Source organism: Curtobacterium sp. MCBA15_001 (genome assembly GCF_001864835.1).
Lineage (GTDB): Bacteria > Actinomycetota > Actinomycetes > Actinomycetales > Microbacteriaceae > Curtobacterium.
In genome coordinates this window covers 1-56,754 of sequence record NZ_MJGI01000008.1, presented here as the reverse complement: position 1 = coordinate 56,754, position 56,754 = coordinate 1, and the positions used below count along the sequence as shown (strand labels likewise).

General features: G+C 71.7%; 51 protein-coding genes and 1 tRNA gene. 33 read left to right on the top strand and 19 right to left on the bottom strand.

Annotated features, from left to right (window positions below; genetic code table 11):
- Positions 1–112 precede the first annotated feature (112 nt).
- The 4 genes from BIU90_RS04720 (at position 113) to BIU90_RS18185 (ending at position 4,226) form a co-directional block, all read left to right on the top strand.
- Entirely contained in the window at positions 113–1,156 is a 1,044-nt protein-coding gene (locus tag BIU90_RS04720) for a glycosyltransferase family 2 protein (protein ID WP_071299081.1), read from the top strand.
- Between the two features lie 5 nt (positions 1,157–1,161).
- Positions 1,162–1,995, top strand: coding sequence for a CDP-alcohol phosphatidyltransferase family protein (locus BIU90_RS04715; RefSeq protein WP_071299092.1), 834 nt, complete (start codon positions 1,162–1,164; stop codon positions 1,993–1,995).
- Positions 1,996–2,021: 26 nt separating this feature from the next.
- Positions 2,022–2,900, top strand: a complete 879-nt coding sequence (locus BIU90_RS04710; RefSeq protein ID WP_071299091.1) for a glycosyltransferase family 2 protein — start codon at positions 2,022–2,024, stop codon at positions 2,898–2,900.
- A gap of 93 nt (positions 2,901–2,993) precedes the next feature.
- The gene (locus tag BIU90_RS18185; protein ID WP_071299080.1) at positions 2,994–4,226 is read left to right on the top strand and encodes a CDP-glycerol glycerophosphotransferase family protein; all 1,233 of its coding nucleotides are present in this window, start codon (positions 2,994–2,996) and stop codon (positions 4,224–4,226) included.
- Between the two features lie 11 nt (positions 4,227–4,237).
- Here the strand turns inward: BIU90_RS18185 and BIU90_RS04700 are convergent, their stop codons facing one another.
- The 4 genes from BIU90_RS04700 to BIU90_RS04685 all read right to left on the bottom strand — a co-directional run bounded on the left by BIU90_RS04700 (position 4,238) and on the right by BIU90_RS04685 (position 7,014).
- Positions 4,238–4,540 carry a hypothetical protein gene (locus BIU90_RS04700; RefSeq protein WP_071299079.1) on the bottom strand — a complete coding sequence of 101 codons (303 nt, stop codon included), beginning with the start codon at positions 4,538–4,540 and terminating at the stop codon, positions 4,238–4,240.
- Positions 4,541–4,682: 142 nt separating this feature from the next.
- Positions 4,683–5,453, bottom strand: coding sequence for an ABC transporter ATP-binding protein (locus BIU90_RS04695; protein WP_071299078.1), 771 nt, complete (start codon positions 5,451–5,453; stop codon positions 4,683–4,685).
- The gene (locus BIU90_RS04690; RefSeq protein ID WP_071299077.1) at positions 5,453–6,277 is read right to left on the bottom strand and encodes an ABC transporter permease; all 825 of its coding nucleotides are present in this window, start codon (positions 6,275–6,277) and stop codon (positions 5,453–5,455) included. Before BIU90_RS04690 ends, BIU90_RS04695 begins: the two co-directional genes overlap by 1 nt.
- 41 nt (positions 6,278–6,318) lie before the next feature.
- Positions 6,319–7,014 (bottom strand): NTP transferase domain-containing protein, encoded by a 696-nt coding sequence (locus BIU90_RS04685; protein WP_071299076.1) that lies wholly within the window; start codon positions 7,012–7,014, stop codon positions 6,319–6,321.
- Between the two features lie 295 nt (positions 7,015–7,309).
- On the opposite strand from BIU90_RS04685, the gene BIU90_RS04680 reads away from it, so the two are divergent.
- From BIU90_RS04680 to BIU90_RS04670, 3 genes are all read left to right on the top strand, one after another.
- Positions 7,310–8,623 (top strand): ABC transporter ATP-binding protein, encoded by a 1,314-nt coding sequence (locus BIU90_RS04680; protein WP_254786948.1) that lies wholly within the window; start codon positions 7,310–7,312, stop codon positions 8,621–8,623.
- The gene (locus BIU90_RS04675; protein ID WP_071299075.1) at positions 8,599–10,173 is read left to right on the top strand and encodes a hypothetical protein; all 1,575 of its coding nucleotides are present in this window, start codon (positions 8,599–8,601) and stop codon (positions 10,171–10,173) included. The genes BIU90_RS04680 and BIU90_RS04675 overlap by 25 nt, the downstream gene beginning before the upstream one ends.
- A gap of 145 nt (positions 10,174–10,318) precedes the next feature.
- Positions 10,319–10,582 (top strand): DUF3039 domain-containing protein, encoded by a 264-nt coding sequence (locus BIU90_RS04670; protein WP_071299074.1) that lies wholly within the window; start codon positions 10,319–10,321, stop codon positions 10,580–10,582.
- 6 nt (positions 10,583–10,588) lie between these two features.
- On the opposite strand, the gene BIU90_RS04665 is transcribed toward BIU90_RS04670, so the two are convergent.
- On the bottom strand, positions 10,589–11,893 hold the full coding sequence (locus BIU90_RS04665) for a nicotinate phosphoribosyltransferase (protein WP_083403703.1): 1,305 nt from the start codon (positions 11,891–11,893) through the stop codon (positions 10,589–10,591).
- Between the two features lie 79 nt (positions 11,894–11,972).
- On the opposite strand from BIU90_RS04665, the gene murI reads away from it, so the two are divergent.
- The 3 genes from murI (at position 11,973) to rdgB (ending at position 14,213) form a co-directional block, all read left to right on the top strand.
- On the top strand, positions 11,973–12,812 hold the full coding sequence (murI, locus tag BIU90_RS04660) for a glutamate racemase (RefSeq protein WP_071299073.1): 840 nt from the start codon (positions 11,973–11,975) through the stop codon (positions 12,810–12,812).
- Positions 12,813–12,885: 73 nt separating this feature from the next.
- Entirely contained in the window at positions 12,886–13,617 is a 732-nt protein-coding gene (gene rph, locus BIU90_RS04655) for a ribonuclease PH (protein WP_071299072.1), read from the top strand.
- Positions 13,618–13,619: 2 nt separating this feature from the next.
- Positions 13,620–14,213 (top strand): RdgB/HAM1 family non-canonical purine NTP pyrophosphatase, encoded by a 594-nt coding sequence (gene rdgB, locus BIU90_RS04650; RefSeq protein WP_071299071.1) that lies wholly within the window; start codon positions 13,620–13,622, stop codon positions 14,211–14,213.
- 46 nt (positions 14,214–14,259) lie between these two features.
- On the opposite strand, the gene BIU90_RS04645 is transcribed toward rdgB, so the two are convergent.
- From BIU90_RS04645 to BIU90_RS04635, 3 genes are all read right to left on the bottom strand, one after another.
- Positions 14,260–14,949 carry a DedA family protein gene (locus tag BIU90_RS04645; RefSeq protein WP_071299070.1) on the bottom strand — a complete coding sequence of 230 codons (690 nt, stop codon included), beginning with the start codon at positions 14,947–14,949 and terminating at the stop codon, positions 14,260–14,262.
- A gap of 119 nt (positions 14,950–15,068) precedes the next feature.
- Positions 15,069–15,149: transfer RNA gene (locus BIU90_RS04640), tRNA-Leu, on the bottom strand.
- A 196-nt stretch (positions 15,150–15,345) separates the two neighbouring features.
- Positions 15,346–16,617, bottom strand: a complete 1,272-nt coding sequence (locus BIU90_RS04635) for an MFS transporter (RefSeq protein WP_071299069.1) — start codon at positions 16,615–16,617, stop codon at positions 15,346–15,348.
- Positions 16,618–16,659: 42 nt separating this feature from the next.
- Between BIU90_RS04635 and mnmA the strand changes: the two genes are divergently transcribed.
- From mnmA to BIU90_RS04590, 9 genes are all read left to right on the top strand, one after another.
- Positions 16,660–17,766, top strand: a complete 1,107-nt coding sequence (gene mnmA / locus BIU90_RS04630) for a tRNA 2-thiouridine(34) synthase MnmA (RefSeq protein ID WP_083403702.1) — start codon at positions 16,660–16,662, stop codon at positions 17,764–17,766.
- Positions 17,767–17,857: 91 nt separating this feature from the next.
- Entirely contained in the window at positions 17,858–20,185 is a 2,328-nt protein-coding gene (ligA, locus tag BIU90_RS04625) for an NAD-dependent DNA ligase LigA (protein WP_071299067.1), read from the top strand.
- Positions 20,186–20,398: 213 nt separating this feature from the next.
- Positions 20,399–21,670 (top strand): alpha/beta hydrolase, encoded by a 1,272-nt coding sequence (locus BIU90_RS04620; RefSeq protein WP_139195108.1) that lies wholly within the window; start codon positions 20,399–20,401, stop codon positions 21,668–21,670.
- A 234-nt stretch (positions 21,671–21,904) separates the two neighbouring features.
- A complete protein-coding gene (locus BIU90_RS04615; RefSeq protein WP_071299065.1) occupies positions 21,905–24,157 on the top strand; it encodes a transglycosylase domain-containing protein in 2,253 nt (750 codons plus the stop codon).
- A 202-nt stretch (positions 24,158–24,359) separates the two neighbouring features.
- Complete coding sequence (gatC, locus tag BIU90_RS04610; RefSeq protein ID WP_071299064.1) at positions 24,360–24,659, top strand: Asp-tRNA(Asn)/Glu-tRNA(Gln) amidotransferase subunit GatC; 300 nt, start codon at positions 24,360–24,362, stop codon at positions 24,657–24,659.
- Between the two features lie 11 nt (positions 24,660–24,670).
- Complete coding sequence (gene gatA / locus BIU90_RS04605) at positions 24,671–26,218, top strand: Asp-tRNA(Asn)/Glu-tRNA(Gln) amidotransferase subunit GatA (protein WP_071299063.1); 1,548 nt, start codon at positions 24,671–24,673, stop codon at positions 26,216–26,218.
- The gene (gatB, locus tag BIU90_RS04600) at positions 26,218–27,720 is read left to right on the top strand and encodes an Asp-tRNA(Asn)/Glu-tRNA(Gln) amidotransferase subunit GatB (RefSeq protein WP_071299062.1); all 1,503 of its coding nucleotides are present in this window, start codon (positions 26,218–26,220) and stop codon (positions 27,718–27,720) included. Before gatA ends, gatB begins: the two co-directional genes overlap by 1 nt.
- Before the next feature lie 88 nt (positions 27,721–27,808).
- Positions 27,809–28,942: a type III polyketide synthase gene (locus BIU90_RS04595; RefSeq protein WP_071299061.1), complete on the top strand. Its 1,134-nt coding sequence runs from the start codon at positions 27,809–27,811 to the stop codon at positions 28,940–28,942.
- Positions 28,939–29,658, top strand: coding sequence for a methyltransferase domain-containing protein (locus tag BIU90_RS04590; protein WP_083403701.1), 720 nt, complete (start codon positions 28,939–28,941; stop codon positions 29,656–29,658). The genes BIU90_RS04595 and BIU90_RS04590 overlap by 4 nt, the downstream gene beginning before the upstream one ends.
- 129 nt (positions 29,659–29,787) lie before the next feature.
- Here the strand turns inward: BIU90_RS04590 and BIU90_RS04585 are convergent, their stop codons facing one another.
- The 8 genes from BIU90_RS04585 to BIU90_RS04550 all read right to left on the bottom strand — a co-directional run bounded on the left by BIU90_RS04585 (position 29,788) and on the right by BIU90_RS04550 (position 38,855).
- Positions 29,788–30,903, bottom strand: coding sequence for an N-acetylglucosamine kinase (locus tag BIU90_RS04585; protein ID WP_083403705.1), 1,116 nt, complete (start codon positions 30,901–30,903; stop codon positions 29,788–29,790).
- Positions 30,900–32,207: a 6-phospho-beta-glucosidase gene (locus BIU90_RS04580; RefSeq protein ID WP_071299060.1), complete on the bottom strand. Its 1,308-nt coding sequence runs from the start codon at positions 32,205–32,207 to the stop codon at positions 30,900–30,902. Before BIU90_RS04580 ends, BIU90_RS04585 begins: the two co-directional genes overlap by 4 nt.
- 7 nt (positions 32,208–32,214) lie before the next feature.
- Complete coding sequence (locus BIU90_RS04575; RefSeq protein WP_071299059.1) at positions 32,215–33,105, bottom strand: carbohydrate ABC transporter permease; 891 nt, start codon at positions 33,103–33,105, stop codon at positions 32,215–32,217.
- A gap of 25 nt (positions 33,106–33,130) precedes the next feature.
- Positions 33,131–34,174 (bottom strand): carbohydrate ABC transporter permease, encoded by a 1,044-nt coding sequence (locus BIU90_RS04570; protein ID WP_083403700.1) that lies wholly within the window; start codon positions 34,172–34,174, stop codon positions 33,131–33,133.
- Positions 34,174–35,529 (bottom strand): extracellular solute-binding protein, encoded by a 1,356-nt coding sequence (locus tag BIU90_RS04565; RefSeq protein WP_071299058.1) that lies wholly within the window; start codon positions 35,527–35,529, stop codon positions 34,174–34,176. Before BIU90_RS04565 ends, BIU90_RS04570 begins: the two co-directional genes overlap by 1 nt.
- Positions 35,530–35,688: 159 nt before the next feature.
- Positions 35,689–36,930, bottom strand: coding sequence for an ROK family transcriptional regulator (locus BIU90_RS04560; protein ID WP_071299057.1), 1,242 nt, complete (start codon positions 36,928–36,930; stop codon positions 35,689–35,691).
- Positions 36,931–37,216: 286 nt separating this feature from the next.
- Positions 37,217–37,768 carry a GNAT family N-acetyltransferase gene (locus tag BIU90_RS04555; RefSeq protein ID WP_071299085.1) on the bottom strand — a complete coding sequence of 184 codons (552 nt, stop codon included), beginning with the start codon at positions 37,766–37,768 and terminating at the stop codon, positions 37,217–37,219.
- 37 nt (positions 37,769–37,805) lie between these two features.
- Positions 37,806–38,855: an alcohol dehydrogenase catalytic domain-containing protein gene (locus BIU90_RS04550; RefSeq protein ID WP_071299056.1), complete on the bottom strand. Its 1,050-nt coding sequence runs from the start codon at positions 38,853–38,855 to the stop codon at positions 37,806–37,808.
- A gap of 78 nt (positions 38,856–38,933) precedes the next feature.
- Between BIU90_RS04550 and BIU90_RS04545 the strand changes: the two genes are divergently transcribed.
- Together BIU90_RS04545 and BIU90_RS04540 are read left to right on the top strand one after the other, a co-directional pair.
- Positions 38,934–39,878, top strand: a complete 945-nt coding sequence (locus BIU90_RS04545) for a DUF3097 domain-containing protein (protein WP_071299055.1) — start codon at positions 38,934–38,936, stop codon at positions 39,876–39,878.
- A gap of 119 nt (positions 39,879–39,997) precedes the next feature.
- Entirely contained in the window at positions 39,998–40,645 is a 648-nt protein-coding gene (locus BIU90_RS04540; protein WP_071299054.1) for a spermidine/putrescine ABC transporter substrate-binding protein, read from the top strand.
- Between the two features lie 34 nt (positions 40,646–40,679).
- Here the strand turns inward: BIU90_RS04540 and BIU90_RS04535 are convergent, their stop codons facing one another.
- Both BIU90_RS04535 and BIU90_RS04530 read right to left on the bottom strand, forming a co-directional pair.
- Positions 40,680–41,693 carry a LacI family DNA-binding transcriptional regulator gene (locus BIU90_RS04535; RefSeq protein ID WP_071299053.1) on the bottom strand — a complete coding sequence of 338 codons (1,014 nt, stop codon included), beginning with the start codon at positions 41,691–41,693 and terminating at the stop codon, positions 40,680–40,682.
- Entirely contained in the window at positions 41,690–42,226 is a 537-nt protein-coding gene (locus tag BIU90_RS04530; RefSeq protein ID WP_071299052.1) for a DUF3054 domain-containing protein, read from the bottom strand. Before BIU90_RS04530 ends, BIU90_RS04535 begins: the two co-directional genes overlap by 4 nt.
- A gap of 199 nt (positions 42,227–42,425) precedes the next feature.
- Between BIU90_RS04530 and BIU90_RS04525 the strand changes: the two genes are divergently transcribed.
- The 11 genes from BIU90_RS04525 (at position 42,426) to BIU90_RS17815 (ending at position 53,963) form a co-directional block, all read left to right on the top strand.
- Entirely contained in the window at positions 42,426–43,586 is a 1,161-nt protein-coding gene (locus tag BIU90_RS04525) for an extracellular solute-binding protein (RefSeq protein ID WP_071299051.1), read from the top strand.
- A complete protein-coding gene (locus BIU90_RS04520) occupies positions 43,583–44,581 on the top strand; it encodes an ABC transporter permease (protein WP_083403698.1) in 999 nt (332 codons plus the stop codon). The genes BIU90_RS04525 and BIU90_RS04520 overlap by 4 nt, the downstream gene beginning before the upstream one ends.
- A complete protein-coding gene (locus BIU90_RS04515; protein ID WP_071299050.1) occupies positions 44,578–45,390 on the top strand; it encodes an ABC transporter permease in 813 nt (270 codons plus the stop codon). Before BIU90_RS04520 ends, BIU90_RS04515 begins: the two co-directional genes overlap by 4 nt.
- A 37-nt stretch (positions 45,391–45,427) precedes the next feature.
- Positions 45,428–46,516 (top strand): ABC transporter ATP-binding protein, encoded by a 1,089-nt coding sequence (locus tag BIU90_RS04510; RefSeq protein WP_254786947.1) that lies wholly within the window; start codon positions 45,428–45,430, stop codon positions 46,514–46,516.
- Positions 46,513–48,090, top strand: coding sequence for an inositol monophosphatase family protein (locus BIU90_RS17825; RefSeq protein ID WP_083403697.1), 1,578 nt, complete (start codon positions 46,513–46,515; stop codon positions 48,088–48,090). Before BIU90_RS04510 ends, BIU90_RS17825 begins: the two co-directional genes overlap by 4 nt.
- A gap of 160 nt (positions 48,091–48,250) precedes the next feature.
- Positions 48,251–49,030, top strand: a complete 780-nt coding sequence (locus BIU90_RS04500; protein WP_071299048.1) for a hypothetical protein — start codon at positions 48,251–48,253, stop codon at positions 49,028–49,030.
- A gap of 54 nt (positions 49,031–49,084) precedes the next feature.
- Positions 49,085–50,098 carry an ATP-binding cassette domain-containing protein gene (locus BIU90_RS04495; RefSeq protein ID WP_071299047.1) on the top strand — a complete coding sequence of 338 codons (1,014 nt, stop codon included), beginning with the start codon at positions 49,085–49,087 and terminating at the stop codon, positions 50,096–50,098.
- On the top strand, positions 50,095–50,943 hold the full coding sequence (locus tag BIU90_RS04490) for an ABC transporter permease (protein ID WP_071299046.1): 849 nt from the start codon (positions 50,095–50,097) through the stop codon (positions 50,941–50,943). The genes BIU90_RS04495 and BIU90_RS04490 overlap by 4 nt, the downstream gene beginning before the upstream one ends.
- A gap of 64 nt (positions 50,944–51,007) precedes the next feature.
- Positions 51,008–52,990 carry an amino acid transporter gene (locus tag BIU90_RS04485; RefSeq protein ID WP_071299045.1) on the top strand — a complete coding sequence of 661 codons (1,983 nt, stop codon included), beginning with the start codon at positions 51,008–51,010 and terminating at the stop codon, positions 52,988–52,990.
- 17 nt (positions 52,991–53,007) lie between these two features.
- Entirely contained in the window at positions 53,008–53,445 is a 438-nt protein-coding gene (locus tag BIU90_RS17820; protein WP_083403696.1) for a hypothetical protein, read from the top strand.
- The gene (locus BIU90_RS17815) at positions 53,442–53,963 is read left to right on the top strand and encodes an EamA family transporter (protein ID WP_139195107.1); all 522 of its coding nucleotides are present in this window, start codon (positions 53,442–53,444) and stop codon (positions 53,961–53,963) included. Before BIU90_RS17820 ends, BIU90_RS17815 begins: the two co-directional genes overlap by 4 nt.
- Here BIU90_RS17815 and BIU90_RS04475 read toward each other — a convergent pair.
- Positions 53,953–55,635: a long-chain-fatty-acid--CoA ligase gene (locus tag BIU90_RS04475; protein ID WP_071299044.1), complete on the bottom strand. Its 1,683-nt coding sequence runs from the start codon at positions 55,633–55,635 to the stop codon at positions 53,953–53,955. The two genes, BIU90_RS17815 and BIU90_RS04475, sit on opposite strands and share 11 nt — an antisense overlap.
- A gap of 132 nt (positions 55,636–55,767) precedes the next feature.
- On the opposite strand from BIU90_RS04475, the gene BIU90_RS04470 reads away from it, so the two are divergent.
- Positions 55,768–56,703 (top strand): oxygenase MpaB family protein, encoded by a 936-nt coding sequence (locus BIU90_RS04470; RefSeq protein WP_071299043.1) that lies wholly within the window; start codon positions 55,768–55,770, stop codon positions 56,701–56,703.
- The last annotated feature ends 51 nt before the right edge of the window (positions 56,704–56,754 follow it).

Below are 56,754 nucleotides of genomic sequence, written 5' to 3'. Positions count from 1 at the left end.
GGGCCTCCCGTCCGTCGTGGGGTGCGTCGACCGCACCCAGTGCGGCAGCAGGTCCGGGTCCCGGCCGCTTGATAGGCTGCGAGTCGCTCACCGCCAGGACCCCGAGGAACGCATGCAGACAGACGGACAGCCCCTGCCGGGCGTCTCGTACGTGATGCCCGTCCTCAACGAGGTCACCGAGGTCCGAGCCGCCGTCGCGAGTCTGCTGGAGCAGGACTACGCCGGCGCGTTCGAGGTGGTGCTCGCACTCGGGCCCTCGATCGACGGCACGAACGAACTCGTCGCCGAGATGAGCGCCGCCGACCCGCGGATCCGCGCGGTCGAGAACGTCGTCGGCTCGACGCCCGCCGGCCTCAACGTCGCGATCCGTGCCTCGACGCACCCCGTCGTCGTGCGGGTGGACGCCCACTCGGTGCTGCCGCCGGACTACACACGGATCGCCGTCCGGGTCCTGCAGGAGTCCGGCGCGGACAACGTCGGCGGCATCATGCGGGCCGAGGGGCGGACTCCGTTCGAGAAGGCCGTCGCGCTGGCGTACGGCAGCCGGGTCGGACTCGGCGGCACGCCGCACCACGTCGGCGGCCAGGCCGGGCCCGCCGAGACCGCGTACCTCGGGGTGTTCCGCCGCGACCGCCTGTTCGCGGTGGGGCTGTTCGACGAGGGCATCAAGCGCGGCCAGGACTGGGAGCTCAACCGCCGGCTACGCAGCACGGGTGGCACGGTCTGGTTCACCCCCGAGCTGGTCGTGACGTACCGACCGCGTCCGAGTCTCAAGCGGCTGATCCGCCAGTTCGTCGCCACGGGGCTGTGGCGCGGCGAACTCGCCCGCCGCTTCCCTGCCAACAACGGCCTGCGGTACTTCGTGCCGCCGGCGATGGTGGTCGGACTCGGTCTGGGGCTGCTGGCCGGGATCGTCGGCGTGGTCGGCGCGCTGCTCGGCAGCGGCGTCGCCTGGGCCATGACCGGGTTCGTCGTGCCCGCGGTGTACGTGCTCTTCGTGGTCGTCGGCGGGCTCGCGGCCGCACGGCGGTCGGACAACGCCACCCGCGCCTGGCTGCTCGTCGTGCTGCCCTGCATCCACATCGGCTGGGGGGTCGGGTTCATCGTCGGGTTCCTGACGCGGACCTCCGAGCTGACGACCCACACCGGACGGTGACGCCCTTGACCGAGCCCCAGCACGAGCCGACCCCACGTCCCGGTGGTCTCGCCCACCCGGCCTCGATCGCCGAGCTGCGCGCGGTTGCCCAGCCGGACGAGGTCCGCTCCCGCGCGAACGCCGAGCACTGGACGGCGTCGCTGTACCTGCGCGACGTCTCGCCGTACCTGACGTGGGTGCTGCTGAAGACCCGTGTCAGTGCGAACCAGGTCACGGGGCTGATGATCCTGGTCGGGTGGTCGGTCGCCGCCGCGCTGCTCATCCCCGGCATCTGGGGCGCGGCCCTGGCGCTCGTGCTCGGACAGCTGCAGATGCTGGTCGACTGCTCCGACGGCGAGGTCGCTCGCTGGCGTGGGACGCGGTCCCCGGCCGGGGTGTTCCTGGACAAGGTCGGGCACTACACGACCGAGGGCCTGATCCCGATCGCGCTCGGCGTGCGGGCAGCGACCTGGCCGATCCACGGCGCGGACTGGATGTGGACCACGATCGGCTGCGCGCTCGGTCTGGTGATCGTGCTCAACAAGGCGCTCAACGACATGGTGCACGTGGCGCGTGCGAACGCCGGGCTCGAGAAGCTGGTCGACCGCCGCGATGCCTCGACCGCACCGTCCGGGCGTCGTCTGGCATCGCTGCGCCGGGTCGCACGCTTCCTGCCGTTCCACCGGCTGTACCACTCGGTCGAGCTGTCGATCCTGGCGTTCGTCTTCGCGGTGATCGGGCTGGTGGTCGGTCATCCGCTGATCGACCGGATCCTGGTCGGCGCGCTGCTGCCGCTCGCCGTCATCGCGACCGCCGGCCACTTCCTGGCGATCATGTCCTCGAAGCGGGTCCGGGCGTGACCCCCGGCACGGTCCGTCGACACGCCGTGGCCCCGCATGACCGACCCCGTGTCGCCGTGGTGAGCCTGTCCCAGGGCACCCGTCCGGACGACCTGCGCCGTGGACTGCAGAGTGTGCTCGCGCAGCAGGGCGTCGAGCTCGACGTCGTCTGCGTCGGCAACGGCTGGGAACCGTCGGGGCTGCCCGAGGGCGTCCGGGCGCTGGCGCTGCCCGAGAACGTCGGGATCCCCGCTGGACGGAACGCGGGCGCTGAGGTCGTCACCGGCGACTACGTGTTCTTCCTGGACGACGACGCCTCGATCCCCTCGGACACCTTCCTGCGCGACGCGATCGCGCTGTTCCGGGCGGACCCGTCGCTCGGACTGCTGCAGCCGCGCGTGGTCGACCCGTCTGGTGCGGCGAACCCGCTGCGGTGGGTCCCGCGGATCCGCAAGGGGGACCCGACCGAGTCGTCGCCGGTGTTCTCGGTGTGGGAGGGCGCGGTGCTGCTGCCGACGGACGTCTGGCGTGCCGTGGGCGGCTGGGGCGGGCCCTACTTCTACGCGCACGAGGGCATCGAGCTGGCCTGGCGCGTGTGGGACGCCGGACGCCGGGCCTGGTACGCGGGGGACCTGGTCGCGCACCACCCCGCGATCGACCCCGCCCGGCACGCCGAGTACGTCCGGCTCAACGCCCGGAACCGCGTCTGGCTGGCGCGCCGCAACCTGCCGGCCGTGCTCCGTCCGCTGTACGTCGGGTCGTGGGCGGCGATCCAGACCGCTCGGTGGTGGCGGCGCCCACGGCAGCTGCGCGTCTGGTTCGCCGGGGTCCGCGAAGGCTGGGCGTCCGACTGCGGTCCGTCCCGCACGATGGGGTGGCTGACGATCGGTCGGATGACCCTGGCCGGACGTCCGCCCGTGGTCTGACGCCGACCCCGGCATCAGTCCCCGTCCCTTGCCCGGCCCCGGGACCAGTTTCCGTCCGTCGCCCGCCCCGCATCCGATCAGAGAGAGCCGAGCATGCCGATCCTCCGCGACGTCCAGACCGCCGTCCGTCTGGGCCGCCGACTGCTGACCGCGCGTGGGAACCGCCGCGACCTGGCCAAGCGCTTGTCCACGCAGCCCGCGCTGGCCCCAGGGAGCATCGAGATCGCGGTCTACTTCGCCGACGGGCCGGTCAACCTGTACCAGGTCCGGCAGTGGTACGCCCCGCTCGCCGAACTCGCCACGATCCATCCGGTGGCCGTCATCTCGCGGAACCCCGGCACCATGCTCGCCCTGCTCGACGAGTCCCCGGTGCCCGCCGTCTACGCGCGGCAGGTCGTCGACCTGGAGCGGTTCGTCGACGAGCAGGCGCCGAAGATCGTCCTGTACGTCAACCAGAACGCCCGCAACTTCCAGATGATGCGGTACGGGCGGATGTGGCACGTCTTCGTCAACCACGGCGAGAGCGACAAGATGTACATGACCACGAACCAGTTCAAGGCCTACGACTACGCCCTGATCGCCGGTGACGCTGCCCGGGACCGCCTGTCCGAAGCGCTGTGGGACTACGACCTGGACCGCCGTGCCGTGGCGATCGGACGACCCCAGGCCGACCACTTCGCGGGGGAGCCGCCGTACCCGGCCGACGGTCGGACCGTGGTGCTGTACGCGCCCACGTGGGAGGGCGACCGCGCCGCCGCCGCGTACGGATCGATCGCCACGCACGGCACGACCATCGCCGAACGGGTCCTGGCCTCGCCGGAGCACCGCCTGGTGTACCGGCCGCACCCCCGGAGCGGTGTCACCGACGCCGGGTACCGCGCCGCGCACGAGCGGATCGTGGCCGCGATCGCCGTCGCGAACACCGCCGATCCCGCTGCCCACCACGTGTACGACGACGGGCCCGAGATGGGTTGGCAGCTGGCCGACGCGGACGTCGCGATCACCGACATCAGCGCGATGATCTACGACCGGTTGGCGGTCGGCAAGCCGCTCCTGGTGACGCGTCCGGTGTCCGCCGAGGCCGACGTGGACGAGCGCGGGTACCTGGCCGCCGCCAACTGGCTGCGCGCCGAGGACACCGCCGACGTGGTCGCCCGTGTGGACGCCGCGGCCCACGACGAGGCCGAACTGGCCGAGCTGCGGCGCTGGGTGACGCGGTACTTCGGCGACACGACACCCGGCACGGCCACCGGCCGGTTCCACGCCGCGATCGAGCAACTGCTCGCCCGCTGGCACCAGGTCGCCCGCGAACGCGAGGGCCGCTAGGGCGGAGCGGGTCACGGCGCGAGCCCGGGGCCGACCAGGGACATCCGCCACAGGTACTCGGAACGGTCGGGGCGGCGCCAGCGGACGATCACCACACCGGTGTCGTCCGGGGCGGCGCCGAACACCGCGATCCCGAGACTGCGGCCGGGCTCGAGGCGGAGGACGGCGAGGGGCGGGCTGTAACCCGAGCCGAGGTGGGTCAGGCTGAGGCCGTCGACCGGTTCGTCCCCGATGTTGACGAGGTCGTACCGACGCGGTGCCTGACTGCGATCGACTGCGAACGGGACTGCGTACGCGGTTGGTGCGGGGTGCATGGGGGCCACGGTAGGGCGAGGGTCCGACGCCGGGGGCGCTGCGGGCCGGGTGGCGCCGTGGCCTGTGGAGCGGGGCGTGCCGGGACCGGGTTGTGGAGGGATGAGGCCCGGCACCGCCGGGGTGTCAGAAGTGGTCGGGGCGTCAGAGGTGGTAGTCCGCGGCGTACTGCGCCAGCGCCTCGTCCACCGTGCCGTCGAGCTGCAGCCGTCCCTTGTCCAGGTACAGACCACGGTCGCAGAACCGGCGCACGTCCTTGTCGCTGTGCGAGACGAAGAACAGGGTGCGCCCACCCGCCAGCAGCTCGTCGATGCGCTTGTAGCACTTCTCGCGGAAGCCCTTGTCGCCGACCGCGAGCACCTCGTCCACCAGCAGCACCGGTTCGTCCAGGCGCGAGATCACCGAGAAGGCGATGCGCACCTTCATGCCGCTCGACAGGTGCTTGTACGGGGTGTCGACGAAGTCGCCGATCTCCGCGAAGTCGATGATCTCGTCGAAGCCGTCGCGGATCTCGGCGCGGGACATGCCGTGCAGGCCGGCCGTCAGGAACACGTTGTCGCGGACGGTCAGGTCGCCGACGAACCCGCCGGTGATCTCGATCAGCGGTGCGACGCCGGCGCCGACGCGGACGCGGCCCTCGTCCGGCAGCATCACCTGCGCGACGAGCTTGAGCAGCGTCGACTTGCCCTGGCCGTTGCGGCCGACGACACCGATCGCCTCGCCGGGACGCACGTCGAACGACACGTTCCGCAGGGCCCAGAACTCGTCCCCGCGCTTGCGTCGGGCACTGCCGGCGAACAGGTCCTTGAAGCTGCGTCCGGCCTTGCGGTTGCGCTTGAACCGGATGCCGGCGTCGGTCACCGAGATGACCGGGGCGACGGTGCTGACGGTGTCGGTCGGACGGGTGGTCGTCATCACAGCTCCTTGAGGACGCGGTGCTCGCTGCGGCGGAAGACCACGAGTCCGACGGCGACCACGATCGCGGTGATCACGACCGACGCCAGGACCTCGAACCAGTCGAGCTGCTTCGGGAAGAACGCGGCGCGGTAGATGCCGAAGATCCCCGTGAGCGGGTTCACCGCGGCGATCTCGTGCAGGACGTGCGGCAGCGCGTGCGTGCCGTAGATGATCGGCGAGGCGTAGAAGGCGAAGCGCAGCACGAGCTTGACCGCGCGCTCGAGGTCGCGGAAGAACACCACGAGCGGCGCGACGATCAGCCCGATGCCGTAGACGAGCGCTGCCTGCAGCACGATCGCCAGCGGCCAGAGGACGACCTGCCAGTGCAGGTGCGCCCCGGTCGCGATGACGAACACAGCCAGCACGGGGATGCTCAGCAGGAACTCGATGCCCTTCGAGGCGTCGATGCGCAGGACCCAGATGCTGCGGGGGATGGTGGTCGACCGGATGAGCTTGGCCTCGGAGGTGAACGCCCGCGTCGAGTCGGACACCGCGCCGGTGAACCACATCCACGGCAGCAGCGCCGAGAGCAGGAAGACGATGTAGGGCTCTTCGCCGACCGACCCGCGGTGGAACACCTGCGTGAAGACGAACCAGTAGATCGCCGACATGACCAGCGGGTCGAGGATCGACCAGACGTAGCCGAGTGCGGAGGTCGAGTACCGGACGCGCAGGTCGCGCTTGGTCAACAGCCAGAGCGCATGACGATAGCGCCGACTCGCGCTCCGCGACGCTGCCGGGGCAACGGTCGCAGGCGCGGTCGGCGCGCTCGATGTCGTCATGGGGTCCTTCCGGCTGGGATCACCGAGAGGATGCCAGTTGCTCAGGCGAACAGGTTGTTCGCGCGCTCGAGGTCCTCGGCGAAGTCGATCTCGACCGCGTACAGGTCGGAGATGTCGATCGGCGTCCAGCGTAGACCGTCTTCACCGATGGCCGCTTCGATGCCGCCCTCGAAGTACTCCTGGTCGTCGACCCGGCCGAGGTGGTGGATGAGCGCCTGCTTGTCGGCCGCGGAGACGTAGTTGATGCCGACGGCTTCACCGAGCCCGCCCACGACCTGCTTCGACAGCTTGTGGATGAAGCCCTCGGCGTCGACCGTGTACTTGACCTCTTCGTCGGAGACCTTCTCGGTGTTGACGCTGACGAAGGAGCGGTCCTGGTCCATCATGTCGGCCGCACGCACGAGGGCGCGGGGGTCGAACACGACGTCGCCGTTCATCCAGAGGACGCCGCCCTTGCCCGTCGCCTTGAGGGCGCGCAGGAGGCTCTTGGAGGTGTTGGTGGAGTCGTAGGACTCGTTGTAGACGAAGGCGGCTTCGGGGAAGGCCTCGACGATGTACTCCGACTTGTAGCCGACGACGACCGTGACCTTGGCGCTCGAACCGAACGCGGCACGGATGTTGTCGAACTGCTGCTGCATGATGGTACGGCCGTCGCTGAGCTCGGTGAGCGGCTTCGGCAGGCTGCGCCCGAGGCGGCTGCCCATCCCTGCGGCGAGGATGACGATCTGCGTGGTCATGCTGGTCCCTTCCGGTGTCTGCCCGCGCGCCGGTGGCACAGGCAGGCCTTGTCGAGTCTGCGCCGTGATCGTGCGAACAAGCCGTGAGCCGCGTCCGGGCGTCGTCGACTCCGGAGCGATCAGCGGCCCCGCGGGGATCGGGGCAGGTTTCCAAGTGGTGAACACTCCGTCGTGTCCCCGTGAATGATACGGAAAGCCCCCCCGTCGGGGTACGTCCTGAACGGCTTCGTAGTCATTTCGTGACCCTGGGAGTCCGACTGCCCCGGCGTCTGCAGCGCATTGGTACGGTGGGGCCGTGGCGGCTGCAGCAGGGGACGAGAACGACGTGTACGCGACGTCCGACGCGGCCTGGCTCACCGAGACGACCGAGTTCGGGGACGAAGCCGAGGACGACGGTCGCGCGGACGACGACGGGCGCACCGACGACGATCACACCGACGACGACGCAGCAACGGGGGACAGGGATGCGGACGACCGCCCTGGGCAGGACGGCATGACCGACGACACCATCACGGACGCAGCGCCAGCGGGGACCGGCACGGCCACGGCCGCCGCGGCGTCCGTCCGCACGACCACGAAGCAGCGCACGCCCCGGAAGGGCCGTGCGACACGCCCGCAGGGCGCCGCGGCGCCGAAGTCGACGCAGACCGCTGCGCCGACCGGTCCCGCTCCGTCCCAGACGCAGACGACACCCGGATCAGAGGCCGTGGTCCGGACCGACGACCGACCGGCGGCCGACGACGCGACGCGCACCGAGCCTCCCGTCCGGGACAAGCCGAAGGCGAGCGCCAAGCGCGCGCCGCGGCAGACCGCGAGCAAGCGCACCACGGCCGCCCCGGCGCCCCAGCAGCCCGTCGTGCTCCGCGCGGACGGCCTCGTCAAGCGGTACGGGCAGACCGTGGCCGCCGACGAGGTCGACCTCGAGATCCGCCAGGGCTCGATCTTCGGCGTCGTCGGACCGAACGGTGCTGGCAAGACCACCACGCTGTCGATGCTGACCGGACTGCTCCGCCCGGACGCGGGCACGGCGACCGTGCTCGACCACGACGTCTGGGCCGACCCGGCCGCCGCCAAGCGCAGCATGGGCGTGCTGCCCGACCGGCTCCGGCTGTTCGACCGGCTCACCGGCGCGCAGCTGCTCTTCTACTCGGCGACGCTCCGCGGCCTCGACGGCAAGACGGCTCGGGCGCGCAGCGCGGATCTCGCCGAGGCGTTCGGTCTGGGCGACGCCCTCGGGCGCCAGGTCGCGGACTACTCGGTCGGCATGGCCAAGAAGATCGCCCTGGCCGCGACCCTGATCCACTCGCCGCGCGTGCTCGTGCTCGACGAACCGTTCGAGTCCGTCGACCCGGTCAGTTCGGCGACGATCGTCGAGATCCTCCGGCGCTACACGCAGGGCGGTGGCACGGTCGTGCTGTCCAGCCACTCGATGGAGCTCGTGCAGCGCACCTGTGACTCGGTCGCCATCATCGTCGGCGGCAAGGTCCTCGCATCGGGCACCATGGCGCAGGTCCGTGGCCGCAAGAGCCTCGAGGACAAGTTCGTCGAGCTCGCGGGGGGCCGCGTCGTCGCAGAGAGCATGGAATGGTTGCACAGCTTCTCCGGCTGAGGGCCGATCTGCTGGCGGGCGAGGTCCGCGGCAGTGCCGGGCGCTCGGTCCTGGTCGTCGTCGGCGGGCTCGCCGGTCTGGTCGCGGCGGTGCTCGTCGCGATGGCCGTCGTCGCACTCCGCGATGCCGACCCTGTCGTCGCCCGTTCGGTCATCGTCCCCGTCGGGACCCTGGTCACGGTCGGCTTCGCGCTCGTCCCGCTCATGGTGGGGGGAGCGGACCAGTTCGACCCACGGCGGTTCGCGGTGTTCGGCGTCTCGCGGCGCGACCTCGCGGTGGGCCTCGGGATCGCCGGGCTCGTCGGGGTCCCGGTCGTCGCCGTCGCGGTCGTCGCGGTCGCCCAGTCCGTCGCCTGGATGCGGGACGCCGGCACGGGCGTCCTCGGGGTCGTCGCGGCCGTGCTCGTCGTCGCGACTGCCGCGCTGCTCGTGCGGGTCGGCTGCGCGATCGGCGCGTGGTTGTTCGGCAGCCACCGCCCGACCCGGGACGCCGCCTGGCTCGTGACGCTCGTCGTCGTGGTCCTGGCGATCCCGATGGTCTCGCTGCTGCTCCGTGTCGACTGGATCGACCCCCGCAGCACCGAGCTCGACCGGATCGCAGACGTCGCCGGGTGGACCCCGTGGGGAGCGGCGTGGGCCGTCCCCGCCGAGGCCGCCGCGGGCAACACCGGTGAAGCAGTCGTCAAGCTCCTGATCGCCGTGGCCGTCGTCGCCGGACTGGGGCTGGCGTGGTGGGTGCTCGTCGGCCACCTGCTCGTGACGGTCGACGACCGCGCGTCCGTCCGCAGCTACCGGACGCTCGGCTGGTTCGACCGCTTCGGGGCCACACCGGTCGGCGCCGTCGCCGCGCGGGCCCTGACGTACTGGGGTCGTGACCCCCGCTACCGGACCTCGTACCTGATCCTGCTGCTCGTGCCCGTCGTCGTCGTCCCGCTCGGGGTGGCCGGCATGCCGTGGCACTGGACCGCGCTCATCCCGCTGCCCCTCATGGCGGTGATCGCCGGGTTCCTGCCGCACAACGACGTCGCCTACGACAACACCGCGGTGTGGCTGCACGTCGCCTCCGGCGCCCCGGGCTGGAGCGACCGCCTCGGTCGTCTGACCCCGGTCATCGTCGTGGGTGTGCCAGCCATCGTCGCCGGCGCGGGCCTGTCGGCGTGGCTGTACGGCGACGCAGCGGCGTTCCCGGTGCTCATCGGGGTGTGCGTCGGTGCGCTGTTCGCCGGACTCGGGATCTCGAGCGTCGTGTCCGTCGCGCTGCCGTACCCGACGGTGCGGCCGGGCGACCGGGCCTTCCAGCAGCCGCAGGCCGCCGGTGTGGTCTCGACGGTGTCGCAGTCCACGACGATCATCGGCATCCTGGTGTTCTCGGTGCCGACGGTCTGGCTCGCCGTGCACGCGCTGACGGGGGACGGGTCGTCGTCGGCGGTGCTGACGCTCGGGGTCGGTGCGGCGGTGGGGGTCGTCGTGCTCGGACTCGGCGTCCTGTTCGGCGGCAGGCTGTTCGACCGGCACGGCCCGGACCTGCTGGCAGCGGCGCAGCGCAACTGACGCGGGCGACACCACCCGCGGCGCAGCGCAACTGACGCGGGCGGCACCACCCGCGGCGCAGCGCAACTGACGCGGGCGGCACCATCAGCGGCGCAGCGCAACTGACCGTGCTGCGCGGCTCGCGCCGCAGTCGTACCCTTGTGCCATGAGCATGACGGAACCCGGTGGCGGCGGACTCGACGTGATGGACCGCGAGCTCGAGAAACTCCTCGAGGAAGAGGCGATCGAGCCCGGCGACCACGAGCGCTTCTCGCACTACGTGAAGAAGGACAAGATCCTGCAGTCGGCCCTCAGCGGCAAGCCCGTCAAGGCCCTGTGTGGCAAGAAGTGGATCCCGGGCCGTGACCCGGAGAAGTTCCCGGTGTGCCCGGACTGCAAGGCGATCTACGAGAAGATGAAGGCGGAGTAGCGCCCGCTACACGACGAGCGTCGGGACCGCCGGGTCACCCCGGCCGATCCGCGCCGCGTCCGCCGGCAGTTCGGCCTTCGCGTTCGCGTGGTGCGCCCGTGCGGCCTCGACCCCGTGGGACCCCAGGAACGCCGGGTCGACCTCGCCGTGGGTCACGACGGGGACGAGCAGCGGTCGCTCGTCCGGTCCGAGCGACGGCACGGCGCCGTCGACACCCGGGGTGCGCACGACCTCCGCGGTCGCGATGCCGTTGCGCAGTCGACGCCCGGCTTCCTTCCGGCCGCCGATCGAGGCCTTGTCGGCCGACTTCTTGGCGACGGACACCCACTCGCCGGCATCCGTCCGGTGCGCCACGAGCTTGAAGACCATGCCGGCGGCCGGGTGCCCCGAGCCGGACACGACCGAGGTCCCGACGCCGTAGGAGTCCACCGGGGCGGCCCGCAGTGCGGCGATCGTGTACTCGTCGAGGTCGTTCGTGACGGTGATCTTGGTGTCCGTCGCCCCGAGCCGGTCCAGCTGCGCGCGGACCGACGCCACCACGGAGGGCAGGTCGCCGCTGTCGATGCGGACGGCCCCCAGACGGCCCGAGGTCAGGCGGACGGCGGTGTCGACCGCGGCCTCGATGTCGTAGGTGTCGACCAGCAGTGTGGTGCCGTCACCGAGGGCGTCGAGCTGTGACTGGAACGCCGCTTCCTCGGAGTCGTGGAGCAGCGTGAAGGCGTGCGCCGCGGTGCCCATTGTCGGGATGCCCCAGGTGCGCCCGGCCTCGAGGTTGCTCGTCGCGCCGAACCCGGCGATGTAGGCGGCACGGGCGGCGGCGACCGCGTTCCACTCCCCGGTGCGGCGCGAGCCCATCTCCGCGAGCGGTCGGTGGTCGGCCGCGGACACCATGCGCGCGGCGGCCGAGGCGATCGCGGAGTCCGCGTTGAACACCGACAGGGCCAGCGTCTCGAGCAGCACGGACTCGGCGAAGGTGCCCTCGATCTGCAGCACGGGGGAGTTCGGGAAGAACACCTCGCCCTCGCGGTACGCCCGGACGTCGCCGGTGAACCGGTAGTCGGCGAGCCAGTCCGCGGTGCCCGCGTCGATCACACCGCGGTCGCGCAGGAACCCGACCTCGTCGTCGCCGAAGCGGAAGTCGCCGAGCGCGGTCAGGAAACGCCCGAGCCCCGCTGCGACGCCGTAGCGGCGTCCGTCAGGCAACCGCCGGGTGAAGACCTCGAAGACGCAGCGGCGGTCCGCTGTGCCGTCCTTCAGGGCCGCGTCGACCATCGTGAGTTCGTACTGGTCGGTCAGGAGCGCGCTGGTCACGCCTTCGACACTAGTCAGACCACGGCCTGGAGGCCCGAGGGGCGTCCGCCACGTCGGCGCGCGTCGGTACGCTGGTCGCGTGACGGATGCACCGATCGGAGTCTTCGACAGTGGCGTCGGTGGCCTGACGGTCGCGCGGGCCATCATCGACCAGCTGCCGCGGGAGAGCATCCGGTACGTCGGCGACACCGTGCACTCGCCGTACGGTCCGAAGCCGATCGCCGACGTCCGCCGGTACGCGCTCCAGGTCATGGACGACCTGGTCGAGCAGGGCGTCAAGGCCCTGGTGATCGCGTGCAACACCGCCTCGTCGGCCGTGCTCCGCGACGCCCGCGAACGCTACGAGCAGGCGTACGGCATCCCGGTCGTCGAGGTCATCCAGCCCGCTGCTCGCGCCGCGGTGAAGCAGACCAGGACCGGGCGCATCGGCGTCATCGGGACCGTCGGCACCATCGCGTCCCGGTCCTACGAGGACGCCTTCGCCGTCGCCGCGGACGTCACCCTGACGCTGGCCGCCTGCCCGCGGTTCGTCGAGTTCGTCGAGGCCGGCGACACCTCGTCCCCCGCGCTGCGCGAGGTCGCCGCCGGGTACCTCGAACCGATCCGGGCGGCGGGCGTCGACACGCTCGTGCTCGGCTGCACCCACTACCCGCTGATGTCCGCCGCGATCCAGTACGTCATGGGGCCCGACGTCACGCTGGTCTCGAGCGCCGAGGAGACCGCGAACGACGTCTACCGGCGGCTCGTCGAACACGGGCTCGAACGCACGAGCACCGCGCCGCCGACCTACGCGTTCGAGGCCACGGGCGAGGACCGCAACGGCTTCATCCGCCTGGCCCGACGGTTCCTCGGCCCCGAGGTCTCGACCGTCGGCCACCTGCAGACCGGCGCCATCCCGCTGCCCCGCACCGTGTCCTGAACCGGACCACCCGACCACCGTCAGCATCCACGTCGACCCGCACCGCGCCTCCGGGCCGGACCGAGAGGACACCATGACCACCCGCATCGACGGCCGCGAGGCCACCGACCACCGTCCCGTCACCATCGAACGGGGCTGGAGCAGCCAGGCCGAGGGCAGTGCGCTCATCTCCTTCGGCAACACCAAGGTGCTCTGCACCGCCTCCTTCACCAACGGCGTGCCGCGCTGGATGGCCGGCAAGGGCTCGGGCTGGGTCACCGCCGAGTACTCGATGCTGCCGCGGTCGACGAACGAGCGCATGCAGCGCGAGTCGATCAAGGGCAAGGTCGGCGGGCGCACGCACGAGATCTCCCGGCTGATCGGCCGGTCGCTGCGGGCCGTCGTCGACATGAAGGGCCTGGGGGAGAACACCCTGGTGCTCGACTGCGACGTGCTGCAGGCCGACGGCGGCACGCGGACGGCTTCGATCACCGGCGCCTACGTGGCGATGGTCGACGCGATCGAGTGGGGCCGCGACAAGGGCTTCATCGCGAAGAAGGCCACGCCGCTCACCGACAGCGTGCAGGCGATCTCGGTCGGCATCGTCAAGGGCGAGCCGATGCTCGACCTGGCGTACACCGAGGACTCGGCGGCCGACACCGACATGAACATCGTCACGACCGGCTCCGGCAAGTTCATCGAGGTCCAGGGGACGGCCGAGCACGCGCCGTTCGACCGCGACGAGCTGAACGTGCTGCTCGACCTCGGCCTGGCGGGCAACGCGTCCCTCGCGGCGATCCAGCGGTCCGCCCTGGGACTCGCGTGAGCATGCGCGCGGTCGTCCTGGCGACCCACAACCAGGGCAAGGTCGTCGAGCTGCGGGAGATCCTCGGCGACGCCCTCGGCGCAGGCGTCGCGTTGCAGGGGTACGACGGCCCGGAGCCCGTCGAGGACGGCGACACCTACGCGGCGAACGCCCTCATCAAGGCGCGTGCCGCGGTCGCCCACACGGGACTGCCCGCGCTCGCCGACGACTCCGGCATCGCGGTCGACGCACTGGGCGGTGCCCCGGGCATCCACTCGGCGCGCTACGCCGGCACCCGCGTGGACGACGACAACATCGACCTGCTGCTGCAGAACCTGGACGGGGTCCCCGAGCGGACCGCGGCCTTCGTCTGCGCGGCGGCGTTCGTCACCCCGGGCGGGGTCGAGCACGTGGTCGAGGCCGTGTGGAACGGCGAGGTGCTGACCGAGCGTCGGGGGACCGGCGGGCACGGCTACGACCCGGTCTTCCAGCCGGACGACGCGGACCGCTCGTCGGCCGAGCTCACCCGCGCCGAGAAGAACGCGTTGTCGCACCGGGCGAAGGCCTTCCGCGGGATCGCCCCCATCGTGCGGGAGTGGTTCGACTCGACCGCGTGACGCGGCGCGCGCGGCACCGGGCCGTCGGCCGCGGCCGGACCTGGGGCTACTCGGCCGGTTGGCCGTGCTCCTGCTCGTGCTTCTTGGCCTTGCGGGCGTTGCGGAAGTAGGTCAGCGCCATGGGCACCACGGTGACGACGACCGCGGCGAGCAGGATGACGTCGATGTACTCGCGCACGAAGTCGGCCACGAACGGGATGTACCCCAGCACGTACCCGAGGAACGTCACACCGACTCCCCAGATGACCGCGCCGATCGCGTTGTACAGCGAGTACTTCTTGTAGTTCATGCGCCCGACGCCGGCCGCGATGGGCAGGAACGTGCGGACCACCGGCACGAAGCGGGCCAGGATCACCGCGAGCGGGCCGAACCGGTGGAAGAAGGCGTTGGTGCGGTCGACGTTCGCCTTGGAGAACAGACCGCTCTCCTTGCGCTCGAAGATCGGCGGACCGGCCTTCTTGCCGATGTAGTAGCCGAGTTCACCGCCGAGGAACGCGGCAGCGGCGATCATCAGCGCGGCGACCAACACGGGGATCCCGCCGATGGCGCCACCCCGGTCGAAGGCGAACAGCCCCGTGATCACGAGCAGGCTGTCGCCGGGGAAGATGAACCCGACCAGCAGCCCGGTCTCGGCGAAGATGATGGCGCACACCACGAGCACGGCGACGGCCCCGAAGTGGTCGAGGATGTACTGCGGATCCAGCCAGGGGATCAGGGCGAGTGCGACGGAGTGCATGCTTCTTCCGGTCGTGCGTCGTGAGGGGCCAGGACGGTCACCCGCAGGTCGAGGGTACCGCGCGGGGGTCGGCGGCCCATCCCCCGGCTGGGTGAGATGCTCAGGTGACGCAGCATCGGTGCGGAAGGAGGGACTCGAACCCTCACGCCTGGGGCACAGGAACCTAAATCCTGCGTGTCTACCGATTCCACCACTCCCGCGAGCACCGACAGCGTACCCGCGCGGGGTGACGCACCGTGCGGCGTCCGTGGGTGGTGCGAGGTCGTGCGCCCCGTGCGCGGGAACGACGCTGCACCGAGCGGTCGTCGCCGTACGGGGTTCGGATCGCGCACCGTGCAGGGGTGCGCTACCAGGCGGAGGCGACCCGGGCCTCCCGTCTGGCGGGACGCAGCGCGGTCAGCGCAGCTGGCGGGGCAGGTACCGCGGGACGTAGCGGAGCAGGACGCCGGCGCCGACGAGCCCGAGCACGCCCATCACCCCGCTGGCGACGGCGATCGAGGCGACCGCCGTGATCCCGGAGATGACGAGGGGGGCCGCGGCCTGGCCGAAGTCGCCGGTGAAACGCCAGGCGCCGAGGAAGGGTGCCGGGGCGTCGCGGGGGGCCAGGTCGGCACCGAGGGTCATCAGGATGCCGGAGCCGACGCCGTTCGCCAGGGACATCCCGATCGCGATCCCGACGAACCAGCCGACACGGGCGTCGAGGTGGCCGCTCCAGGCGAGCAGGAAGTAGCTGACGCTCAACCCGAGCAGGCACGGCAGGGCGCTGGCGAGCCGTCCCCACCGGTCCATGATCTGCCCGCTCGTGTAGAAGAGCGCGAAGTCGACCGCTCCGGCGATGCCGATCACGAGCGCCGCCGTCGCGTCGTCGAGGCCGACACTCACCGCCCACAGCGGCAGGATGACCTGTCGTCCGGCACGCATCGCCCCGATCAGCCCGGCACCGCTGCCGAGCCGGAGCAGCACCTTGCGGTGCGTCCGGATCGTGCGGAACAGGCCCTGCGCCTCCTGTTGGACGAAGACCGCCCCGGTGTCGGTCGCGGTGTGGTCCGGACTGGAGGCGCCGCGCGGCAACCGCAGGCCGCGCACGCCCGTCGCGGGGTCGCGCAGGACCAGCAGGGTCACCGCAGCGGCGAGGCAGCACACGATGTGGATCCAGAACGCGCTCTGCGTCGTGCCCGTGAGGTGCACCACCCCGGCGGCGAGGAACGGGCCGACGAAGTACCCGAAGCGGAAGACCCCGCCGAGGCTCGACAGGGCGCGGGCGCGGATGTGCACCGGGATCGCGGTCGTCATGTAGGCGTGCCGCGCGAGGGCGAACACCGCCGTCGACACCCCGACCAGGAACACGCCCACCGCCAGCAGGACGGTGTTCGGCGCGACCGTGCAGACCACCAGGCCGACCATCGAGACCAGGGCAGCGCCGATCATCGCGTTGCGCTCGCCGATCCGGGCGACGACGACCCCGGACGGGACGTCGCCGATGAGCTCGCCGACCAGGATGAGCGAGGCGACGAACCCGGCGATCGCCAGGCTGGCGCCGAGGGAGTTCGCGGCGATCGGGATGATCGGGATGATCGCGCCCTCGCCGATGGCGAACAGTGCGGCGGGCAGGAAGCCGGACAGCAGCACGCCCCGGGCGTCGAAGGCGTCGTTCGCGGTGCTCGTCATCGTCGGACCACGCTACGCCTGCCCGGGAGTTACCCTGGACGCATGCGTGTTCTGGCGGCGATGAGCGGTGGGGTCGACTCGGCGGTGGCCGCGGCCCGGGCGGTCGACGCCGGCCACGACGTCGTCGGCGTGCACCTGGCGCTGAGCCGGATGCCCGGGACCCTCCGGACCGGCAGCCGCGGGTGCTGCACGATCGAGGACTCGATGGACGCCCAGCGTGCGGCGTCGGCGCTCGGCATCCCGTACTACGTGTGGGACTTCTCGGCCCGGTTCAAGGAGGACGTGGTCGACGACTTCGTCGCCGAGTACCAGGCCGGTCGCACCCCGAACCCCTGCATGCGCTGCAACGAGCGGATCAAGTTCGCCGCCCTGCTCGAGAAGGCCCTGGCGCTCGGCTTCGACGCCGTCTGCACCGGGCACTACGCGTCGATCGTGACCGCGGTCGACGGCTCCCGCGAGCTGCATCGGTCCGCCGCGTGGGCCAAGGACCAGTCGTACGTGCTCGGCGTGCTCACTGCCGAGCAGCTCCAGCACGCGATGTTCCCGCTCGGCGCCACACCCTCGAAGGACGAGGTCCGCGCCGAGGCAGCGGCGCGCGGGCTGACCGTGGCGCAGAAGCCCGACTCCTACGACATCTGCTTCATCCCGGACGGTGACACCCGCGGGTGGCTCGCCGACCGCGTCGGCACGGCCCCCGGTGACGTCGTCGAGCGCGACGGCACGGTCGTCGGGTCGCACGAGGGCGCGACGGGCTACACCGTCGGCCAGCGCCGCGGCCTGGCACTCGGGCGTCCCGCGCCGGACGGCAAGCCGCGCTTCGTGCTCGAGATCCGCCCGAAGGACAACACCGTCGTGGTCGGTCCGAAGGAAGCGCTGGCGGTCACGTCGATGTCCGGTGCCCGGTTCACCTGGGCCGGTGCCGCGCCGGTCGACCCGACCACGGCGTTCGCGTGCGACGTGCAGATCCGGGCGCACGCCGACCCGGTGCCTGCCACGGCGCGGGTGGCCGACGGGGTGCTCGTCATCGACGTCGACGAGCCGCTGCACGGGGTCGCCCCGGGGCAGACCGCCGTGGTCTACGTCGGCACGCGGGTGCTCGGGCAGTGCACGATCGACGACACGGTCAGCGCGGTCCCGGTCGACGCCTGACGTCGGCGGCCGTGTCGACCCTCGAGCGCGCCGCTCCCGGGGCGTGCCGTCGCTGCACGCCGGGTCGGTGGTGCACGGTAGAACTGGTGGCATGAGCGAGACCGACGCCACGTTCGAGACCATCGACCCCGCCGAGCTGGACGCTGCCCAGGCCGCGCGCGAGGTCGAGCGGCTGCGGGCCAGCGTCAACGAGCTGCGCGACCGCTACTACGAGGGCAACGGCTCCACCGCGTCGGACGCCGAGTACGACGGGCTCGTGCACCGACTCGCGGCGATCGAGGACCGGTTCCCGGAACTCCTCACCGAGGACAGCCCCACGCAGACCGTCGGCGGCCGGGCCGAGACCACGCAGTTCGCGCCGGTCGAGCACGCCGAGCGGATGCTCTCGCTCGACAACGTCTTCTCGCCCGAGGAACTCACCGACTGGGCGGTCAAGGTCCAGCGGGACGCCGGCTCCGAGCGGGTCCGCTTCCTCACCGAGCTGAAGATCGACGGGCTCGCGATCAACCTGCGCTACGAGCACGGCCGGCTCGTCACGGCGGCGACCCGCGGCGACGGCGTCGTGGGAGAAGACGTCACCGGCAACGTCCGCACGATGGGGACCATCCCGGACCGCCTGTCCGGCACGGGCCACCCGCCCCTGGTCGAGGTCCGCGGCGAGATATTCTTCCCCGTCGAGCAGTTCGACGAGCTGAACGCCAAGCAGCGCGACGCGGGGGAGCGCGTCTTCGCCAACCCGCGCAACGCCGCCGCCGGGTCGCTCCGCCAGAAGGAAGAGGGCAAGTCGGCCGCCAAGCGCGAGCTCATGGTGGACCGTCTCCGACGACTGCGCATGCTGGTCCACGGCATCGGTGCCTGGCCGGTCGCCGAGCTCGAACGCGACACCGACGTCCGCTCGCAGTCCGAGGTCTACGAGCTCCTGCACACCTGGGGGCTGCCGACCGGCACCCACCACCGCGTGTTCGACTCGATCGAGCACGTGCTCGGGTTCGTCAAGGACTACGGCGAGCGTCGTGCGTCGGTCGAACACCAGATCGACGGCATCGTCATCAAGGTCGACGACCTGGGGCTGCACGAGGAACTCGGCTCGACCTCGCGGGCACCGCGGTGGGCGATCGCCTACAAGTACCCGCCAGAAGAAGTCCACACGAAGCTCGTCGACATCGTGGTGAGCGTCGGCCGGACCGGGCGTGCGACCCCCTTCGCCGTGATGGCCCCGGCCGAGGTCGCCGGGTCGGTCGTACGTCAGGCCACCCTGCACAACCAGCAGGTCGTCAAGGCCAAGGGGGTGTTGATCGGCGACACCGTCGTGCTGCGGAAGGCCGGCGACGTCATCCCCGAGGTCCTCGGCCCGGTCGTCGACCTGCGGGACGGCTCCGAGCGCGAGTTCGTGATGCCGACCGTCTGCCCGGAGTGCGGCACCACCCTCGCGCCGGCGAAGGAGGGGGACATCGACCTGCGCTGCCCGAACGCCGAGAGCTGCCCCGCCCAGGTGCGTGGGCGCGTCGAGCACATCGCATCGCGCGGGTCGCTCGACATCGAGGGGCTGGGCGAGGTCGCCGCTGCGGCACTGACGCAGCCGGTCCACCCCGAGGTCCCGCCGCTCGTGACCGAGGCCGGGCTGTTCGACCTGACGATGGAGGACATCGTCCCGATCGAGGTCGTCGTGCGCGACGCCGAGACCGGCATGGAGAAGACCGACGACACCGGCACACCCAAGCGCGTCACACCCTTCAGTCGCGCGCGGAAGAAGACCGACCCGCCGTTCGACCCTGACGCACGCGGTGCCGACCACACCGGGGCGCCCAGCCGGTACCCGTCGAAGAACGCGTTCGAGATGCTCGCCAACATCGAGGCCGCGAAGACCTCGCCGCTGTGGCGCATCATGGTCGGCCTGAGCATCCGCCACGTCGGCCCCGTCGCCGCCCGGGCCCTGGCGAACCACTTCGGGTCGCTCGACGCGATCCGGGCCGCCTCGCGCGACGAGCTGGCAGCGGTCGACGGCGTCGGCGGCATCATCGCCGACGCGCTGCTCGACTGGTTCGAGGTCGACTGGCACCGCGAGGTCATCGACCGGTGGACCGCGGCCGGAGTGCAGTTCAGCACGCCCGGGCACCCGGGGCCCGGCGCAGCGACGACCGAGGACGGCGTCCTCAGCGGCGTGACCGTCGTGGCGACCGGGTCGCTCGAGGGCTACTCGCGCGAAGGAGCCCTCGAGGCGATCATCGCCGCGGGCGGCAAGGCGGCGTCGAGCGTCAGCAAGAAGACCGACTTCGTGGCCGCCGGGCCGGGTGCCGGGTCCAAGCTGACCAAGGCCGAGCAGCTCGGGCTGCGGATCATCGACGCCGAGCAGTTCCGCATCCTGGTCACGGAGGGCCCCGCAGCCCTGCCCGTCCCGGAGGACCCGCCCAGCGAGTAGTCGGTCGGCGGCGCGTCCGGTTTGTCCGGATTCCGCGGCGCGCCTGCCGTCGTCCCCAGTCCGGGGGACAAGTTGCATCGAGCACGACCGATCCGCGGCGCTGCTCCCTAGGATCGAGAGAGCATCACCTGTCGACTTCAGGGAGTCGACAGGCAGGCCTTCCCGGGGGAGACCGGTTTGCTGCTCCTCGCCGCTGCTCTGCTCACGTTCTCGATGCACTCCGCAGGAGTGGTCGAGGCGTCTGTGCTGCCCACCGCCGCGCCCACCGTCGTCGTCTCCGGGACCGTTCGCACCGACGACACGGTGGCCGGCGAACACGGTCGGGCGTTCCTGGACGACCTGGCCCGCCTGACGCCCGCACAGCTCGACGCCGCCGACCGCGACCGACGGGTCGTGGCGACGGCGATGGACACGCCGCCGACGGCCGCGGAGGTCGCGACCTGGTGGGCGGGCCTGGACAGCGCTGTGCAGGCGCAGCTGGAGCGGTCGGCGCCGGTCGTCGTCGGCAACCTGGACGGCGTGCCCTACGGCGTTCGCGACCGAGCCAACCGGGCGGTGCTCGCCGCCGGCCTGGCTGCAGACCCGGGCGACGCGTCCGAGCGCGCGATGCTCGGCCAGGTCCGCGATGCACTGCACCGCGATCCCGGGGACCCGCCGAAGTCGCTCGTGACACTCGACACCCGGGGCGCCGGGCGGGCAGCCATCGCGATCGGGGACCTGGCCACCGCCGCCGACGTGTCCGTGGTGGTGCCGGGGATGTTCTTCACCGTCACCGGGCAGATGCCCGACTTCACGGCGACCTCCGGAGCGCTGTACGACGAGCAGGCCACGCTGGCTCCGGTCGCGGCGCCCGGGCACGGGACGGGTGTCGCGGTGCTGGCCTGGATGGGGTACCGGACGCCGGACCTGTCGAACATCCTCTCGCTCGACCTCGCGAAGACCGGTGCCCAGCGGCTCGAACGGACCGTCGACGGGATCCGGCGGCTGCGCGAGGGGGACCAGCCCCGGATCGGCATCGTCGCGCACTCCTACGGGTCGACCACCGCGATGATGGCGCTGGCGTCGGGACGGATGCGTGCCGACAGCCTGACCGTGCTCGGCTCGCCCGGCAGCGAGGTCCGCAGTGCGTCGCAGCTGGCCGTGGCCGCCGACCAGATGTTCGTCGGCCAGGCGCACCTCGACCCGATCGCGGGCTCGGGGTACTTCGGCACGGACCCGGCCGCGGCGTCGTTCGGTGCGACGGTGCTCGACCTCAGCGAGCCCGCTCCCGGGACCGCCGGGGACCTGTTCCGCCGCCCGGTCGGACACAACGACTACCTCAAGCCCGGCACGGCGTCGCTGCACGACGTCGCGCTCATCGCCCTCGGGCGGGGCGACCTGGTGCGCGGCGGGACGCACCGCAGCGGGGGACACGACGACGGTGGGGTGCAGCCCTCGTTCGACCTGTACCTCGTCCGCCCGCAGGACCTGCAGCTGCGCGACTGACCGAACCGGTCCGCAGGACCTGCAGCTGCGACTGAGCGAACCGGTCCGCCGGACCTGCGTCGCGACCGATGACGTGACCGGATCGTGACCGAGCCGGCGGGGCGGGCGCGATCCGTGCCTCCAGGCGGTCCGGGCGCGGCGATCCGCGCTGCCCGTGCGTCAACCTGAGGGCGGGTGCAGCTTCCGGGCCGCTCGCAGCAGTCCCGACCCAGCGCGGGTCCATACGGTGCCGCCATGCGAGTCGTGCGGTGGCCTGGTGCCCTCTTGATGTTCCTCGTCATGTCCGTGCTCGCCGGGTTGCTCGTCGCCGTCGCGGTCACGCCGGCCGTCGCCGTCGCCGGGGAGAGCGCGTCGGGAGCCGCCGCGTTCTTCGAGGACCTGCCGAGCTACCTCGACGTGCAGACCCCGCAACAGGTCTCGACCGTCTACGCCAAGCAGGGCGGCCAGGACGTCCCGATCGCGTCGTTCTACGCCGAGAACCGCACCATCGTGAAGAACGACGCGATCGCGAAGACCCTCCAGCAGGCCGCGATCGACACCGAGGACCCGCGCTTCTACGACGAGGGCGGCATCGACGTCATCGGCACCCTGCGCGGCGCGGCGGCCACGGCGGTCGGCGACGACGTGCAGGGCGGTTCGAGCATCACGCAGCAGTACGTCAAGAACGTCCTGGTGCAGCAGTGCGAGGAACTGACGGGCAAGGACGCCGCGTCGACCAAGGCGAAGATCGACGCCTGCTACGAGGACGCCGCGGGCGTCACGCCCCAGCGCAAGCTGCAGGAGATGCGGTACGCGATCGCCGTGAACAAGAAGTACTCGAAGCAGGACGTCCTGACCGGGTACCTCAACATCGTCGGGCTCGGCGGCCGGGTCTACGGCGCCGAGGCCGGCGCCATGTACTACTTCGGCGTGCACGCGAAGGACCTGTCCCTCGTGCAGTCGGCCACGCTCGTCGCGATCCTCAACAACCCCTCGAACCTGCGCATCGACCAGCCGGACAACAAGGACAACGGATCGGCGAACGGGTACGCGGCGACCAAGGAGCGCCGCGACTACGTGCTCCGCCGGATGCTCGCGCACCACTCGATCACCAAGGCGGCCGAGCAGCAGGCGATCGCGACGCCGGTCCAGCCGGCGATCACCGAGACCGCCAACGGCTGCAGCGCCGCGGCCGCCGCCCACGACGCCGGCTACTTCTGCGACTACGTGCGCGACCAGGTACTGCAGGACCCCGCGTTCGGCAAGACCGCGGCCGACCGGATCGCGACGCTCGACACGAAGGGCCTGCAGATCCACACCTCGCTCGACCTCGACCTGCAGGCGCAGGGCCAGGCGGCGCTCAGCGCGTACGTCCCGGCGACGATGTCGGGCGTCGACGCGGGCGGCTCGAACGTCACGGTCGAACCGGGCACCGGACGCATCCTGTCGATGGTGCAGAACACCACGTACACGCAGTCGGACTCGTCCACGCCCGGTGCCACCGCGGTGAACTACAGCGCCGACGAGGCCTACGGCAACTCGGGTGGCTTCCAGACCGGGTCCACGTACAAGGTCTTCACGCTGGCGGAGTGGCTCGCGAGCGGGCACACGCTGTCCGAGTCGGTGTCGACGACCGAGCACACCTTCCCGCAGTCCGAGTTCACGAACTCGTGCGTCGGGCTCGGCGGCAAGCCCTGGCAGGTCGCCAACGCCGAGAACGTGCCGGCGTCGATGACCGTGCAGGACGCGACCTCGGAGTCGATCAACACCGCATTCGGTGCGATGGCGAAGCAGCTCGACCTCTGCAAGATCGCGCAGACGGCCGAGTCGATGGGGATCCACCAGTCGAACGGCGCGGCACCGGACTCCAACCCCGCGTCGGTGCTCGGGACCAACAACCTCTCGCCGATCGACCTCGCCGAGGCCTACGCCGGGTTCGCGAACGACGGCATCGTCTGCACGCCGACCGCGATCGACTCGGTCACCACCGCGGACGGTGCGAAGATCACCCCGACGCCGGCCAGCTGCACCCAGGGCGTGTCGAAGCAGGTCGCCGGCACCGTCGACTACGCGCTGCAGGGCGTCCTGCACGGCTCCGGCACCGCTGCCTCGGCGAACCCGAACGACAGCACGCCGAAGTTCGCCAAGACGGGCACCACGGACGGTGACGTGCAGAACTGGCTGGTCACGTCGAGCACGAAGTACACGAACGCGACCTGGATCGGCAACGTGCAGGGGAGCGTCCGGCTCGCCAACTGGCCGTTCCTCAAGGGCACGACCGGGTACAGCGCGAAGTTCGGCGTCGGCCGCGACATGATGACCTACCTCGACGGGCACTACGGCGGGGACGCGCTGCCCGAGCCCGACCCCGCGATGATCGGGCAGGTGCAGGCCCCGGTCCAGACGCCGGCGACCGGCACCGACCCGGTGACCACGACCGGCGGTGCGCAGGGCACACCGGCGGCACCCGCGGCCAGCGGCGCGCCCGCGGCTCCGGCTGGGCAGTAGGGCGTTCTGCCTGGAGGCCCGGTGCCGGTCCGGCGGACCGGTGCCGGGCCTGCAGGCGGTCCCGGGTCCTGCGGACGGTCCGGTCGAGTCCTCCACAGGGCTGCGTCGACGGGGCTGTGTCCACAGGCGAGGGCCTCGGGCGATCCGGTCGGGCGTGCCCAATAGACTGGTGGGCATTCCACGAACCGATCGACGGAGCACCATGCCTGACATCACGAGCGAGCAGGTCGCCCACCTGGCGAACCTCGCACGCATCGCACTCACGCCCGACGAGATCGACAAGCTGACCGGGGAGCTGTCGCACATCGTCGACAGCGTCGCGAAGGTGACCGAGGTCGCCACGCCGGACGTCCCCGCGACGAGCCACCCGGTCGCGCTGCCCAACGTCCTCCGGCCCGACGTGGTCGGTGAGACCCTGACGCAGCAGCAGGCGCTCTCCGGGGCACCCGACACCGACGGCGAACGGTTCCGCGTGACGGCGATCCTCGGCGAAGAACAGTAGGCGGAAGAACAGTGACCGACGACATCACCAAGCTGAGCGCTGCGGCGCTCGCCGACGCCCTCGTCGCCCGCGACGTCTCGAGCGTCGAGGCCACGCAGGCCCACCTCGACCGGATCGCGGCCGTCGACCCCGACGTGCACGCCTTCCTGCACGTCAACGACAACGCCCTCGGCGTCGCGAAGTCGATCGACTCGCGTCGCGCCGCGGGTGACGACCTCGGACCGCTCGCGGGCGTGCCGGTCGCCATCAAGGACGTCCTCTGCACGATCGACATGCCCTCGACCTCGGGGTCGAAGATCCTCGAGGGCTGGGTGCCCCCGTACGACGCCACCACGGTCGCCCGACTCCGTCGCGCCGGCATGGTCCCGCTCGGCAAGACGAACATGGACGAGTTCGCGATGGGCTCGACGACCGAGTTCTCGGCGTACGGCCCGACGCACAACCCGTGGGACCTCGGCCGGATCCCCGGCGGGTCCGGCGGTGGTTCGGCCGCTGCCGTCGCCGCGTTCGAAGCGCCCCTCGCGCTCGGCTCCGACACGGGCGGGTCGATCCGTCAGCCCGGCGCCGTCACCGGAACGGTCGGCGTGAAGCCGACGTACGGCGGGGTCAGCCGCTACGGCGCGATCGCCCTGGCGTCCTCGCTCGACCAGGTCGGGCCCGTCGCCCGCACCGTGCTCGACGCCGCGCTCCTGCACGACGTCATCGGCGGGCACGACCCGAAGGACTCCACGTCCATCCCGCAGGAGTGGCCCTCGTTCGCGGCCGCCGCGCGGGACGGGCTGCAGGCCGACACGCTCCGCGGCGTGCGGATCGGCGTCGTCAAGGAACTCGCCGGCGGCGAGGGCTTCCAGGCCGGCGTCACGCAGCGCTTCCAGGAGACCGTCGCCATCCTCGAGGCCGCGGGTGCGGTCGTCGTCGAGATCGACGCGCCGTCGTTCGCCTACGCGATCAGCGCCTACTACCTGATCCTCCCGGCCGAGGCCTCGTCGAACCTGGCGAAGTTCGACTCCGTGCGGTTCGGCCTCCGGGTCACGCCCGAGGGCGCCGCCACCGTCGAGGACGTCATGGCTGCCACACGCGAAGCCGGCTTCGGACCCGAGGTCAAGCGGCGCATCATCCTCGGCACGTACGCGCTGAGCGCCGGGTACTACGACGCCTACTACGGCAGCGCGCAGAAGGTCCGCACCCTGGTGCAGCGCGACTTCGACGCCGCGTTCCAGCAGGTCGACCTGCTCATCAGCCCGTCGGCGCCGACGACCGCGTTCCCGCTCGGGGAGCGCCTCGACGACCCGCTGTCGATGTACCTCAACGACCTCACCACCATCCCGGCGAACCTGGCCGGCGTCCCGGGCATGAGCATCCCGAACGGGCTCGCCCCCGAGGACGACCTGCCCACGGGTGTCCAGCTGATGGCACCGCAGCGCGAGGACGCCCGCCTGTACCGGTACGGCGCGGCGCTGGAACGCCTGCTGGAGCAGCAGTGGGGGGCGCCGCTCATCTCGCGGATCCCCGACCTCGACCTGAGTCAGCAGTCGGCAGCAGAGGAAGGGGTGGTCTGATGGCCGCCAAGGACGCACTCATGGACTTCGACGAGGCACTCGAGCGCTTCGAGCCGGTGCTCGGCTTCGAGGTGCACGTCGAGCTCGCGACGAAGACCAAGATGTTCTCCGACGCGCCGAACTTCTTCGGCGGCGAGCCCAACACGAACGTGACCCCGGTCGACCTCGGGCTCCCCGGGTCGCTGCCCGTCGTGAACGAGCAGGCCGTGCGGTTCTCGATCAACCTCGGGCTCGCCCTGGGCTGCTCGATCGCCGAGTCCTCGCGGTTCGCTCGGAAGAACTACTACTACCCGGACAACCCGAAGAACTACCAGATCTCGCAGTACGACGAGCCGATCGCCTTCGAGGGCGAGGTCGAGGTCGAACTCGCCGACGGCACGCTCTTCCAGGTGCCGATCGAGCGCGCCCACATGGAAGAGGACGCCGGCAAGCTCACCCACGTCGGTGGTGCCACCGGTCGCATCCAGGGCGCCGAGTACTCGCTCGTCGACTACAACCGTGCCGGCGTCCCGCTCGTCGAGATCGTCACGAAGCCGATCTTCGGCGCAGCACACCGCGCACCGGAGCTCGGTGCCGCCTACGTGCAGGTCATCCGCGACCTGGTCCGTGCCCTCGGCGTGTCCGAGGCCCGGATGGAGCGCGGGAACCTGCGCTGCGACGCCAACATCTCGCTGCGCCCCTGGGGCCAGGAGAAGCTCGGCACCCGGACCGAGACCAAGAACGTCAACTCGTTCCGCGCCGTCGAGCGCGCCATCCGCTACGAGATCCAGCGCCAGGCAGCGATCCTCGCCGACGGTGGCTCGATCACGCAGGAGACGCGCCACTGGCACGAGGACACCGGTCGCACCTCGGCGGGCCGGCCCAAGTCGGACGCCGACGACTACCGGTACTTCCCGGAGCCCGATCTGCTCCCCGTGGTGCCGGACCCGGCGATGATCGAGGAACTCCGTGCCTCCCTGCCCGAGGCGCCCGTCGCCCGTCGCCGTCGGCTGAAGGGCGAGTTCGGGTTCGCCGACCTCGAGTTCCAGGACGTCGTCAACGGCGGACTGCTCGACGAAGTCGAGGCCACCGTCGCTGCCGGCGCTCCTGCGCAGGCCGCACGCAAGTGGTGGACCGGCGAGATCAGCCGCGTCGCGAACACCCGCGACGCAGCCCCCGGCGACCTGGTCTCGCCCGCGCACGTCGCCGAGCTCATCACGCTCGTCGAGTCCGGCGACCTGACCGACCGGCTCGCGCGCCAGGTGCTGGAGGGCGTCATCGCGGGTGAGGGCTCGCCGTCCGCCGTCGTCGAGTCCCGCGGGCTGAAGGTGGTCTCGGACGACTCCGCCCTGACCGCCGCCGTCGACCAGGCCCTCGCGGCGCAGCCGGACGTCCTCGCGAAGATCCGCGACGGCAAGGTCCAGGCCGCTGGCGCGATCATCGGTGCGGTCATGAAGGCGATGCAGGGGCAGGCCGACGCCGCCCGTGTCCGCGAACTCGTGCTCGAGCGCGCGCAGGCCTGACCGATCGCGTCCGAACGGCACCGTGCTCACGCACGGTGCCGTTCGGCGTTCCTGGGGACCTGGCGCCGCCCGGGTGACAGGATGAGGCGTGTCCGCAACGATCCGCGCCATCGGTACCGCAGTCCCGTCGACGACGCTCACGCAGGTGGCGGTGCGTGACCTCTTCGCCGCCCAGCCCGGGCTCGGTCGACTCGGTCAACGGATCGTCCCGGCAGCCTTCGACGCCTCGGCGGTCGAGCACCGGCACACGGTGCTGCCGGAACTCGATGCCGCCCGGGCGTCCGGGCCGTTCCGCGATGCCGAGGGGACGCTGCACTCGCTGTCGACGGGGACGCGCAACGACCGCTACCGCGAGCTCGCACCGCCGCTGTTCGTCGGGTCCGCCCGTGACGCGCTCGCACGATCGGGGACGGCTCCCGACGCCGTCACGCACCTGATCACCGTGTCGTGCACCGGCTTCACCCAACCCGGACCCGACCTGGCCGTCGTCCAGGAACTCGGCCTGCGACGGACCGTCTTCCGCCACCACATCGGCTTCATGGGGTGCTGCGCGGCGTTCCCGGCTCTCCGCAGCGCGGCCGCCTTCGTCGAGGCCGACCCGGACGCGGTCGTCCTGGTGGTCTGCGCCGAGCTGTGCACGTTGCACGTCCGCGCCTCGGACGACCCCGACCAGATCGTCGCGAACAGCGTGTTCGGCGACGGTGCCGCCGCGGCCGTGGTCGCCGCGGACGGGCCGGGGCTCCGTCTGGATGCCTTCGCCACGACGGTCGTTCCCGAGGGTGCGTCGGAGATGGCGTGGAACATCGGCGACGAGGGCTTCGAGATGATCCTCAGCACGGCCGTCCCGAAGCTCGTCGGGGTCACGGTCGCCGAGGCCGTCGGTCCGCTGCTGGACGGGCCGGCCGCCGACGTCCCGGTGTGGGCGGTGCACCCCGGGGGTCGGGCGATCCTCGACCGCACGCAGGACGCACTGGGCCTGCCCGATGCTGCGATGACGAGCAGCCGCGCGGTGCTCCGGGACCACGGCAACATGTCGAGTGCGACGGTGCTGTTCGTGCTGCAGGACGCCCTCGAGGACGGCATCGCGGACCAGGCGCCCGTCGTCGCACTGGCCTTCGGGCCCGGCCTGACGGTGGAGTGCGCGCGGCTGACCGCGGTCGGCACCGCCGACAGCGCCGCGCAGCGCGCCGCGGCGCCCGAACTCGCTGGGGAGCGACGGTGAGCCGGCGGGACGGAGCCGAGCCGAGCCTCCCGGTCGACCTGCGGATGCGCGACCTGGTCCTGCGCGAGCTGATGGACGACCCCGACTGCGACCCGCGCGCCCTGGAACGGACGTTCCGGCGTTTCGCCGTCGTGAACGCGCTCGTCAGCGGTTGGCGCGCGGCGTGGCGGACCCACGTGGTGCCGGCGCTGCCGGCGAACGGGCGCGGACGGGTGCTCGACCTGGGGTGCGGTGGCGGTGACCTGGCCCGGGCGCTCGTGCGGTGGGCGGCGAGCGACGGCTTCGAGCTCGAGGTCGTCGGTGTCGACCCGGACGACAGGGCGATCGCGTCGGCCTCCCGGTCGACCCCGCGGGGCGTGACCTTCCGCGAGCAGTCGAGCGCCGACCTGGTGCGCGCGGGCGACCGGTTCGACGTCGTCGTGTCGAACCACGTGCTGCACCACCTGGACGACGAGGCGCGTGCGGGGTTCCTGGCCGACTCCGAGCAGCTCGCCGTCAAGCGGAGCCTGCACTCGGACATCCGGCGCTCGGGCGCGGCCTACCGGGCGTACGCGCTCGGGTCCACGCTCGTCGCGGCGGGCACCTTCGTCCGGGTCGACGGGCTGCGCTCGATCCGTCGGAGCTTCACGCTGCCCGAACTGCACGCGGCGCTGCCGACCGGGTGGCGGGCCGAGGCCGCTGCCCCGCACCGGGTCCTGGCGATCCGCGACGCCTGAGCCGCGGCGCCGCCCGACGCGGGGCCGAGCCGGCGCGGCGCCGCCCCACGCTTCTCCACCGCGAAAGCGACAGATCTCGCCCGAATTCCGGGCGGGAACTGTCGCTTTCGCGGAGTGGAAGGGAGCGGACTACGCGATGAGGGCCGCCGTCGACGCGAACTCCTGCGAGCGCACGGCCGCACGGTAGCGCTCGAGTGCCTCCGCCCCGGCGCCGACCGACTCCAGCGCCGCCAGACCCGCACCGAGCACCGGGGGAGCGGTCACCCAGGTCGGCACGGCACCGGGCACCCGGTCGTGCAGGCCCGCGACGACCGCGTCGACCAGCAGCGGGTCCCGTGCGGCCAACACCCCACCGCCGAGCACCACCGGCACGGGTTCCGCCACCGAGGAGCCGAGGCCGAGCCGCCCGAGGGCGACCGACGCCAGCAGCACGATCTCCTCCGCCTGCCGCGCCACGACCCGGGCAGCGACGGCGTCCCCGGTCGCAGCGACCGCGAAGAGCACGGGGCAGAGCCGGTTGAACACGCGCTGGTCGAGCCGGCCGAAGTGGATGGCCTCGGTGACCTCGCGGACGGAGTGCAGGTCGAGTGCCGCGGGGACGGCCTCGGTCAGCGCCGTCGCCGGTCCGCGCCCGTCCTCCGCCCGGGCCGCGTGCCACAGGGCACGGTTGCCGAGGTAGGCGCCGCCACCCCAGTCGCCGGACACGTCCCCGATCGCCGGGAACCGCGCCGTGGCGCCGTCGGCCCGGACAGCCAGCGCATTGATCCCGGTGCCGCAGACCACCGCGGCCGCGTCGGGTGACAGCGTGCCGGCCCGCAGCAGCGCGAACAGGTCGTTGTCCAGGACGTCCGGGGCGCCGCCGTCGCGCTCCCAGTGCTGCAGCGCGGCCGTCGCCGCGGTCAGTTCGTCGGGCAGGTCGAGCCCGGCCAGGTACACGTGGGTGGTCCGGATCCGGGCGCCGTCGAGTCGGCTGACGACCCGCTCGCGCACGTCGTCGAGGATGGGCCCGGCCACCTCCCACCCGCGGGTCTGCGGGTTCGACCCCGGGCCGCGCGCGTGCCCGACCAGGGTGCCGTCGAGGGCGACGGCGACGACGTCGGTCTTGCTGCCGCCGCCGTCGACCGCGAGCACCACGTCGGCCGGTGCCGACGCCTCCGGCGGCGTCGGTGCGTCCGGCGCGCTCGGAGCGTCCGGCGCGCTCGGACGGGAGGCTCCGGTCGCCGCCGCCTCGCCGGTGCGGCTCATCGTGCCCACGTCACCTGCTCCGATCGCGCCCACGGGATGTGGTCCGCGTTCGCCGCCAGCAGCAGGTCGGTCAGCTGCTCGGCCTTGTCGACCTGGCCGACCAGCGGGTGCGCCCACATCGCGCGGAGCACCCGGTCGCGTCCGCCGTGGACGGCGGCGTCGAGCGCCAGGCGCTCGTACCCGGCGACGTGCGAGACGAGCCCGACCATGTCCGCGGCGAGCGGCGCCACCGGCAGCGGGGTGATCGCCTGCCGGGTGACGCGCGCGGGGACCTCGATGACGTGGTCGTCGGGCAGGAACGGGAACGTGCCGCCGTTCTGCACGTTGAGGACCTGCACGTCGCCACGGTCGCCGAGGATCGAGGACAGGACGTCGATCGCCGCCTCCGAGTAGTACGCGCCGCCGCGCTGCTCGAGCTCGACGGGCTTCGTGACGACGGACGGGTCCGCGTACTTCGCCAGCAGTGCCCGTTCGGTCGCCATGACGGCCTCGGCGCGGGTGGGCTCGTGCAGCTGCTCCTGCAGCACGACGTCGTGGCTGTAGAAGTAGCGCAGGTAGTACGACGGCACGGCGTGCTGCAGCCGGATCAGGTCGGCGGGCATGTGCACGCTCTCCGCCATCCGGTCGAGGGCGCCGGTGTCCGCGGCGAGCAGCTCGTCGAGGACGTCCCGCGACGACCCGTCCGCGCCCGTGACGTGCACGCCGCGCTCCCACGTCAGGTGGTTCAGGCCGACGTGGTCCAGGCGGACCTGGTCGGGCGCGACGCCGTACTCCTTCGCGAAGCGGCGCTGGAACCCGATCGCCACGTTGCACAGGCCGACGGCGCGGTGCCCGGCCTCGAGGAGCGCCCGCGTGACGATGCCGACCGGGTTCGTGAAGTCCACGATCCAGGCGTCCGGCTTGGCGTGCTTCCGGACGAGCTCGGCGTACTCCAGCACCACAGGCACCGTGCGCAGTGCCTTGGCGAACCCGCCCGGACCGGTGGTCTCCTGCCCGATGCAGCACGCCTCGTGCGGCCAGGTCTCGTCCTGCTGCCGAGCCGCCTGCCCGCCGATGCGGAGCTGGAACATGACCGCGTCCGCGTCGCTGACGCCGGCGACGACGTCGTCGGTGACGTGCACGGTGCCGGGGTGCCCGGCGTGTGCGAACATCCGCTGGGCGACACCGCCGACGAGTTCGCGCCGCTGGGGGTCGGGGTCGACGAGCCAGAGCTCGTCGATGGGGAGCTGGTCGCGGAGCCGGGCGAAGCCGTCCACGAGTTCGGGGGTGTAGGTCGAACCGCCACCGATGACCGTGAGTTTCACTGTGCTGCTATCCCTTCACGCCGGTGAGCGCGATGCCCTCGACGAATGCCTTCTGTGCGAAGAAGAAGATGACGACGACGGGGACCATGACGACGACGGTCATCGCCATCGTCATCGACCAGTCGGTGCCGTGTTGGCCGCGGAACGTCGCGAGCCCGTACGCGACCGGCCAGGCGGCCTGGTTCTCGGACGCGTAGAGGAGCGGGCCGTAGTAGTCGTTCCACGAGTTGAAGAACATGAAGATCGCCGCGGAGGCGATGCCCGGGCGGGCCATCGGCACGACGACCCGCATCAGGACGCCCCACTCGCTGCAGCCGTCCATCCGGGCGGCGTCGCCGTACTCCTTGGGGATCGTCATGAAGAACTGCCGGAGCAGGAAGATGCTGAACGCGTCCCCCAGCAGGTTCGGCAGGATCAGCGGCCAGAGCGTGCCGGTCAGGTGCAGGTGCGACCACATCACGTAGACCGGCACCGCGGTGACCTGCGGGGGCAGGAGCATCGCCACGATGATCACCGTGAAGACGAGGTTCGCGCCCTTGAACTTGATCTGCGCCAGGGCGTAGGCGGCCGGCACCGAGCTCAGGAGCATGAACGCGGTGGCGAGCACGGCGTACATCGCCGAGTTGCCGAACCACTGCGCCAGGGGCAGCTCGTCGAACACCCGGGCGTAGTTCGAGAAGTCGAACGGCGCCGGGATGATCGACGCCGTCAGGGCCTGGTTGCTCGACATCAGCGAGGTCAGGACGACGAACACGATCGGTGCGAGCGTCAGGACCCCGAGTGCCACGAGTGCGGCGTGCTCGGCGATCCAGAGGAGCAGGCTCCGACGGGGCTTGCCCGTGCGTGGCGCCGCGCCGCGGGGTGCGCGGGCGAGCGGCGACTGGGAGACGGCGGTCATCAGGACTCCTCCGGCCGGGCAGTGTTCATTGGTCGGCCTCCGGCCTGAATACGGAAATTCGTCGCATGGTGAACACGAGCACGATCGCGGTGACGACGAACAGCACCACGGCCATCGCGGACGCGTACCCGAACTGGAAGTTCGCGAAACCGTGCTGGTAGAGCAGCTCGGTGTAGGTCAGCAGCGAGGTGCCCGGGTACCCGAGCTGTGCTGCCGTCCCACCGCCGATCGTCGCCTTGCCGGATGCGACCCCCGAGGCGACGGCGGCCTCGGTGAAGTACTGCAGGGCCGCGATCACCCCCGTGACGGCCGCGAAGCCGATGACCGGCGCGATCGTCGGCAGGGTGATGTGCCGTACCTGCTGGACGCCGTTCGCCCCGTCGAGCGACGCGGCCTCGTACAGGTCGCGCGGCACGTCGAGCAGTGACGCCAGGAAGATGATCATGATGTCGCCCATCACCCAGACGCCCATGATCACGAGCGACGGCTTCGACCACGCCGGGTCGTTGAACCACAGCGGCCCGTCGATCCCGAACACCCTGAGGATCTGGTTGACGGGGCCGGTGCCCGGGTTGAACAGGAACACGAAGGCGACGACGCTCGCCACCGGCGGGACCAGGGCGGGCAGGTAGAACAGCGTCCGCCAGAACCCGGTCGCGGTACGAGCCCGTGACAGCAGCCCCGCCACGAGCAGCCCGCAGACGATCCGGACGGGCACCAGGATGACGACGAACCAGGCCGTGTTGACGACGGCCGGCCAGATCTGCGGGTCCTGCGTGAACAGGAACCGGTAGTTCAGCAGGCCGACGAACTGCGGTTCCTGCAGCTGGTTGTAGCGCGTGAACGAGTAGAAGATGCTCGCGACGAGCGGGTAGGCGAAGAAGACCACCAGGCCCACCAGGGCCGGTGCGAGCATCGTCAGCGCGACCAGGCGCCGCCGGGACTCGGCGGAGCGACGCCGGCGGCGCCCAGGCGCGGGGGGCAGTGGACCCGACCCCGTCGGGCCCGCCGGCCGGGAGGCGCGGCCGGGCCGAGCCTCCCGTCCGGCGGTCTTGGTCGTGACGCTCATCACGGACCAGCCAGCTGGTTCGCGTTGTCGATGTCGGAGTCCAGCTGCTTGAGCTTGGCGTCGAGGTCGCCGCCGTTCTCCTGGTACGCCTGCCAGAACTTCGTGAACGTTCCGATGTACGCGGCGCCGTCAGCGGTCCCGGGGGACGTCATCGTGTCCTTGTTGCCAGCCACGTCGACGAAGGTCTTGTAGTTCGCGTCGACCTCGAGGTCGGGGGACTTGAGCGCCGAGGTGAGCGTCGGGATGTTCTTCAGGCCGTTGCCCATCGTGACCTGCGCGTCGGTGTTCGTCGACAGGTACTTCAGCAGCGCCCATGCGAGCTCCGGGTTCTTCGAGCCCTTCGCGATGCCCGCCACGTTGCCCGCGATGTACGTCGAGCCGTAGTTGCCGACGCCGTCCATCACCGGCGTCGGGGCGGTGCCGTAGTCCAGGTCTGGCTTCTGGTCCTTGATGAACGCAGTGCGGTACTCGCCGTCGATCTGCATCGCGACCTGGCCGGTCTGGAACGCGTTGTCGGCGGCGAACTCCTGGCCGAGGCCCGACGTGAAGGCCTTGAGCTTGTCGTAGCCGATCGCGTCGACGAAGCCCTTCTGCCACGCGATGAGCTTCTTCCAGTTCGCCGAGGTGCCGATCTCGCTGTTGCCCTTGCTGTCCAGCCAGGTGCCGTCGATCATCGGCGCCCAGTGCTCCGGCGAGTTCTCGTAGAAGTCGATGAGCGGGTTGAAGCCGAGCTGCTTGATCGACCCGTCCGCGTTGTACGTCGTCAGCTTGAGCCCGTCGGCCTTGAGCTCGTCGAGCGTCTTCGGCGGTGTGGTGATGCCCGCGGCGGCCAGTGCCGGCTTGTTGTACATCAGTGCGCTGACGTCCGCGAGTGCCGGCAGCGTGCAGCGCGTGCCCTTGTACTGCGTGTACGACTGCACGGCCTTCGGGATGTCGGACAGGTCCACCTTGTCCCGCTTGATGTACGGCGACAGGTCGCGGAAGGCGCCGGACGAGCAGAAGCTGCCGACGATCGCGGTCGAGTAGGACAGCCCGACGTCGATGCTCTGCCCGGAGGAGATCGCCTTCTGCAGCTTCTCGTCGTCCTGCCCGCCGTGGATGTCGACGGTGACGCCGGGATTGGCCTTCTCGAAGCCGTCGACGGCGCTCTTGACGACACCGGCTTCGCGGCCGGTGAAGAAGTGCCACAGGGACACGGTGCCCTTGAGTTCCTTCGGGGCGGTCTTGTCGACGGAGGCGGCGCTGCTGCCGGAGCTGCAGCCTGCGACGACGAGGGCGCCCGTGGTCGCGATGGCGGCGGCGGCGATGATGCGCCTGAGGTGGCTTCGGCGCTGCGGTTCGGGGTGCGGGGTCATGCGGTGCTCGCTTCCTGGTCTCGCCTCGACGCGTCCGGGTGGAGCCGGTTCCGGAGTCGGGATCGCATGTGTCTGCGGTCCTGGTTCCGGGCGCGCCGAAGAGCCCTCTGACAGGGCTGGGGATGTGGTGCCTCGAGTGGTGCGGGTGGTGGTGCTGGCTCAGGCGCGCTGCGCGGGGTCCGTCTCGGACGCATCGTCGGTGATGCGGTCGAGTCGGCTCGCGAGCGCGGAACGCACGACGTCGATGAGGACGTGCCGTGCGCCGTGCAGGACGGGGGTGTCGGGGACGCCGGGTGCCACGACGGCGGTGGACCAGCGGGTGCGGGTCCGGAGCCAGGCGGTGACGGCAGCGGCCAGGGCGGGACCGCCCGCGATGCCGGTCGGGCCGTGCAGGACGACCGTCTCCGGATCGGCCACGGCGAGGGCGGGGAGCACGTTGTGCGCCACGCGCTCGCCGAGAGCGGTCGTGAAGGGGTGCTGGTCGGGCAGACCCGGCAGCAGCGCGAGCACCTGTCGCCAGTCGGCAGCACTGCCGTCCGGTGCGGTGATCGCGTGGTCGGCGGCGAGGGTCGTGATCGCGGTCTCGGAGATGAGGTCCGCGACGATCGTCACCGTCGGGTCGAGGGGGAGCGCGTCGGCGGGCACGCTCAGGTAGCCGATCTCACCCGCGGCGCCGGACGCTCCGGTGTGCACCCGGCCGTCGAGGTCGAGGGCCATGCCGAGGCCCTCTGCCATCCAGAACAGTGCGAAGGACCGCGGCGTGCGTCCGGCGCCCATGTTCCGTTCGGCGATGGCGGCGAGGTTCGCGTCGTTCTCGACGACCACCTGCACGCCGAGCGCGCTCGACAGGGTCGCGGAGACCTGTTCCCGCGGCCAGCCGAGCAGGCCGTCGGTGAAGATGAGCGTGTCGGTCGCGTGGTCGACGCTGGCCTGCACGCCCACGGCGACCGCGGTCACCAGGTCCGGATCGACCCCGGCCGCCGCCGCCGCCCGGGACAGGGCACCGGCGATGATGTCCTCACCCGGACCGCGCATCTCGTCCGGGTCCATCCGGTGCTCGGCGACCGGGTACGAGCGGCCCGCGGCGTCCACCACGGTCGAGCGGACGTCGACCAGCTGCACGTCCACCGCGACGGCGAGGTCACGGTCGGTGATCGCCTCGTACACCAGGGCACTCGGGCCACGGCGACCGCGCTGGGTGTCGGTGCCCGCGTCGCGGATCAGACCGGCGGCTTCGAGCCGGCGGATGATCTCGGCGGCGGTGGGCTTGCTCAGCCCGGTGCGCTGTGCGATCTCGTTGCGGGTCATCGGCCCGTCGTCCAGCAGCAGCCCGAGGGCGGCGCGGTCGTTGAGGACGCGCAGCAGTCCGGGTTGCCCGGGAGTGCGTCCTGGAGTGGTCATGTCGAGGACTGTAACGGACAACCTTCTTTACTGAAAGGTTTGTTCACAATTCTGCAACACGCGTTCTGCTGCGCGAAACACGGGGAAGCGGGGGGGGGGGGGTATCGCGCGGAGGAGGTCGGATCGCGCGTGGTCGGTCGGGACTTCCGACCGACCACGCGCGGTCCGACCTCCCATGTCGCGTGCGATGGGTCGGAACGCGCGTGGCGGGTTGGACGCGCTGCGCGACGGACGGGAGGCTCGGTGCCAGCTGGCGCCGTGCCTCCCGTCCGTCGCGGTACGCGCGCTACGGGCGCCGGAGATCGTCCGACGAGAACGGAGTCGTCGTCCCACTGAGGTGGTCCTCCCGCAGGATCCCGTACGCAACGGAATCCCTCGACGCCTGGCCGTCGACTGGCCAGGTCCGGCGGTACTGCGCCTCCTGGACCCAGCCGTTCCGCAGGAGAGCCTTGCGCATGGCGACGTTGTCGTCACGCGTCTGCGCCTCGATGCGCGTGACGTCGGGAGAGGCAGCGAAGACATGATCCGCGAGTGCGCGGACGAGCGTCGTGCCGATGCCGCGTCCGCGTGAACGCTCCGAAAGACGGACGTCGATCATCGGAGCGTCATCGTCGAGGTCATCGAGCACCACGATGCCGACGAGTGACCCGTCGATGTCCACCCTGAGCACGGCGTGCTCGGGCGAGGAGAACGCACCGTCGTCGATCCGCTGCTGCACGGCTTCCCGATCTGGCGCGGAAGCGACGTGGAACGGGAACCGGTTCGTGGTCAAGAACTCGAGGATGACTGCGCGGTGTGACGGATCGGCAAGATCCATCTGGTGGAGTTCCAGATCCATGCGGTCACCGTACATGCGTCGTGTCGCGGTACGCGCGCTACGGGCGCAACAGCACCTTGATCGCGCGGCGCTCGTCCATCGCGGCGTACGCCTCGGCGGCCTCGTCCAACGGGAGCTCGAGGTCGAACACGCGGCCCGGGTCGATCGCACCGGACAGTACGTCGGGCAGCAGCTCCGGGATGTACGTCCGCGCCGGGGCCATGCCGCCACCGACGGTGATGTTCGTGTCGAAGAGGTACCGCATCCCGATCGTCGGCACCCCGTGCGGCACCCCGACGAAGCCGAGGTTGCCGCCCGCACGGACGACGTGCAGGGCCTGGTCCATGCTCTCCTCGGTGCCGACGGCCTCGACCGCGCAGTCGGCCAGGTCGCCGCCGAGCAGGTCCCGCACGGCCTGCACGCCCTCGTCGCCGCGCGTGTCGACGATGTCGGTCGCGCCGAACTCCCGCGCGAGCGCCTGCCGGTCGGCGTGCCGGCTCATCGCGATGATGCGCTCCGCACCGAGCCGCTTCGCCGCGAGCACGGCGCACAGCCCGACGGCACCGTCACCCACGACGACCACGGTCTTGCCGGGGCCGACCGCTGCCGACACGGCGGCGTGGTGCCCGGTCGAGAAGACGTCGGACAGCGTCAGGAGCGACGGGTACAGCGCCGGGTCGACCGGACCGGGGACCACGACGAGGGTCGCGGACGCGTCGGGGACCCGCACGTACTCGGCCTGGGCACCGCCGACCGGGTCGCCGTACGCGTCCTTGCCGCCGAACCCGGACAGGTGCTCGCAGCCCGTCGTCATGCCGTTGCGGCAGGCCTGGCAGGTGCCGTCGTTCATGGTGAAGGGGGAGATCACGAAGTCGCCGACTGCGAGCCCGGTGACCTCGCTGCCGACCGCGGTGACCTCGCCGATCATCTCGTGGCCGATCGGGTGCGCGTGCTTCGTCGCGGTGACGCCGCGGTACGGCCAGAGGTCCGAGCCGCAGACGCACGCCGCGGCGACCTTGACGACGGCGTCGCGCTGGGTGATGAGTTCGGGGTGGTCGAGATCCTCGACGCGGATGTCGCGAGGGGCGTGGATGACTGCTGCGCGCACGGGGTGCCTTCCGTCTGAGCTGGTGGGGAGCGGCCGGTCGACGTCGTCCGGGGCCGCATCGACAGTACGCTCGTGCGGGTGGACGAGGACCGGTACGGCAGCGACGTGCTCTCGGGCGACTGGCGCGCGAAGGGCGTGAAGCAGGTGCGGCAGGTGCCGCTCGAGCGGGACATGGTGCTCGAGGACCCGGCGTCCGGCTGGGCCGGCGCGGTCGTCGGGCTCGAAGCCGGCACCATCGCCCTCGAGGACTGGAAGGGCCGCACCCGGGCCTTCCCGTTCGACGGGCAGTTCCTGCTCGAGGGCGAGCTCGTGACGCTCGGTCGGCCGCAGGCACCGGTCGGTCGGTCTGCCGCGGCTGCGTCTGCCGCTGCGGCGTCGGCTGCGGCGGTCCACGCGGACTGGAGGCCCGGGTCAGCCCCGGCGGTCCGCCAGGCCTCGCAGGGCGGTCGGCTGCGCACGGCGTCCGGGTCGTTCGCGGTCGAGCACCAGCGCGCACGCGTGGCGTTGCCCTCGCGGATCATGGTCGAGGGCAAGCACGACGCCGAACTCGTCGAGAAGGTGTGGGGTGCGGACCTGCGCGTCGAGGGCGTCGTCGTCGAGGAGCTCTCCGGCGTGGACAACCTGGCTTCGGTGTTGGACGACTTCCAGCCCTCCCGTGCGCGTCGGGTCGGCGTGCTGGTGGACCACCTGGTGCCCGGGTCGAAGGAGTCCCGGTTCGCGGACGCCGTGATGCGCGGGAAGTGGGGTGCGCACGTGCTCGTCGTGGGGCACCCGTTCGTCGACGTGTGGCAGTCCGTGAAGCCCGCGAGGGTGGGACTGCAGGCCTGGCCGACCATCCCGCGGTCGGTCGAGTGGAAGGCCGGCATCTGCGCCGCGCTCGGGTGGCCGCACGCCGAGCAGGCCGACATCGCCCGGGCCTGGCAGCGCATCCTCGGGCAGGTGCGCACGTTCGCGGACCTCGAGCCGGAGCTGCTCGGACGCGTCGAGGAGCTCATCGACTTCGTGACCGAGCCCGTCGCGTAGCGGCCGCGGCGCGGTGCGTCTCGGTGCGGCGCGGTGCGTCTCGCACGGTGCGCGGTGCGCATCCGGGGACTGGCCGTGCCTGCCGGGATGATCCGGGCCTCCCGGCCTAGTCTGTGGGCATGGACGGCATCGACGGGCGTGTGCGGAACGCCGTCGACCTGTGGCTGCGGTGGCTGCCGCGCTGGCAGATCGGCTCGGCGCGGCCGCGCACGCGGATCTGCCGGAAGTGCACCGGGTCGCCGATCGCCTCGGCGGCCGGCTTCGGGCCGGATGTCCCGCACCCCGTCCAGCACGCGCTGATCGGACGGATCTCGACGATCATCGACGACGCGGTCGACGACTACACCGCCCGGAACCTGCCGTTGCTGCACCGGGAACTGATTCGGGCCGATGCGCGGAAGCGCCATGCCGGGTACCAGCCGGCCGAGGGGCTCTCTCCCGAGTTCCAGGGGCTCGACGTCGACCCGCAGCCACAGGACGGGTCGCCGTTCCTGTTCACGTTGGAGGAGCTCGCCGGCACCGGGGCGTCCGAGCCCGCGCCGCGCGAACCGCTGTCCGACGAGGCGAAGGCAGCGCTCCGCCACGAGATCGAGCTGTCGGACGAGTGCGCGCGGTCGACGGGCACGGCGGTGTGTCTGGCGCTCATCGACCACCGGCCGCGGATCGCCGAGGCGGTCGAGCGGCTGGTCGAGCCGCAGATCGAGGCGCTCGTGTCGGACATGTTCCGCGGGCTCGACGGGGACGGGGCGCGCGGCGGGCTGTTCTGAGGCGCGGGCGGCGTGTCGTGTCGTCGTGCCGAGGTCAGCGGGGGAGCAGCGTGCGCCCGGGGAGCACCGTGCCGCGCAACGACCGGTGTTCGACCTCGCACGAGGGGTCGTCGATGCGGCCGATGACCAGGTCGATGGCCTCGCGGCCGATGCGCTCGACCGGCTGTTGCAGCGTGGTGAAGCCGATCCAGTCGTTCGCGAGCGGGAAGACCCCGTCGAAGCCCGTCACCGAGACGTCCTCCGGGACGCTGACCCCGCGCTTCGACAGGGCATCGCACACGTCGAGCATCAGCCGGTCGGTCGGGCACATCACCGCGGTCGCACCGGACTCGCGCATCGCGTCGACGACGTCAGCGGCGATGTCGACGGCCGGCCGGACGAAGCTGGCGTCGATGTCGATCGCCGTCGCCCCCCGCTGCCGGAGCCGACGTGACATCGCGCTGGACCGGGCGTGCTGGGTGATCGCGTTGTCCAGGGGGACGGTGAGCACGACGACTGCGTCGTGCCCGGCGTCCGCGACGGCGTCGGCGATCCGTTCACCGCCGTCGGTCTCGTCGCAGTACACGCTCGACAGGGCCGGGTGCAGCTCCGGGCGTCCGGCGACCACGGTGGCGATCCGGGGTGCGAACTCGGCGATGTCCGCCGCCGGAAGAAGTCCGCTGCACACGACCAGGCCGTCCACGCGCATCGAGACCAGGGCGGCGAGCGCGGACTTCTCGTCCTCGACCCGACCGACGCCGCTCGTCGTGACCACGCGGTAGCCGAGCTCGGATGCACGTTGCTCCATCACGGCGTGGAGGGCCGTGTAGAGCATCGACGAGGCGTCGCGGACGAGCATGCCGATGGTGTGCGTCCGTCCGCTGACCAGCCCGCGGGCCATGGCGTTCGCGACGTAGCCGAGTTCGGCGGCCGCTCGTTCGACGCGCTCGCGGGTCTCGTCCGAGAACCGCCCCGTGCCCGAGAGCACACGGCTCACCGCGGACTTCGAGACTCCGGCGCGGGCGGCGACGTCGAGGATCGTCGGCTGACCGCCGCGGGCGCCGTTCACGTGCCGGGGGTGACGCCCGGGCTGGTCGACGGGTCGGCCGCGGGGTCGCGGGCCGTTGGGTCGTCCGCGGGGTCGCGGGTCGTTTGGTCGGCCGCGGGGTCGCGGGTCGTCGGGTCGTCGAGCGCCGGAGCGACCTGCCCTCGACGCCGGGCGACGGTGCGGAGCACGAAGCGGGCGATCGCGCGCCAGCCGAGCAGGAACACACCGAGGACGATCGTCGCGACGATCAGGAAGGAGAGCGGCAGCGGGTTGCCGTCGACCACGCCCTGCCCCGTCGCGACGCGGATCGCCATGCCGACGAAGACCGTCAGGATCCACGCGACGATGCCGGTCGGCCAGGCCCGGAGTGGGCGCGCCCAGGCTCCGCTCGTGACGTAGGCGATGGCCCAGCCGGCCAGGAACGGGTAGGCGGTCGTCCAGAGCGCGCCGAGGGAGTTCGTCTCGCCGTGGGAGGAGCGCCCGATGAGGGCGAACACCACGATGAGGACGACGTCGATGACGGCTGCCAGCCAGCCCCAGGTGCGATCGGTCACCCGCTCATTGTCGCAGCACTCGTCCTCCACAGCGGCCGTCGGGACCCGACACCCGAGTTCACCGGGGCGGCACGAGAGCGGCACGCCGCGTTCACCTGGGGCCGTCACACTCGACCTCGGTGCGGGAACGTTCCCGCAGCAGCCCCCACGGCACCACCCCCACTCCGCACGACCCCCACGAACCGCAGGAGAAAGCCCCGTGAAGACCCGAGCCCTCGCTGGCCTCGCGATCGCCGCAGCCGCCACCGTCGCGCTGTCCGGCTGCGTCCAGAGCGCGACCGCCTCGAACGCGTCCGACGACAGCAGCACCGGCAGCACCAGCCTCACCGTGTTCATCAGCGGCGACACCAACGTCCAGGACCTCTGGGACAAGTCGCTCATCCCCGCGTTCGAGAAGGCGCACCCGAACGTCTCCGTCCGCACGAGCATCGACCTGCACGGCGAGCACGACGCCCAGACGCAGGCGAACCTGGCCACCGCGGTCAAGGCCGACAAGCCCGTGGCGTACGACCTGGTCGACGCCGGGTTCGTCTCCACCGCCGGCAAGGCCGGACTGCTGGCGAAGGTCAGCGACAGCGCGATCCCGAACCTGGCGAACGTCCCCGAGGCGACGAAGCAGCAGGGCGGCGACCGCGCCATCCCGTACCGCGCCTCGAGCGTGCTGCTGGCGTACGACTCCACCAAGGTCGACACCCCGCCGAAGACCCTCGACGATCTGCTCGCCTGGATCGAGGCCAACCCGGGCCAGTTCGCCTACAACTCGCCCTCGTCGGGCGGCTCTGGCGGTTCGTTCGTGATGACCGTGCTGGCGAAGTACCTGTCCAAGTCCGAGCAGTCGACGATGCAGACGACGTACGACAAGTCGCTCGAGTCGAAGTGGGACAAGGGCTTCGCGGCGCTCAAGGACCTCGGTCCGTCGATGTACCAGAAGGGCGTCTACCCGAACGGCAACGACCAGGTCCTGCAGATGCTCGGCTCCGGGCAGATCGCGATGGCCCCGGTGTGGAGCGACCAGTTCATCACCGCGCAGAAGGCCGGCACGATCGGCAAGGACGTCAAGTTCACGCAGATCACCGACCCGACGTTCACCGGGAGCGCCAGCTACCTCGGCATCCCGAAGACCGAGCCCGCCGCCAAGCAGCGCGCCGCCGAGCAGCTCGCCGACTTCGTCCTGTCCGCCAAGGGCCAGCAGCTCGTCGCCAGCGCGGTCTCGGGGTACCCGGTCATCCCGCTCAGCAAGCTGCCGGCGAGCGTCGTCGAGCAGTTCTCCGAAGCCGACCCGTCCAGGCTCCGCCTCGGGTTCCAGAGCGACTTCGCCGCGGACATGAACGCGGCCTGGGACGCGAAGGTCCCGCAGTGACCCAGACGGTCGACCGCCGGACGGTCGGACAGGAGGCTCGTGGCGACACCGCCACGGGCCTCCCGCCCGTCCCGCGCGGACCCCACACCCTGGCCGCGGCCCGCCTGGACCGCCGTCGGCGGGCGACGGGCATCGCCCTGGTGGCCGCTCCCGTCCTGGTCGTCGTGCTCTTCGTCGGCGTCCCGGTCGTCAACGCCGCGCTGTTCAGCCTCGGGTTCACCGGCGGGCTGAACCAGGCGCTCGCCGACATCGGCGGCGACACCGTCCGCGGGTTCTCGTTCGCGGTCTACGGCACGCTGCTCGGCAACCCGACCTTCCTGCGCGACCTCGGCGCCACGCTCGGGGTGACGGCAGCGTCGACCGGGCTGACGATCGGACTCGCTGTGGTGATCGCGGTGGTGCTCCGGCTGCGTGGCGGGTTCCTCGGCAAGACGCTCAGCGTGCTCGCCGTCGTGCCGCTGTTCGTCCCGGTCGTGATCGCGAGCTGGTCGGTGCTGACGTTCACCGACGCGCAGGGGTTCCTGCGGAGCGCCGCTGCCCAGGTCGGGATCGACTTCCCGGTGTGGGGCTACACGCTGGTCGCGGTCGTGTTCGGCAGCGTCTGGACGAGCCTGCCGTTCGCGGTGCTGATGATCGCCGGCGCGCTGCAGGGCACCCCGGACGCGCTCGTCGAGGCCGCGAAGGACGCCGGCGCGAGCACCTGGCGCGTCGTCTGGCAGGTGCTGCTGCCCATGGCCGCGACGCCGATCGTGATCGCGACGACGTTCACCGTGATCGGCGTGCTCGGCTCGTTCACCGTGCCGTACTTCACCGGTCCGAACGCCCCGTCGATGCTCGGCGTCGACATCTCGAAGTACTTCCAGGCGTACAACCGCCCGCAGCAGTCGACCGCGATGGCGTTCATCGTGTTCGCGTTCGCCGCGGCCGCCAGCGTGTTCTACCTCCGGTCCACCGTGCGGGCCAACGCCCGCGAGCTCGGGAAGGGACGACGATGATCCGGCGCCTCACCGGGACGGCCCTGGTCTGGGCCACCGCCCTCGTGCTCGCGGTCTTCATCGTCGGCCCGCTGCTGTGGCTGGCGATCCGGGCCTTCGCCACGAAATGGACGTACCCGGACCTGTTGCCCGACGGGTGGACGCTCCAGTGGTGGGGGACCGTCTTCCAGGACCCGTCGCTCGCAGTGGCCGTGCAGAACTCGCTCGTGCTCGCCCCGCTGACCGTGCTCATCGCCGCGGTCGTCTGTCTGCCGGCAGCGTGGGCGATCAGCCGCATCGAGTTCCCCGGGCGCCGTCTGGTGCTCGTCGGGCTCTTCGCCACGAACGCCTTCCCGAAGATGGGCCTGTTCGTCACGATGTCCGCGATGTTCACGGCGTTGAACCTGATGAACACCGTCACCGGGATCCTCATCGTGCACGTGCTCGGCTGCGTCGTGTTCATGACGTGGCTGCCCGCGGCGGCGTTCTCGGCCGTGCCGCGCTCGCTCGAGGAGGCCGCCCGCGATGCCGGTGCCAGCCGCTGGCGCACGTTCTGGTCGGTGACGTTCCCGATCGCCTGGCCGGGGATCCTCGTCGCGATGGTGATGTCGTTCCTGGCCTCGTTCGACGAGGCGCAGGGCACGTACCTGGTCGGCGCTCCGACCTACATGACCATGCCGACGGCGATGTACTCGCTCGTCCTCAACTCGCCGCGGCAGGTGTCGGCGGTGTTCGCGATCGCGCTGAGCATCCCCTCCGTCGTGCTCCTGCTGCTGGCCCGCAAGCACATCATGGGCGGCCGCCTGGCGGACGGCTTCCAGATCCGATGACACGACAGATCCGATGACGACCACGAAAGGCGACCCGATGACGGACGCAACCACCGTCGCGAACCCAGCACCGAGCCTCCAGGCCGACCGACGTGCCGACCGACGGGCCGACCCGACCACCGGCGGCCTCGCCCTGCGGGGCCTGAGGAAGACCCTGGGCGGCCGCGACGTCGTCGCGGGCATCGACCTCGACGTGGCGAAGGGCGAGCTGGTCTCGCTCCTCGGCCCGTCCGGTTGCGGCAAGACGACGACGCTCCGGATGGTCGCGGGCTTCCTGCCCGTCGACGACGGCAGCGTCACGATGGGCGGCGCGGACGTGACCGCGCTCGGGCCGGAGCGCCGACCGAGCGCCATGGTGTTCCAGAACTACGCGCTCTGGCCGCACATGACGGTCACGCAGAACGTGGCGTTCCCGCTCCGGACCCGGCGGGTGCCGAAGCAGCGGACCGCCGAACGCGTCCGCGAGGCCCTCGACCTCGTCGGCCTGTCGCACCACGCGACCTCGAAGCCGACCGCGATCTCCGGCGGCGAGCAGCAGCGCGTGGCCCTCGCCCGCGCGATCGTGCAGGAGCCCGACGTGCTGCTGCTCGACGAGCCGCTGTCGAACCTCGACGCGAAGCTCCGGGTCAGCGTCCGTGACGAGATCCGGCGCATCCAGCAGCGGCTCGGCATCACGACCGTGATCGTCACGCACGACCAGGACGAGGCCCTCAGCGTCTCGGACCGCATCGCCGTGATGCACGACGGCCGGATCGAGCAGGTCGCCGCTCCCGCGGACCTGTACGCACGCCCGTCGACCCGGTTCGTCGCGTCGTTCATCGGCGCGACGAGCACGGTGCGCGGCGCGTTCACGGCCGGCGTCCACACGCCCGTCCGCGCCGACGACGAGGTCCTCGTCCGTCCAGAATCGGTGACCCTGGTCCCGGACGCCGACGCCCCGGTCCGCGCGACGGTCACCCGGGTGCTCATGCGCGGCCACTTCGCCGAGGTCGTGCTCGCCGCGGGCGACGCCGAGCTGCGCGCCTTCGTGACCGGTGCGCCGCCCGCCGTCGGCAGCACCACCGGCGTCCGACTCGGGTCGGTGCTGGTCTACCGTGACGGCGTGCTGGTGGAGGGGGACCGATGAGCGCGGAGCTCGCACCGATGCTCACGACGGCACCGGACGGGAGGCCCGGTGTGCGTCCGCCCCGCCTGGTCGCGCACCGCGGTGCGCCGCGCGTCCGGCGTGAGAACACGCTGCCGGCGGTCGCGGTCGCCGAGGCCCTCGGCGCCGACGCGATCGAGGTCGACGTGCGCCGCACCGCCGACGGGGTCGCGGTCCTGGTGCACGACGAGACCCTCGGCCGGATGTGGGGCGATGCCCGGCGCGTGTCCGACGTGGCCTGGTGCGACATCGCCCGGCTCGGCAACGGCCTCGACCGCATCCCTCGGCTCGACGCCGTGCTGGAGCGGCTGGACGGTGCCCGGTCGGTCCTGCTCGTGGACCTGACCGACCCCGAGGACGCACTGGTCGCCGCCGCGACGGTCGCCGGCTTCGACGGTGCCGTCACGATCGCGTGGTGTGGGGCGTCCGAGGCGATGACCGCCGTGCGCTCGGTGCTGCCCGACGCCGACGTGTGGCTGGCGTGGGAGTCGCTCGACCCGCCCACGCCTGACGACCTGGCGGCGCTCACCCCGTCGACGCTCAACCTCGACGTCGCGTTCCTCACCCCGCGCACCGTGGCCGTGGCGCACGAGCTGGGCCTGCAGGTGTCGGTGTGGACCGTCGACGACCCGGAGCCGGCGCTCTGGGCCGCGCGGCTCGGAGCGGACTCGATCACGACGAACGACCTGGCGCTGGTGCGTGCGGCGATGGCGGCCGCAGAGCGCGACGGGTGGCCCGAGGCCGACCGTGAGCCGACCGAGACCGAGGTGGCCTCGCGGGCGCAGGCACTGGCGCACCGGATCGCACACGAGGTCATCGCCTACACGCGCGAGCACCCTGTCGGATCGGTGACGACGAAGGCCCACCCCGCCGACCTGGTGACCGACGTCGACCGGCTCGTCGAGCAGCACGTCCGCGGCCGGGTGCGCGCCGCGTTCCCGACCCACGGGTTCACCGGCGAGGAGTACGGCGACGCCCCGGGCGACCGACACCGCTGGTACCTCGACCCCGTCGACGGCACGACGAACCTGGCGAACGGCATCCCCTGGACGAGCATGTCGCTCTGCCTGACCCGCAACGGCCGGCCCGTCGTCGGCGTCGTGGCGGACCCCTGGCGGGGCGAGGTCATGGAGGCCCGTCGCGGTCGCGGCGCCACCGTCCGCGACCGGGCGCTCCGGCTGGACGACGTCCCGCGGCCGCTGGCGGGCGCGGTGGTCGGCACCGAGCTCGACGGGCACCTGCCGTGGCCGGGCTTCGGCGCGTTCCTCGACGCGTTGGCGAGTCGGTCGTGCACGCTGCGGGTGCAGGGGTCGGGCACGCTGACGATCGCGCAGGTCGCGGCCGGTCGGGGGATCGGGGGCTGCGTCTCGGCGTTCAACCCGGTGGACCACGGCGCCGCGGTGCTGCTCGTGCACGAGGCCGGCGGCGTCGTGCTGACCGAGGCCGGTCCGGTCTCCGGCTTCCCGGAGCTCGGTGCGCCGTTCCTGGTGGCGCACCCGGGGGCGGCCGACGAACTGCACGACGTGTGGACGGGGGCGCTCCGCGCCGGACGCTGACGCGTCGGACAGGAGGCGCGTGGCGGGGCCGTCCCGGGCCTCCAGGCCGTCACCCGGTGCCGTTCACCGCATTCTGTGCGGGCGTACAGTCAGCGGTCGTCCGGCGACCCTACTGTGGCAGTCCTGCGGGCATCGCGTCCGCACCGAAGGAGCGTTCACCATGGGATTCCTCGACCGTCTGCTCGGCCGTGAAGACCGATCGAAGCAGCAGGCGCCGGCCTGGGGGCAGCCGCAGGCCCCGCAGCAGCCGCAGGGCTACCAGTACGGGCAGCAGTCGTACAACGCCGCTCCGGTCGCGCCCGTCGCTGCCGGTGGGTGGGTGGGTCCGGGTTCCGGAGCCGGTGCGCCCGGCGCTCGGTCCGAGGACGAGCAGGCCGTCGAGCGGTACCGCTACCTGCTGAAGACGGCGCCGCCCGAGCGCATCGAGGAAGTCCACGCCGAGGCCTTCGAGCGGTTGACCCCGGAACAGCGACGGATGGTCTACGAGGAGTTCGCGCGGACGGCGCCCGAGGGCGAGGCGCCGCGTGGCGACGACCCCCGCTCCCTGGCCCAGGCAGCGACGCGCTCGGAGATCCGGCAGCCCGGCTACATGGAGCGCTCGCTCGGCGGCATGAACGGCGGTGGCCGCGGCATGGGCGGTGGGTTCGGCCAGCGTCAGGGCCCCTCGTTCGGCGGCATGCTCGGTGCGTCGATCCTCGGGTCCGTGGCGGGCTACGTCATCGCCTCGTCGCTGATGAGCGCGTTCCAGCCGGACGCCGGGTCGTTCGACGGTGGAACGGACGCGTCGGGTGACGGCGGATCGGGGGATGCGGGCGACGGTGGTTCGGGGGACACTGGTGCCGAGAACGCGTCGTACGACGACGGTGGCGGCTCCGACTTCGGGGGCGGCGGCGGCTTCGACGACTTCGGCGGCGACATGGGCGGCGGATTCGACATCTGACGTCCGGCTCGACGCCGGACCCTGCGTGGTACCACGTCTGACGAGGGAGTTGGCATGGCGATCATCGAGGCCTCCGGGCTGACCAAGACCTACCGATCGAAGTCGGGACCGGTGCACGCCCTGGCCGGTCTCGACCTGTCGGTGCCCCAGGGGACCGTGACCGCCCTGCTCGGGCCGAACGGTGCGGGCAAGACCACCACGGTCAAGGTCCTGACGACCCTGATCAAGCCGGACGCAGGCTCGGCGACCATCGCGGGCGTGGACGTCGTCGCCGACCCGCAGGCCACGCGGCGCTCCATCGGCGTCTCCGGGCAGTACGCCGCCGTCGACGAGAACCTGACCGGGTTCGAGAACCTCGAGATGATCGGTCGGCTCTACCACCTCGGCGGCAAGGCGTCGCGGCAGCGGGCGCGCGAGCTCATCGACGTGTTCGACCTGTCCGAGGCCGGCGACCGACCCGTCAAGGGGTTCTCCGGCGGCATGCGGCGTCGCATCGATCTGGCCGGGGCGCTCGTGATGAACCCGAGCGTGCTGTTCCTCGACGAACCGACGACCGGGCTCGACCCACGCAGCCGCCTGTCGCTCTGGGGCATCATCGAGCGGCTCGTCGCGGACGGCGCCACGGTGCTGCTCACCACGCAGTACCTGGAAGAGGCCGACCGGCTGGCCGACGACATCGCGGTGATCGACGGCGGGACCGTGATCGCCGAGGGGACCGCCGACCAGCTCAAGGCGCAGGTCGGTGGGCACCGGGTGGTGGTCACCCTGGTCGACGAGGCCGACGGCGACGCGGCCACGACGGTGCTCCGGCGCTACGGGACCGGTGACGTCGAGGTCTCCGGCGACGGCCGCACGCGGGCGGTCGCCGTCGACGCGGGGCCGGCAGCGCTGCAGCGGGTGCTGGCCGACCTGGGCGAGGCCGGCATCGACCTGCACGACGCGGGCATGCGACGGCCCACGCTCGACGACGTGTTCCTCCGCCTCACCGGGCACGCGGCCACGGCGGACGAGGACGACGCTGCGTCCGCTGTGCGGGCTGGTGCTCAGGAGAAGGAGACGGCGCGATGACCGCCACCATCGCTCCTCCCGGCCGGCAGATGCCCGTCGTGGTCACCGCCCCGGTCGCGGTCTGGTTCGAGGACGGCTGGACCGTCACCAAGCGGAACCTCATCAAGATCAAGCGCTCGCCGGACATGCTCGTGTTCGCCGTGCTGCAGCCCATCATGTTCGTGCTGCTGTTCAGCCAGGTGTACGGCGGTGCGATCGCGGTGCAGGGGACGGACTACACGCAGTTCCTGATGGCGGGCATCTTCGCGCAGACGGTGGTGTTCGGCGCGACCTTCTCCGGTTCGGCGATGGCCCAGGACCTGAAGGAGGGGTTGATCGACCGGTTCCGCACCCTGCCGATGTCGGCGTCCGCGGTGCTGGTCGGCCGGACCAACAGCGACCTCGTGCTCAACACCATCTCGATGGTGATCATGATGCTCACCGGACTGGCCGTCGGGTGGCGCGTGAACTCGTCGCCGCTCGAGTTCCTGGCGGGCATCGGGCTGCTGCTGCTGTTCAGCTACGCCTTCAGCTGGGTGATGGCGTTGCTCGGCATGAGCGTCAAGACGCCCGAGGTGATCAACAACGCCTCGTTCATGATCCTGTTCCCGCTGACGTTCGTGTCGAACGCCTTCGTGCCGAGCGACACGCTGCCGCTGGTGCTGCGGGTGTTCGCCGAGTGGAACCCGGTGTCGTCGCTGGTGCAGGCGGCGCGCGAGCTGTTCGGCAACGTGGGGTCGGCCCCGGTCCCGGAAATCTGGACGATGCAGCACCCCGTCGTCACCGTGCTGATCGGAATCGGCGTGATGCTCGTGGTGTTCGTGCCGTGGGCCGTGAACAAGTACACGCGGATCAGCTCGAAGTAGGCGACTCTCCACAGGTGGGGCGCCGGGCGCGCGGCGGGTCTGTCGGACGGCTTACGATCGGCCCATGACCGCGACAGACGCCGAGCGCGCCGACCCCGCCGTCCGCGCGCCCGTCCCACGCCGGAACGACCGGCTGCGCCAGTGGATGCTGCAGGGGTCCGACCGCGGCGCCGACCACCAGGGTCCGCACCAGGTCGAGGTCGAGAAGACCCACTCGTGGTGGCGCGTCATGTGCCTGACCGGCGTCGACTACTTCTCGACGCTCGGCTACCAGCCCGCCATCGCCGCGCTCGCCGCGGGGCTGCTCTCGCCGATCGCCACGATCGTGCTCGTGCTCGTGACGCTGTTCGGGGCGCTGCCGGTGTACCGCCGCGTGGCGCAGGACAGCTTCCGTGGCGCCGGGTCGATCATGATGCTCGAGAAGCTGCTGCCGTGGTGGGCCGGCAAGCTGTTCGTGCTGGTGCTGCTCGGGTTCGCCGTCACCGACTTCATGATCACGATGACGCTGTCCGCGGCGGACGCCACCGCGCACATCGCCGAGAACCCCTTCACGCCGCACTGGTTCACCGACATCCCGGTGCCGCTCACCCTCGCACTGCTGCTCCTGCTCGGCGTCGTGTTCCTGCGCGGCTTCAAGGAAGCCATCGGCATCGCCGTGGGCCTCGTGGCCGTCTACCTCGTGCTCAACGCCGTCGTGGTCGGGGTCGCGCTGTTCCACGTGTTCGAGCACCCGCGGGTCGCCAGTGACTGGTGGAGCGGACTGACCGCCCAGCACAGCAACCCCCTGGTGATGATCGGCATCGCGCTCGTCGTGTTCCCGAAGCTCGCGCTCGGCCTGTCCGGCTTCGAGACGGGCGTGGCGGTGATGCCGCAGGTGAAGGGCGACGCCGCCGACGCCACGAGCGCCCGACCCGAGGGACGCATCCGGGGGACCAAGCGCCTGCTCACCGTCGCTGCCGTGATCATGAGCTCGTTCCTCATCACCTCGTCGATCGTCACGACGTTCCTCATCCCGCAGCGCGAGTTCCAGCCGGGTGGTGGGGCGAACGGTCGCGCGCTGGCCTACCTGGCGCACGAGTACCTGGGGGGCGTCTTCGGGTCCGTGTACGACTTCTCGACCGTGGCGATCCTGTGGTTCGCCGGCGCGAGTGCGATGGCCGGCCTGCTCAACCTGGTGCCGCGCTTCCTGCCCCGCTACGGCATGGCACCGCAGTGGGCACGGGCGACGCGGCCGCTCGTCATCATCTTCACGCTCATCGCGTTCGTCATCACGATCATCTTCCAGGCGAACGTCGACGCGCAGGGCGGGGCGTACGCCACCGGTGTGCTGGTCCTCATCACCAGTGCCGCGGTCGCCGTGACGCTCTCGGCCCGCCGCAAGCAGCAGAAGAAGCGCACGATCGGCTTCGGCATCATCGCGGTCGTGTTCGTGTACACCACGATCGCGAACGTCATCGAGCGACCCGACGGCGTCCGGATCGCGGCGGTGTTCATCATCGCGATCGTGGTCGTGTCGCTCGTCTCTCGCGTCCGCCGGTCATTCGAGCTCCGCGCGTCGTCGATCGTCCTCGACGCCACCGCCCGGCAGTTCGTCGAGGCCGACGCCGACCAGTTCAGCTCGGTCTGCATCATCGCGAACGAGCCCGGGGCCGGCACCGCCGCCGCCTACCGGGCCAAGGGGCGTGAGGAACGCCGTGACTCGGGGATCCCCGCGCGGGTGCCCACGATGTTCCTCGAGGTGCTGCCCGCCGACTCCTCCGACTTCGAGGAGGACCTGGTGGTCGAGGGCCACGTCGTCCACGGGCACCGGGTCCTGCGGGTCCGGTCCGGCAACGTGCCGAACACGATCGCGTCGACGCTGCTCGCCATCCGCGACCTGGCCGGCGTCGTGCCCAGCATCTACTTCGAGTGGAACGAGGGCAGCCCGATCCGGAACGCGATCCGCTTCGTGTTCACCGGGGTCGGCGACGTCGCTCCCGTGACGCGCGAGGTCCTGCGCGAAGCCGAGCCCGAGGTGTCGCGACGGCCCAGCGTCCACGTGTCGTGACGTCCCGGCGCCCACGCGTGACGACCCCGGTCCCCGCTGCCGGCACCACCGCACGTCCGGGCGTCGGCGCCCTGGCCGTGGTCGGGGCCGCTGTCCTCTGGGGCACGACGGGCACCGCCACGCACTTCGCCCCCGGGGTGTCCGCGATCGTCTTCGGCGCGGTGACCTTCGGGGTCGGCGGGCTCGTCCTGGCCGCGACGCACGGGCGTGCGACGGTGCGGGCGGTCCTCGAGCCGGGTGCCCGACGGTGGGTGTGGCTCGGCGCGGCGTCCCTCGTCGTCTACGCCGTCGCCTTCTACGCCGGGCTGGCCGGTTCTACGCCGGGCTGGCCGGCGCGGGCATCGCGCTCGGGACGACGATCGCGATCGGGTCCTCGCCGGTGTTCGCGGGGGTCGTCGAGTGGCTGGTCGACCGACGTCCGGTCGGGGTGCGGTGGGTCGCGGCGACGGTCGTGAGCACCGCGGGCATGGTCGTCGTCGTGCTCGCGCGGGCCGGCGACCCGGGAGCGGGGTCCCTGGCTGTCGGCGTGGCTGCTGCGCTCGTGGCTGGTGCGACCTACGCCCTGTACACGTGGACGGTCGGGCGAGGGATGCAGCGGAGCGGTTCGGGCCGCGGCACCGTCGGCGCGGTGTTCGGGCTGTCGGCGGTGCCGCTCGTGGTGCTGGCCGTCGTCGTCGGGCACGAGTCCCTCGGGGTCGCGGCGAACTGGCCGGTGTTCCTGTACCTGGCGCTCGTGCCGACCGTGCTCGGTCACTCGCTGTACGCGCTCGGGTTGCGGAGTGTCCGGGCGTCGGCGGCCACGCTGGTGTCGTTGCTCGAGCCGGTCGTGGCCGCGGTGCTGGCGGTGCTCGTCGTGGGGGAGCACCTGGGCCCGGCGGGGTGGACGGGCGTCGCGCTCGTCGTGCTCGGCGTCGGGCTGCTCGCCGTGCCGGCGCGCGCCCGAGTGGTCCCCGTGCGGCGCGCTACCCGGTGATCTGGTCGCGCACCTTGCGGCGCAGGACCTTGCCGATCATCGAGCGCGGCAGGTCCTCGACCACGACGACGCGGCGCGGCACCTTGTAGGCGGCCAGGTGCTCCCGCGCGTAGGAGCGCAGCGCGTCGGCGTCGAACGTGTCCGGGTCGACCGGCACGACGGCGGCGACGACCTGCTCGTTGCCACCCTGGGTGATGCCCACGACGGCGACCTCGCGCACGCTGGGGTGCTTGACCAGGGCGTCCTCGACCTCGGTCGGCGAGACGTTGAAGCCGCCGGTGATGATCAGTTCCTTGAGGCGGTCGACGATCCGGACGAAGCCCTCGGCGTCGATCTGCACGATGTCCCCGGTGCGGAACCAGCCGTCGGTGGTGAAGACCTCGTCCGTGGCATCGGCCTTGCCCCAGTAGCCGCTGAACACCTGCGGGCCGCGGACCTGGAGCTCGCCGGGCTCGTCCGTGCCGAGCACCTTCGTCGGGTCGTCCGGGTCGGCCACGCGGACCTCGGTCGACGGCAGCGGCAGGCCGATCGAGCCCTCGCGCCGAGCGTGCGACACCGGGTTCGCCATCAGGACGGGGGAGCACTCGGAGAGGCCGTAGCCCTCGACCAGGAACCCGCCCGTGCGCTGCTCCCACGGCTCGACCACGTCGGCTGACAGGGCCATCGCACCGGAGATGCCGATCTCGATGCCGCGCAGGGAGACCTTCGCGGCGTCGGCGGCGTGCTGCAGCCGGGCGTAGATCGGGGGCACGGCCGGCAGGAACGTCGGCGGGTGCCGCTTGGTCGCGGGCAGGACGAGCGCCGGGTCGAAGGCCGGGAACAGCACCAGGCGCGAGGCCATGCTCATCGCGAAGGTCAGGCAGAGCGTCAGGCCGTAGGCGTGGAACATCGGCAGGATCGCGTAGACGACGCTGCCGTCACCGGGACGGATCTGGGGGACCCATGCCCGCGACTGTGCGGCGTTCGCGATGAGGTTGCGGTGGGTGAGCACCGCGCCCTTCGGGGTGCCGGTCGTGCCGGAGGTGTACTGGATCAACGCGGTGTCGTCGGTGGCGGGCCGTGCGTGCTTGCGGGACAGCCGCCGCGAGGACACCAGGTCGTCCCACTTCGTCGTGCCGCGCACCGAGGTGGTCAGCTTCGCGCGGGACTCGCGCGCCTTGGCCACGGGCAGCGACAGTGCCAGCCGGGTCGATCGCGGCATGGCCCGCGTCAGGTCGACGGAGACGATCGCGTCGAGTCGGACGTCGGCCGGGAACTCCTGCAGCGTGGCGACGGACTTGTCCCACGCGATGGCGACCTTCGCGCCGTGGTCCTCGAACTGGTGGCGCAGCTCGCGGGGCGTGTACAGCGGGTTGTGCTCGACGACGACGGCACCGAGCCGCAGCACCGCGTAGAACGCCACGACGTGCTGCGGGCAGTTCGGCAGCACCAGGGCCACACGGTCGCCGGCCGTCACCCCGAGCTTGCGCAGCCCGTTCGCGGCACGGGTGATCTGGTCCTCGAGCTCGGCGTAGGTCGTCGTGCGCTTGAAGAACTCGAGCGCCACCTTCTTCGGGAACCGCCGGGCGGACTGCTCCACCAGGTCGACGAGCGACCCGGAGGGCTCCTCGATGTCGTGCGGCACCCCCGACGCGTAGGAGGCAAGCCAGGGACGAGGCGTGTCGATGGTCACCCGGCCAACCTATCGGCCGTGCCGAGGGTGGGCTGGGAACACCGACCGGGAACACCGGCCGAGAACTCCTGCTGGGAACACCGCCTGTACGCACCCCGGGCGAATGTCAGGAGCACGACGCACGATGGGGCCATGTCCTTCGTCACCGACGCCTTCCGCTCCCGGCTCAACACCACCTTCACCGGGAGCTCGACGGAGCGTCCGGCCTGGGTCGACGAACTCGAACAGGGCACGGACGCCGGGTTCTTCGGCCCGGGGTCGGCCACGTGGTCGGTGCACGGCGGCAAGCAGACCATCGTCGCCGGGGTCCGCGCGCTCCTGGTGCAGGCGATGCACCCCGGGGCCCTCGCCGGCGTCGCCGACCACTCCCGCTACCGCGAGGACCCCTTCGGTCGGCTTGCGGGCACCATCCGTTGGATCTACACGGTCTCGCACGGGGACACCGCGACGGCGACCGGCGCCAGCCAGTGGGTGCTCCGGCTGCACGAGAAGGTCCGCGGCCAGTACGTCGACGGGCACGGCGTCACGCGGGACTACACCGCGAACGACCCCGACCTGGCGCGCTGGGTGCACCTGGCCTTCACGGACGCGTTCCTCCGCGCCGCCGAGCAGTGGGGCGACCCGATCCCCGGCGGCGCTGACGCGTACGTCCGAGAATGGGCGACGGCCGGACGGCTCATGCGCGTCGAGGACCCGCCCGAGTCCGAGGCCGAGCTGCGCGCCCAGATGAACGGGTACCTCGACCGCGGTGAGCTCGCGGTGACGCCCCGCACGCGCGAGGTCGTCCGGTTCATCAAGAACCCACCCCTCGCCCGGATGCTCCGGCCGGGCTACCAGGCGCTGTTCCAGGGCGCGGTGTCCACGCTCGACCCGCGGCACCGGTCGATGCTCGGGCTGCGGTCGCCGGGTGTCGGCCCGGTGGAGTTCCCGGTCGCCAGGACGACGGGCCTGGTCCTCGACGGCATCGGCGCGGTGCTCGGCAACCAGACCGGGACCGAGCGCGCAGCGCTCGCGCGCATCGCGCGGTTGGAGCGGGAGTCGACGGATCCCGCCGAACCGGCGGCCTGAGTCCGCACCACCTGACGGACGGGAGGCCCGGTGCCAGCTGGCACCGGGCCT

Excerpts from the sequence above, each read along its gene's own strand:
- BIU90_RS04635 (WP_071299069.1), bottom strand. The coding sequence starts at position 16,617 with ATGACGAGCACCGCGAACGACGCCTTCGACGCCCGGGGCGTGCTGCTG.
- BIU90_RS04565 (WP_071299058.1), bottom strand. The coding sequence starts at position 35,529 with ATGACCCCGCACCCCGAACCGCAGCGCCGAAGCCACCTCAGGCGCATC.
- BIU90_RS04555 (WP_071299085.1), bottom strand. The coding sequence starts at position 37,768 with ATGGATCTGGAACTCCACCAGATGGATCTTGCCGATCCGTCACACCGC.
- BIU90_RS04720 (WP_071299081.1), top strand. The coding sequence starts at position 113 with ATGCAGACAGACGGACAGCCCCTGCCGGGCGTCTCGTACGTGATGCCC.
- mnmA (WP_083403702.1), top strand. The coding sequence starts at position 16,660 with ATGCGTGTTCTGGCGGCGATGAGCGGTGGGGTCGACTCGGCGGTGGCC.
- BIU90_RS04560 (WP_071299057.1), bottom strand. The coding sequence starts at position 36,930 with ATGACCACTCCAGGACGCACTCCCGGGCAACCCGGACTGCTGCGCGTC.
- BIU90_RS04685 (WP_071299076.1), bottom strand. The coding sequence starts at position 7,014 with ATGACCACGCAGATCGTCATCCTCGCCGCAGGGATGGGCAGCCGCCTC.
- BIU90_RS04470 (WP_071299043.1), top strand. The coding sequence starts at position 55,768 with ATGTCCTTCGTCACCGACGCCTTCCGCTCCCGGCTCAACACCACCTTC.
- rdgB (WP_071299071.1), top strand. The coding sequence starts at position 13,620 with ATGCGCGCGGTCGTCCTGGCGACCCACAACCAGGGCAAGGTCGTCGAG.
- BIU90_RS04495 (WP_071299047.1), top strand. The coding sequence starts at position 49,085 with ATGGCGATCATCGAGGCCTCCGGGCTGACCAAGACCTACCGATCGAAG.
- BIU90_RS04500 (WP_071299048.1), top strand. The coding sequence starts at position 48,251 with ATGGGATTCCTCGACCGTCTGCTCGGCCGTGAAGACCGATCGAAGCAG.
- BIU90_RS17825 (WP_083403697.1), top strand. The coding sequence starts at position 46,513 with ATGAGCGCGGAGCTCGCACCGATGCTCACGACGGCACCGGACGGGAGG.
- BIU90_RS04695 (WP_071299078.1), bottom strand. The coding sequence starts at position 5,453 with ATGACGACCACCCGTCCGACCGACACCGTCAGCACCGTCGCCCCGGTC.
- gatB (WP_071299062.1), top strand. The coding sequence starts at position 26,218 with ATGGCCGCCAAGGACGCACTCATGGACTTCGACGAGGCACTCGAGCGC.
- BIU90_RS04675 (WP_071299075.1), top strand. The coding sequence starts at position 8,599 with ATGGTTGCACAGCTTCTCCGGCTGAGGGCCGATCTGCTGGCGGGCGAG.
- BIU90_RS04515 (WP_071299050.1), top strand. The coding sequence starts at position 44,578 with ATGATCCGGCGCCTCACCGGGACGGCCCTGGTCTGGGCCACCGCCCTC.
- BIU90_RS04645 (WP_071299070.1), bottom strand. The coding sequence starts at position 14,949 with ATGCACTCCGTCGCACTCGCCCTGATCCCCTGGCTGGATCCGCAGTAC.
- gatC (WP_071299064.1), top strand. The coding sequence starts at position 24,360 with ATGCCTGACATCACGAGCGAGCAGGTCGCCCACCTGGCGAACCTCGCA.
- BIU90_RS04670 (WP_071299074.1), top strand. The coding sequence starts at position 10,319 with ATGAGCATGACGGAACCCGGTGGCGGCGGACTCGACGTGATGGACCGC.
- rph (WP_071299072.1), top strand. The coding sequence starts at position 12,886 with ATGACCACCCGCATCGACGGCCGCGAGGCCACCGACCACCGTCCCGTC.
- BIU90_RS04575 (WP_071299059.1), bottom strand. The coding sequence starts at position 33,105 with ATGACCGCCGTCTCCCAGTCGCCGCTCGCCCGCGCACCCCGCGGCGCG.
- BIU90_RS04540 (WP_071299054.1), top strand. The coding sequence starts at position 39,998 with ATGGACGGCATCGACGGGCGTGTGCGGAACGCCGTCGACCTGTGGCTG.
- BIU90_RS04620 (WP_139195108.1), top strand. The coding sequence starts at position 20,399 with ATGCACTCCGCAGGAGTGGTCGAGGCGTCTGTGCTGCCCACCGCCGCG.
- BIU90_RS04700 (WP_071299079.1), bottom strand. The coding sequence starts at position 4,540 with ATGCACCCCGCACCAACCGCGTACGCAGTCCCGTTCGCAGTCGATCGC.
- BIU90_RS04485 (WP_071299045.1), top strand. The coding sequence starts at position 51,008 with ATGACCGCGACAGACGCCGAGCGCGCCGACCCCGCCGTCCGCGCGCCC.
- BIU90_RS04510 (WP_254786947.1), top strand. The coding sequence starts at position 45,428 with ATGACGGACGCAACCACCGTCGCGAACCCAGCACCGAGCCTCCAGGCC.
- ligA (WP_071299067.1), top strand. The coding sequence starts at position 17,858 with ATGAGCGAGACCGACGCCACGTTCGAGACCATCGACCCCGCCGAGCTG.
- BIU90_RS04490 (WP_071299046.1), top strand. The coding sequence starts at position 50,095 with ATGACCGCCACCATCGCTCCTCCCGGCCGGCAGATGCCCGTCGTGGTC.
- BIU90_RS04615 (WP_071299065.1), top strand. The coding sequence starts at position 21,905 with ATGCGAGTCGTGCGGTGGCCTGGTGCCCTCTTGATGTTCCTCGTCATG.
- BIU90_RS04570 (WP_083403700.1), bottom strand. The coding sequence starts at position 34,174 with ATGAGCGTCACGACCAAGACCGCCGGACGGGAGGCTCGGCCCGGCCGC.
- BIU90_RS04585 (WP_083403705.1), bottom strand. The coding sequence starts at position 30,903 with ATGAGCCGCACCGGCGAGGCGGCGGCGACCGGAGCCTCCCGTCCGAGC.
- BIU90_RS04690 (WP_071299077.1), bottom strand. The coding sequence starts at position 6,277 with ATGACGACATCGAGCGCGCCGACCGCGCCTGCGACCGTTGCCCCGGCA.
- BIU90_RS18185 (WP_071299080.1), top strand. The coding sequence starts at position 2,994 with ATGCCGATCCTCCGCGACGTCCAGACCGCCGTCCGTCTGGGCCGCCGA.